The following is a 57,671-nucleotide window of genomic DNA, read 5'->3' on the forward strand; positions in this document are numbered from 1 at the left end:
GGCCGCGACCACCTCCGGCAGGCTCGGCGGCACAGGCGGCTTGCCGAACTCGCTGATATCCGCCCCCGCAATGAAGGCCCGGCCCTCCGCCGCCAGAACAACGGCCCGAACCGACCCGTCCGACCCCGCAGCCTCCAGCGCCCGTAACAAACCACCGCGTACACCAGCACTCAACGCATTCACCGGGGGGTTGGCCACCCAGATCACCGCTACCCCGCCCTCTGCTTCCGTTCTTACGGGGTCACGCTGCGACATGCGCATATCCTCCAAAGCTGGTTCTATTTTCGCAGTGCGGAAATAAGTTCTGCGGAAGGAATTTTGCTGAGCGCATGCTGCCCTCGTCAAGCCGTAACCCCTGGACCTGACCGCATCTCCTGAAGAAGGCGAAGGAGGTGAAACCAAGACACGACCCACAATCACAGGTTGATAAAACTGAACCGAATGCCAGAATCAAAATCGGTTTCAATACACAGTTCAACTTGGGAACGAACAGGTACAACGATCATCAATCTATAATAACGTTTATTGTTCTCTCCGAAGTTTGCTTCTGCTCATCTCTCGATGCTCGTGCCGGACAGGTCAGCGGAGCGGGGAGCATGGAATGAGCACCTTTTACGTTTCTGCCACGACGGCGAATGGGATCCCGGCCGGGAATGACCTCACCGGTAACGGCTCACGTGAGCGCCCCTGGGCGACGATTGACCGCGCCAACGCGGCGGCCGGCAACGGCGACACCGTGTACCTGAATGATGGAGTCTACTCTCCAGCGAAGACGCTAGAGATTTCAAACGGCGTGAGCTGGCAGGCCGCCAGGGATTACGGCGCCACCATTCGGGGTGCCGCGGGCCAGTCCCGTATCATCGGCATATCCGAGGACCAGGGCGGCACGGTCACTTTCGGCAGGATCGTGATCGATGGGGGCAACTCCAACACATCTCTGATCAGGGTTAACGACCAGAGCGCCCCCTACACCCTTCAACTGAACGGCACGCGGCTGCTGAACCCGACCAGCTACGGCATCCAGGGCGTCAGCACCGGGACGCATGCCTTCATTAATCTGCGCGATGTCCAGTTCAGCGCGTCCAACGCTCTTTCCATGCTCAACGTCCCCTCACTGACCGCGGGCAGCGTGTCCATTCAGGGTGGGTCTGTCAGCATCGAAAATATCTGGCGCTCAGGGTTCGGCGGAATCGCCACAGTCAACGCCAACACGGGCGGGCTGCCAGTGACCGTCTCCGGAGTCACAGCCGATCTCCATGCGACCGGCACCGATCCCACCTACGGCACGGGCATCTATTACGGCCTGCGCCTGACCGATGTGAAGCCGCTTGTCGAGCGGAACAACATAACGCAGACCGGCAGTTCGACCGACCAGGTCGGCTATACCATGCTGGTCACCTACGACCGGATCCAGCCTTTCGATATTTCCGGCGGCATCATCCGCTACAACACAGTGCGTAACGAGATCCATGGCGATGCCGGCAAGCTCATCCTTGTCGGCTCCGATTCCGACCCGGGCGCGAGCCTGCGTAACCATGCCAACAACTTCCAGATCTACGGCAATAACGGCTTTGGGGACGGAAGCGCGGAAGCCGCGAAGCTGCACGGCATCCTGGTCGGCTGGCAGAAGGGCGCCAAGGTCTATGACAACAGCATGGACTACACGAGCCTCGCCTATGTGCTGAAGGGGATGTCCGGCGAAACCCTGGCCTTCGACAACACGGACACGCATACGGCGACCAAGAGCCTGTACCAGAAGGGCGGCGCGGATGTGCAGTTCCTGTACAACACGAGCTATCAGGATGGCGGCTACAATCCAGATGCGATCATGGTCGGCGACGATGGCGTCGGCGAGTACAATGCCAGCGGCGCGATCATCACCGGCAACACGGTTGTTTACAGGACGGAGAAGGACACCTTCCTGACGGTCTCGGCGGGGTCCAGCGCCACGATTTCCGGCAACAACTATTACTCCGCCACAGGCAATGCCAGCTCGGCCTGGCTCTACAACGGCAGCGCCTACAAGACGGTCGACGCCTGGAAAGCCGCGGTGGAGAGCAATGCGACCTACGACGGCAATGTGACGCTCGGTCAGGGCGCCATCCTCGATGCGATCAGCCTGACCGGCCAGAAGCTGCAGCTGATCGGCATGGTCAACGGCGTCCAGACCTATGCCGTGAACTTCATCACTGGTGTATCCTCGGACACGAGCTTCGCGATTCGCAATTTCGGGGTCAGCGGCGCCGCGGGCATCTCGGGCACGGTCGATGCCGACATGACCGGCACCGGCAGCTCAAGCCTAAGTGGCTCGGGGCTCACGGACCGGACCTACGGCCCACTCCGCAGTGGGCAGCAGCTGGTGTTCAATATGTCCTATGACGGCCTGCATGCCGTGGGCGGGCAGGTGCTGCATATCACCGGAAACTATACAAACACCAAGCCGATCGACATCGTCTTCCGCAGCATGTCGGCACCCAGGCCGACGATCGCCGGCGGCTCGACTGTTACCGCCAACGATAAGCAGGTCGTTGCTCCTTTCGCCACAATGACAGTCGCCGACGCCGATACCTCCTCGGCCGACCACACCGTGACAGTCAAGGCAGTCGAGAAGAACACGGGCGCGTTCACCACCCTTGCCGGCTTCATTCCGAACGGCGATGGCAGCTACAGCTTTACCGGCACCGTCGCCCAGGTGAACACTGCCCTGCAGGCCCTCCGCTTTGCACCGGCGGCGGACCAAGTGGCGGTCCGCGGGACGGTCAGCACCCGCTTCACGGTGACCTACAGCAACGGCAGCAACACCGTCAGCAGCACGGCGCCTCGGGCGGTGATCACCTCGGTGAATGATCAGCCCGTTTTGTCGGGGCTGGTGACAAACCAGAGCATGAACGACCGTTCGACCCTGGCGATGTTCTCCAGCATAACCTACGCCGATCCGGACCCGGGCCAGACCGGGATAATCAAGATCGCTCTCGACAAGGCGACGCGTGGTACCTTCAGCAACCTCGGCGGTTTCACGGACAACGGGGATGGGTCCTACAGCTTCTCCGGTACGGCCATTGCGGCGCAGACGGCGTTGCACGGCCTGGTCTTCACCCCCAACCCAGGGCAGGCTACGCCCGGCGAGAGCATTACGGCCAAGCTGACCATCACCTATTCGGATAGCTTGGCGGCCACCCAGACCAGCATCGCCTATCTATCCATACAGGCCGAGAACACCGCTCCGGTGTTGGCTGGCGCCAAGTCGAGCAGCATCACGGATACGCAAACCATCAAGCCTTTTGCGACAATGACGGTGAGCGACCCCGACAAGAACGCGGTCGAAACCGTGACCGTAAAGCTGGATGATCCAGCGAAGGGAAGCTTCACCACGCTGGGCGGCTTCATCAGCCAAGGCAGCGGAGTCTACACCTATAATGGCAGGCCCTCCTCTGCGCAGAGTGCCCTGCGCAAGATGGCCTTCGATCCCACCGACGGCCGGCTCGCGAAGGGAGAAACCGAGTTGGCGCAGTTCACCGTCTCCGTGTCGGACAGCATGGCGGCGGCCTTCGACAACACCACCAAGGTCCTCGTCTCCGGAACGGCGCCAGCCAGCCAGCTTCAGTTCATCCCGGGTGCTGCTGCATGATGTGACTGCGCGTTCCTGTCCTGCGCCCGTGCCGGTGAGCAGCCTTTCGCCGGCACGAGGCGGCGCGCGGCTCGGCTTCGGGACGATCGGTCGTTTTCACCGGCTCCAGCGCGGGATGAGGAAGGCAGCCTTGCGTCCAGGTCGCTCTTCCATCTGGCACTGGCGGTAGGAGCTCTGCCAGGGGGCTTCGGCCTAGGGGCGTGTCCAGGCGCTTATCCCTCTCCAGCGGCCTGCCCGCCGGCCGGGAGCCGTACGGGCGCGTGACGCCGCCCATCATTTCGGCCGACCGAACCGGAGCGCCACCCTGCTCGGCGGCATCAGAACCGACCACCAACCGCAAAGGTGATGCGTTGTTCCCCGGAGGCACCCGGACAGGAGCCGCCGAAGCGCAGAGGCGCCAGTCCGAGTTGAGCGATCTCAAGCATCAGCTCGCAACTGGACGGCGCGGAGGTTTCGCCCTCGTCGACCGAGAGCGCACGCGTGGAAATAAGCTGGAAGTTAAAGCGCGTCTGCGCTCCACCGAGACCCCGTAGCGTCCCCGAGATTCCAGCTTCTCCACGGACCGCAGGGGCCGAGAACCCGCCCCGCGGGTTTGGAGCGGAGACGCCGAAGCGGTCCCCAACACCCGCCTTGGCATTGAGGCGCAGCCCGCCCGGCAGCTGCACCACCAGTTCCTCGAAGATCGCGGTGCCAATGGTCTGCTGGGCGCTGGCCTCCTGCTCCAACCAGGCAGCTTCGGCCCGGATCAGCGGCGCGGTGGTCAGCGAAATGCCGGGCTGCTGGAAGATGGGGTATCGCATGCCCAGGGATCCTGTTCCGCGAGCGGCGACGACCTCTCCTGATACGGTCCGCTCAGGCTGAGGGCTTTCGCCGGCAACCCAGAGCAGTTTCCCGGGAAGCGCCCAGTCGAGCCGGAGCGGTGCCGGAGCGATGATCTGCTTCGGTGCGGGGTCGGTGAGGATCGGAGCGATGTAGGCCGTCTCGCGTGCCTGCACGGTCCAGGGGGACAGTGCAAGGGAGAGAAGGACTGCGCCACGAAGCGCGATGGGTCGCCATGTGATCATGTCAGCAATCGGGCAAAAGTGGCGAGAACATGGCGAAGCTACGACCGGGACTGCGTGGGCCTCAACCCTTTAATCACGTCTGCGAGATCTCGTGGTCCCGCTGTTGCATTGCAACATCACCCCGGCAGGGCCGGACCGTCCGGTGATCGCACGCCGCATGCCCGGTCCTGGTCACCATGCTCGTTCCTGTGAGAGGTGGAACACCGCATGGGCACGTTCTTAGCAATCGTTTCAACAAGGTTGTTAACCGATCAAATTACCGCTAGGCCTTCGACCCCGACGGACCTGCGCACGGAGTTGTGGCCGACCTTCCGGCGAGAGCGCGGGGGGTCAGGTCGACCCGATAACTGGACCTTTCTGGGAGCCCGCCAATGTTCCGCCTTCTTCGGTTGGCCTTGCCTCCGCTGGTTCTGCTGGGAGCCCTGCCGGCCAGTGCCCAAACGGATCCGGAGGCGCTACGCATCATCCAGCGGCTTAATATCCGCCCGAATCAGGCCAGCCCGACCCGCGGCATCAGGATGCCGGGCGCGGAGGCTCCGCCAGCACCTGCGGCCTCCGCCCCGGTACTGACCCCGGCACCCAGGCCAGCAGCCCATGCAGCTCCGGCCGCGCCCGCCCGCCCCGCGCCGGCGGCTTCCGCAGGCACCACGGCGCCGGCCGATATTCCCTCTATCTCGATGACGGTCCAGTTCGCGACGGGATCCGCAAGCCTGTCGCCGGCGGCAGAGGCGGCCCTGGCACCGCTCGGGCGAGCCCTCCGCTCGGCAGAACTCTCTTCCTTCCGTTTCCGGATCGAGGGGCACACCGACACGGTCGGCGACCCTGCCATGAACATGGAACTTTCCCGTCGTCGCGCGGCGGCCGTTCGCGACTTCCTTGTACAGCAGTTCGGCATTCCAGAGGCTCGGCTGGAGGCAGTGGGGAAGGGTCAGACCGAGCTACTCGTGCCAACGGGGGACAATGTTCCGGAGCAGCGGAACCGCCGGGTCCAGGTGCTGAATATCGGAAGCTGAAGCGGCCGGGCTGTCTGATCGGGGTGCTCTCAGGCCGGGCACGGTCGGCGAGCTCCGACGACCGCCTGAAGGACGGGCTCCCACGATCCGCTGGTCGGGGTTCCCGAAAAACGGAATGCCGGCGCCGTGGTGGAGACCACGCGCCGGTCGGTGTGGCGCATCGCGCGCCGGGCCGGGCTTCGGGCGAGGATGGCCTGGCGTCCGGCGGGGTGTGGGGGGAGTTGGTTTGACGCGGTCCAGGCCTGCGGCGCTGTTCACTGCCCTGACCCTCGGGTCAGTGGCCTTATCGGCCCCAGCGCTCGCGCAGGCGCCGGCACGTACGGCTGTCGTGCCACCGCCCACTGAGTCCATCCAGCGCCTCGCGCCCAGCACGGCCCCCACCCCCGCCCCTCCCCTGCAGCCGCCCCTACCCCGGGCGGAGCGCGGGCCAGGCGAGACGCAACGGATACAGATCGGCCGGGTGGAGATCCGCGGCAACGTGGCTCTTTCCACCGAAAGGCTGCGGGAACGAGCGGCCGAGTTGGAGGGCCGGACGGTGGCGCTCTCGGAAATTGAGGAGAAGCGGCTGGAGGTGCTCCTCGAATACCGTCATGCGGGCTACCCATTCGTCGCGGTCTCCGCCGATCTGCAGCCCGGTCCGACTGGCGCGACGCTCTCCTTCACCGTGACGGAGGCGGTGATCACCGAGGTAAGGCTCGAGGGGGATCTCGGGCCGGCGGGCACCCAGATCCTGCGTTTTCTCAACCGCCTTGTCGGAATGCGTCCACTCAGCAATTCCGCTCTGGAGCGGGCGTTGCTCCTCTCTTCTGACGTGCCGGGCGTGCGGGTGAGCGGTATCCTGCGCCCGCTACCCGGTGAAGGAGGTGGCCTGCAACTCGTCGCGCAGGTCTCGCGCCGTTCCTTCAGCGGTTATGCCACGCTGGACAACCGCGCTTTCGCCCTGACCGGTCCCTACCAGGGCATCATTTCCGGCACGGCCAACAGCTTCACCGAATTTGGCGAGCAAACGGAACTGCTCTTCTACGACACGGAAGGCAACCGCCAGCCCTTCGTCCAGGCCGGATCGGAGGTCTTCGTTGGTGGCTCCGGGCTGCGCGTTCGGGTCTATGCAGGCATCGGCCGGGCCCGCCCCGGATCGCAACTCGCCGCGCTTGGCTATGAGGGGGATACACGCGTCGGGGGCGTCGGTGTGACCTATCCGCTCCTCCGCACGCGCCCTGTCAGCCTCTGGCTGACCGGAGGGCTCGACATTTTCGAGAGCGAGGTGCGGCAGGGAATCTCGGGGCCGAAGCAGCGCGCGAGCTTCGATGCCGTGCGCACGCTGCGTGTCGGTATCGACACCGCCTTCCTTGACGAGCTCATCCCTTTCCTGCCGCCGGCGACCAATCAGGGTCAGCTCCGCTTCAGCCATGGTTTGAGCACGCTCGGTGCGTCCAGCAACGACGATCAACTCGTGGCCAGGCTGGGCAGCGAATTCGATTTTCGCAAGGCGACAGCCGAATGGTCGCGCCGGCAGGCCATTGCCTTACTGTTTGATGAAGTCCAGCTCTCCGCGCAGGGGCTGGTTTCCGTACAATGGTCGGACAGCGTGCTGCCGCCATCGGAGAAATTTTACTTCGGCGGAAACCGGCTGGGGCGCGGCTTCTATGCCGGGCAGGTTACGGGGGACCGAGCCGCTGGCTACGCCCTGGAACTTCAGTTCGACCGGAGCTTCGAATTCGCGCTGCCAGAACTGGGCGACATCGCCCTGGCCAGCCAGTTCTACCTGTTCCGCGACTACGGCCGCGCCTTCGAGAACAACACCGATCCGAACCGCCGGATTTCCTCCTACGGCCTGGGTTTCCGGCTGGTCGCGAATGACCGGGTGGCGTGGGACGTGGAGGCGGCTCAGCGCACGACGCGGCGCGTGGACGCGGCCGGATCCCAGGCGCGGCCCCTTGATGCCGGTGACGTCTACACCCGCATCCTGATCCGTTTCTGAGCCAGTGCTTCCCCAGCCGCAGCCCCGACGAGGATAGGACCGCACTAATGCCCGGCATGATCTTCGATGGATCCGGACTGCGCCGCTGGCTCCTCGGCAGCACCGCCCTACTCTGCGTTACCGGGTCCTCGGCTCGTGGCCAGAGCATCGCGCCGAACGCCCGGCCCACCGGCGGCACGGTGGTCGCAGGACAGGCGACCATCACCCAGTCCGGCAGCACCACGCAGGTTGTGCAGGGCACCGACCGCGCCGCGGTGAACTGGCAGCAGTTCAATGTTGGCAGCCAGTCCAGCGTCAACTTCCAGCAGCCAAGCAGCAGTTCCTGGACGCTGAATCGCGTGACCGGCCCCGATCCCTCGGTCATCGCGGGCCGGATCACCGCCAATGGCGGCGTTGCCATCACCAACCCTTCCGGCATCGTGTTCGCGCAGGGGGCGCAGGTGAATGTCGGCAGCCTGATCGCCAGCGCGGCCGGGATCTCCAACGAGAACTTCATGGCCGGACGCATGCAGTTTGATCAGGCGCCCAAGCCCGGCGCGCGTGTGGAGAACCACGGCAGCATCACCGTGGCGGACCGCGGCATGGCGGCACTCGTCGCGCCCGGTGTGTCCAATTCCGGCACCATCCGCGCGCGGCTCGGCCGCGTGGCCCTGGCCGGCGCCGAAACCTATGCCCTGGACCTGGCGGGCGACGGCATGCTCGCCATCGATGTCACCCAGGCCGTGCGGCAGGCGCCCGATGGCTCTACCGCCTTGGTGACCAACTCCGGGGTCGTGGAGGCACCGGGCGGCAGCGTGGTGCTCTCCGCCCATGCGGCCTCCGGCCTTTTGGAGGATCTTGTCCGCAACACCGGACGGGTGAGTACCGACGCCGCGGCAGGACAGCGTGGAACCGTCGCCATGCGGGCGGAGGGCGGGAGCGTGGTGCAGGCCGGCACAGTCACCGCCAGGGGCGGCAGGCACGCCCAGGGCGGCACGGTGGAGTTGCGTGGCAGCACCGCCACCCGGCTCACCGCAGGATCCCGCACCGATGCCTCCGGTGGAACCGGCGGTGGAACCGTGCTGGTGGGCACGACCGGCGTGGGCCGGAACCAGCGCATGAGCGAGCGGACCAGCGTGGCACCCGGCGCAACGGTGCGCGCCGACGCGACCCGGCGCGGCAAGGGCGGCACGATCGCCGTGAACAGCCGCCGCGAGACGGTGGCGGAGGGCGATTTCTCTGCCCGAGGCGGTACGCAGGGCGGCGATGGCGGCTTTCTCGAACTCTCCGGCCAGGGTGACCTGCGCCTGAATGCCGGGGTGGATCTGTCGGCACCCCTCGGAGCAGCGGGCAGCTTCCTGCTGGACCCCACGAGCATCCGGATTATCGATGGCGGCGCCGGCACGGTGGATACGAATCCGCCGGCCAGCACCACCGAAGGCCGCGTTGTGGCGGCCGCCTCGGATGGCACGCTCGACATCGATGCACAGACGATTACCAGCTTCCTCGCCGGTGGAAGTGCCGCGAGCGTCACCCTCCAGGCAGCCGAGACGATCAGCCAGGTGTCCGGCAACGTCGTGGGTTCGGCCAGCCAGACCCTGAACCTCTATGCCGGCACGGGTATAACCCAGACCGGCGGCAGTATCACGATCGGCACGCTGCGCGTCCGTGACGCCGCTGGCCTCGGCGCGGTCCAAGGCGATGTCACGCTTACGGCATCAGCCAATGCTGTGGGCACGCTGGACGCACGCGCTACGGGCAATCTGAGCTTCAGCAACGGCGTCACGGCTCTGAATGTGAGCCAGGCGGAGGCTGGCGGGGCACTGACGCTGAGCGGCGCGGGTGCGATGACGCTTTCGGGCAGCGGCGGACCTATCAGCGGAACGAGCATCACCGTTTCGGGTGCGTCGATCGCGGTCAATGGCGGCGTCTCCGCCGGCACAGGGCAGGTTGCGCTGCTCACCGACGGCGCGATCACCGATGGCGCGGCCGGTGCGGTGACCGCGGGTACGCTCCGCATCCGAGGTGCGGACGACGCCTCCCGTGCAGGCTCCGTCGTGCTGGACTCCGGCGCGCACGCCGCCAGCACGCTGGACGCGACCTCCGCGGGCGCTCTGAGCTTCGCCAATGGCAACACGGCGCTGAGCATAGCCCAGGCTGATGCGTCGGGCTCCCTCGTGCTGAGTGGCGGCGGCTCCATCACGCTCTCCGGCAGCACGGGTGCGATCGCCGGCACCGATGTGACGGTCTCGGGCGCCTCGATCGCGGTGAATGGCGGCGTGTCCGCCGGCACGGGGCAGGTTGCGCTGCTCACTGACGGCGCCATCACCGACAGTGCGGCCGGTGCGATCACGGCCGGCACGCTGCATATCCGTGGCGCAGCCGACGGCGACACGGCGGCTGCCACCGGCACAGGCGCCTCCACGGTGCTGAACCAGGGCTCGCATCGCGTCACCACCCTCGATGCACGGTCGGGCGGCGACCTGTCATTTTCGAACGGCAGTTCGGCGGATCTCGTCCTGGCCCAGGCGGTCTCCACTGCCGGCAATGTCGGCGTCGCGCAGACAGATGCGGTGGGCAGCATCACCATAGGCGGCGCAGCCACCCCATCCGGCGGCCCGCTCGGAGCCGGCTCGGGCGGCAACGTGTCCCTCTCCACGCAGGCCGGGATCACCTTTGCCCGCGACGTCGCGCTCGGTGCGGATCAGGGGCTTGCCCTGAACGCGGGGGGCACGATCGCCCAGGGCATGACGTCCGGCAAGGTAGCCGCGGGCACGCTGCGTATTCGTGGCGCGACGGGTTCCGAAGCGAGCAGCGCGGGCGCCGTTGCGCTCGGCAGCCTCGCCAACACCGTCCACACGCTCGACGCCCGCGCTACGGGTGACCTGGTCTTCCACAATGGAGCCGATGCGCTCGCCGCGCGGGAGGCGGCCTCAGCCGGCGGCGCCGTCACGCTCAGCGGCGGCGCGCTGACGCTCGGAACCGCTGCGGCACCCTCGGGCGGAGCCGCCAGCGCCGCCATCGCGACGGCGGCCGGGCAGACTCTCACCGTCACCGGCGACAGCATCGCCATCGGCGGCCTCGTGGCGGCGGGCGGCGATGCGAGCCTGACCGCGACCACAGGTGGCATCAGCCAGACGGCGGCGCTGACCGTCGGCGGGACCCTCACTGTGCAGGCGGATCGGGCGGTCGCCCTGACCCATGGTGGCAACAGCATCGGCACCCTGGGTACCGGCAAGGCCGGAACAGGCGCGACCAGTGCCCCCGAAGCGAGCTTCACGCTGCGCACCGCCGGCAACCTTACCGTTTCGGGTCCGGTCACCGTCCAGCCCACGGACGCCACCATCACAACGCCAGTCATAGAGCTGGCGTCCGGTGGCGCCATGACGACCGCCGGCAGCCTCGCCACCGGGCCAACCAGCGCACCACCTGCTGGCAGCCGTGTCCGGCTATTGGCCGGCAGTGGAATCACGCAGACGGCCGGCACAATCGCGACGGGCGGTTTTTCGGCCCAGTCGGCCGGCGCCGGCGCCATCCAGCTGAACCAAGCAAATGGCATCGCCTCCATCGAGGCAATCGGAGCGGGTGTCGCCGGGGCGGCGCCGGCTGTCACCACTGCGGGCCTTGCCACGACGAGCGGGAATATTGCCCTGCGCTCCGCATCGGGGCTAACGGTCGGGGCGGACCTTCAAGCGGGCGGCGCCGCGGCCGGGGTGGATCTTGCGGCAACAAGCCTGACGCTGGGCTCAACGATCACGGCCGCGGGCCAGGTCCGGCTGCTGACCACCGGGGGCGCGATCACACAAACGGCCGGCACTATCACGGCTGGCAGCCTGGCGGCACGGGCCATGGCGCCAGCGGGCACCCAGGCCGACATCTCCCTGACCGGCGCAAATGCGATCGCTGCGGTCGGTGCGATCGGCACAGATGTCGCAGGCGCAGTGACTGGGGCGGACACGCTTGGCCTCTCCAGCACCAATGGTAACATCCTGCTCAACAGCGAGAGCGCGCTCACGCTCGGGGCGGCGGCCTCCGCGGCTGGCCTCGCGGGCGGTCCGGCCGATCCCGGGATCGAGATTGCTGCGCGTGGCCTGATTCTGAACGCTGATATCACTGCTGACCGTGTGCGCCTTCTCGCGAAAAACGGTGCAGCGGACGGCGCGGGCAGCATCATCCAGACCGGCGGCATTATCACGGCAGATGGTCTCGCCGCCCTCGCGCGCGGGCAGACCGGGACAGGGCTGGCAGCCATCTCGCTCACCGGTCCCAACCAGTTGGCCCGGATCGTCGGGCTGGACGGCACCATCGCCGGTCAGGCGATCACGGCCGAAGAGCGGCTGCGCGGCGCCGTGCCGATTGGACTGTCCGCACTTGGGATCTCAGGCGATCTCACCCTCGCCAACGCCCGCGCCCTGGCACTGGAGGCGGATCTGCGTGTCACCGCGCCAGGCTCGCTCGGCTCCATCTCTGACGCGCTTACGATCGAGGCCGCCACGCCGCAACTCGGGGATTCGGTCGCGACCGGCGGGCGAATGATCACGCTGGACACGGGCCACAACCCGCTGACCGCCTCCGGGGATGTCCGGATTGCGTCACCGGGCGGCACCGTGGTCCTGGCCGGGAACGGAACGGATCCCGTGATCGGGGCCGTGGACACGAGCGGCGGCCCGGCCGCTTGTGCAACTTGCGCGCCGGGCGGCAATCTGGTCCTGACCCGGACCGGCAACTACACCATCGCGCTGCCGGGCGCGGTGAATTCCCTTACCGTCACCGCGACCGGTGCCATCACGCAGAATACGGCGCTGCAGGTCGGCACACTCTCGGTGCAAGGCAGCAGTGTCGCACTGGACAACACCGCGAACAGCATTGCGCGGCTGCGTGACAGCGCGGCAACCGGCGACTTCTCCCTGACCTCCACAGGCAGGTTGCGGCTGACTGGAGCCGCTGCTGGCCGTGCGGTCAGCGGCAGCTCCGTCACCCTGACAGCGGACGACATGGACATCCGCGCGCCGATTCAGGCGCCGGGTGGCACGGTGCGGTTGCAGCCACTCACCGCCGGTCGCCGGGTCGAGATGGGCACTCAGGTGCAGGACGCGACCAGTCTCTCCCTGTCGCGCAACGAGATCCTCGGCGGCAGCCTGACCGACGGCGAGACGGCGGCGCGCATCCAGGCGTCGCGGCTGGTCATCGGCAGCGCCATGGCCGGCGCCGTCGTCCAGGGCGAGCAGGCGCTGGCCTTCGACAGCATGGCCGGCGCGCCCAGCACGCTTCGGGTGGAAGGCGCCTCGCTCGTCCAGTCCGGCGCCCTGAACGGCGCCCCGGATGCGCGGACCAACATCGCCCTCACGTCCCTGGACGGCTTGGCCTCTGGCGCGCTGGGCGTGGGCGGTGCCGAGGTACAGGCGGGCAGCCGGGATGCCGGATCTGCCGTTTGGCTCGGCGCGGACAACCGGATCGGGATGCTTGGCGGCGTTACTCTGTCTCGCGGTCTGGATGCGGGAATACAGGCAGCGAACCTGCCCACGGGCATCGAGGGTGACGCCGTGACGATCCGGCTGGCACCCGGCCGTGTCCTGACGGTCGGCGGCACGGGTGTGGCCGCCCCGACCTCCGGGCGGGTGACGCTGATCGCTGATGACCTGTCACTGAACGCACCGGTCTCCGCCCCGGGCGGCACCGTGGAGATCGCGCCACGCACGGCAGGGCGCGGCGTCGTGCTCGGAGCGGAGAACGGGGCCGTCCTGTCGCTGAATGGCACTGAACTCGCGCAGATCGCGACGGGCATCTTGCGGATCGGCCGCTCCGGCGACCTGGCCGTGACCGCCCGCGTGGGCGACGACAGCGCTGCCATCGGCCGCACGGAGGCAGGCGCGACGGCGGCGGAGCGGCTCGCTGGCGGCATCGAGCTCGGCGGCGATGTGGACCTGACCGGACATGCCACCCGCCTGGAGCTTTTTGCTGGCACGGGGGTCGAGGCGCCAACGGCCGGCGTGACACAGACGGCGGGCGCCTTATCCGTCGCGGAACTGGCGGGCAGTGCCCGAGGCGCCGTCTCTCTGGCCGGCAGAGAGAATGCGATCGGTACACTCGCCGCGCGGTCGGGCGATACCGTGTCCTTCCGCGCCGGCACCGGCGCGACCACAGCCGGAGATGCGGTCTTCGATCTCCGCAGCGCCGATCCGCTCACCATCGCCGGCCTCGTGTCAGCCGGGGTGCAGGAGACGGGCACCACCCAACTCGCGGGCGGCACGCTGCGCCTGCGGGCACCGGATATGGAAATCAATGCCGGGCTGGTGGCGCCCGGTGGCGCGGTGGTGTTGGCGCCTAGCGATGGGGCGGCCATCGCACTGGGCGGAACCCAGTCGGGGGCGCTGAACCTCTCCGAGGCCGAGCTGCAACGGGCGCAGTCAAGTGCGCTGGTCATCGGCCAGTTCGCGGATGGCTTAAGCCCCCTCCCCGGCGCCGCAATCGGCACCGGCGATGTGACCAGCGGTGCGATTTCGCTCCTCGGCCCCATCTCGCTGACGCAGGTGGGCGAGCTGCGCTTCGAGGGGACAAGCCTGGTGCAGGCGGCGGGGCCGCTTTCGGTGGGCGCGGTCAGCGGCCGTCTTTCAGCTTCGGTGGATCTTACCGGGGACAATGCCATCGGCGCCCTGCGCGATATGCGAGTGGATGGCAGCTTCGCCTTCCGTAACGCGGCCGGTCGGCTGCTGGCCGTGGAACGTGGGGAGAGCCTCGCCCGCGCTACGGGGCTTGGCGTGGGCGCCGGGCAGACGGCAACTTCCGGCCTGGCAGTGGGCACGGGGCAGAACGTCACGCTTGTGGCCGATGGCCTTACCATTGCCGATGCGGCTGGCGGAACCATGACGATCCAGGCACCGGCCGGGACGGTGCGCCTGTCTCCACGCTCGGCCGGGGCCAGCATCACGCTCGGCGCTGATGCGGCAGGCTTCTCGCTGACGACGGCGGAGCTCGCCTCCATCGGCGGCGCCGGCGCGGGTGGCACTGTCAATCCAGTGTCGCTGCTGCGTATCGGCGCGGCAGGCGACGGCACCCTCACTGCCGGCTCGGGTGGCATAACCATCCTGGGCGATCTGGCCCTGCGCGACCCGGCAGCGGATGCAGCAGGGGCGGTCGGCGGCGTGCGGGTCAACACCCTCGAACTCGCGACGGCAGGGGTGATCACGGAGGTGGGCGCGGGCCGCATTCTCGCCCCCAGCCTCGCGGCGCGCGGCAGCACGATATCTCTGGGCGGCGCGAACCAACTGGACACGGTGATGCAGGGCACCGCGGATGGCAGCCTGACCCTGCCCGGCGGCGCGGCGACCGAGGTGGTGGAAGGACAGAGCCGGGCGATCGGCCTTCGCGCCGAGGATCGACTGCTGCTCTCGAGCGAGCGCAGTTTGGTTCTGCAGGCGGATGCCGTAGCCGGAGGAAACGCTACGCTGCGGACCGGCAACGGGGCCGATCTCACCCTGCCGACCTCACGCCTTGTCCGGTCGGTCAGCGGAACCGCCATCCTCGATTCGGGCGCCAGGCTTTCCATCCAGTCGGGCGCCGCGCTGCATGGCGCAGCGGATGCGCTTGCCCTCGCCAACCGGGCCTCCGGATCTGGCGCTGGCCTTGCCAATGACGGCCTTATCCAGGCGGGCGGTCTAGCCGCTGCCCGGGCCTCCGGCGACCTGACCAACAACGGCGAAATCCTCGGCGGGTCCGCCGAGGGAACGGCTGGCGGCACGCTGGCCAATTCGGGCGTCATCCGTGGCAGCGTGGTGTCAGCTTCGGGCCAGGATGTCCGGAACGTCGGGACGATCGAAGCCAGCACGGGGGCCGTGACGGTCACGGCCATGAACCATGTCGCGACCTCCGGCCGTATCGCGGCTGCAGGGGATGTCACGGTCATCGCCAACGGGTCCGATACGCTGGGCGAGGCTGCCCTTGGCCAGATCGCCGGCACGATCCAGGCCGGCAACGCGATCCGGCTCTTTGCCCCGACGGGCAGCATCCTGCAGTCCGACGGCGCGGCGCTTTTGGGCGGCACGCTCTCAGCCTCGGCCGGCGCTGGCATCGATCTGCGTTCAAGGAGGGGCGGACTGCCTGCCAACCAGATCGGCGCACTGGCAGGGCTCGCGGCGGGCGGAGGCGATGCGCGGCTCGTGCTGGGCGGAAACCTCACCGCCTCAGGAACCGCCTCCGCGGCAGGGGTGCTGTCCATTGAGGCGGGCGGCGCGCTCTCCGCGAGCGGGCTCACCGCTTCTGGCATGGCAGGAGCCAGCCTGGTCGCCGGCACAGACCTGCTGCTCAGTGACAGCAGTTTGGGATCAGGGGCGGGAAGCGTTACGGCCAGTGCCGCCGCGGGCGCGCTGACCCTGATGAACTCGAACTTCGGAGCGGCTGGTGGCCTCGCCCTTGGGGCCGCGGCGAATATCTCTGCCTCGGGCGGCGCGCTTTCTGCCGGGCAAGGCCTGTCCGTGCATGCGGGCGGTACGGTGAGGCTGACCGATACCCCGGCAAGCACCAGCGCGGGCGAGCTGAGACTCTCCGCCTCTTCCGGAGCCCTGACGCTGACCCGGGCGCCTCTCCTGGCCTCTGGCGGGGCGATCAGCCTCGCCGCGGGCAGCGGCCTTTCCGCCACGGGCGCGGTCATGCAAGCGGGTGGCGGCGTGGCTCTCTCCGCAGGCGGCGATCTCGGCCTCTCCGATGTGACCGCCACCGCCGGCACCGCCGCGACCCTCTCGGCTCGTGGAACCCTGTCCATGGCCGGCACGACGGTTGGCTCCGGCACGGACGCCCTGCTTCAGGCGGGCGGCGATCTCACGATGACGGGGGGCAGCCTCACAGCTGGCAGGCGTCTCGGGGCGGTTGCGAGCGGTCGATTGGCACTGACGGGTACCACCGTCTCGGCCGGTGGCTCTGTCACCCTGGCAGCCATGGCAGGCGGCGTCAGCCTGACGCAAGCGCCTATCTCGGCCGGCGGTTCGCTCTCGCTCATCGCTGGCGGAGGCCTCCTGGCGAGCGGAGCCAGGATGGAAGCAGGCGAAGATGCTGCGCTGACTGCTGGCCAGGATCTGATCCTGGACGGGGAGACCCTGACGGTTGGCGGAGCATCGACACTGACCGCTGGTGCTTCGATCAGAGCCTCCGACATGCACATGGCCGCCGGGGCCGCCAGTTCCCTGCGCGCCGGAGGGGATCTGTACCTCTCAGGCAGTCACGCCGCCGGCGGACAGGGTCTCGTCCTTGCGTCTGGCGGAACATTGAGCCTGACGGACAGCCAGGCCGTGGCGCGCACGGGCGACCTGGCACTCTCGGCCTCCTCCGGAGGACTGACACTCACGCGGGCGCCCCTCCTGGCCACCGATGGGACGATCAGCGTCACCGCGGGCGGCGGCCTTTCCGCCACCGGAGCCGCCATGCAGGCGGGTGGCGCCGTGGCTCTCTCCGCAGGCGGTGATCTAGGCCTGTCCAATGAGACGATCATGGCAGGGAGCGATGTGACGCTCTCGAGCGGCGGCTTCGCCGCCTTGGGCGGCACGACCATCACTGCTGGGTTGGATGCGCGCCAGACAAGCGGACTCGGCTTTGCCCTGTCCGGGAGCGTCCTGGAAGGCGGGCGTGACCTGGATATCCGAACGAATGGGACGGGGCTCGTATCGGGCGGTCGCGTCGCGGCCGGCAACATATTGAACCTTGTCGCCGAAGCCGGGCTGGCGCTGCGGAGCACGACTATCTCGGCGGAAACGCTTCTGGCCCGCTCTGCCGGTGGGGTGATCGAACTCGACGGGTTGACCGCCCAGCTTGGCGGGCGCGCTCTGTTCAGCGCGCCGGCTGGAATCGCCGCCGGAGCACCCAGCCAGATCTCGCCGCGCGGCAGCGCCCGCCCGCTGCTCGTCTTTGATTCACGGGCCACGGATGTCTCGGAAGCCTTCCAGCAGCGCTTCCTGACCTTGCAGCCGGACCGGCCAGGCGCATCGCCGGATATACAGCCGACGCAGGTTTCCAGTGTCCGCGGTCCCGGCAACCTGCCCGGGCCGCGCGCGGTGCCCGGAGGCACCGTGCGCCTGAACCTACAGGCAGGCTCCTCCCCGGTCTTCCTGCTGCTGGATGGTGGCTCCGCCTCCGGCACCCTCGATGCAGGGCGTCTCGGGGTCTCGGGCACCGGCGGCGAAGTATCGCTCCAGGGCACGCTCGGTGCCCTGGACGGCTCGGAAGCCGCGAGGCTGGGCAATATTTCGCTCCAACTCGATACCGGCGGCATCCAGCAGCCGGAAGCTCGTACGCGCTATCGCTTCAATCAGTGCGTACTTGGCTCCATCAACTGCACGGTGCTGACCGTCGTGCAGCCGATCACCAATCCCCTCGCACAGCTCGTCACGATCCGTCTGACCGCGCCGGCCCGGGATCCGGACGCCCTGCTGCCGAATGTGACGGAGGAGGATTACTGATGATGGGACGCTCCGGCCTCTTCGGCATGCTGGCGCTGCTCGGGGCCTGCACGGCCCCTCCTCCAGAAGCCTATGTGGCCGGGGGCGAGGGACGCGTCGTCCGTGGCGAGCCCGCAGGGAATGACGCGCATGGCGAGGCCTGCCTGGTGCAGCCGGGCCGGGCTCCGGCCGCGGACTCCACTCCCCGGCGGGTGCAGGAGGTGTTCTGCGGCGGCTGGACCCAACCCGCCGCGCGGGTGATCGAGCTGGGGCCGGGCGCCGGATCGCTCGACGCGCTGGCGAGCGGGGGCCTTTGGCGAAGCTGGATCGATCAACGCTTCGCCTGCGAGGCGCCGCAGCGCACGACGGTTGCCGGCGGACGGGAGGCACGGCTGCTCGCCTGCACCCGACGCTCTGGCGGCTGGCCGCATGTGGCGCTTGTCGTGGCGGGCCCCGATGGCCCTGTGCTGGCGGACGGGCTGTCCAGCACCATGCCGGTGATCGAGCGGCTGGCGACAGGCCAGGAGGCGCAGGCGGCGACCGGGGCCCGTTCCGCCGCGCTTGAGCTTGCTGTCGCCCGGCTCTCGGCCAGCGCCTTCAGCGGTAGCGATATCGGACAGTACGAATCGCTGATGGCGCTGGGCAGCGACCTGAACCGGATCGACAACTTCGCCGGGGCGGAGGAGGCCTATCGCGCCGCGCTCGTCATCCAGGAACGTACACTGGGCACCAATCACCCTGGCATCGTTGCGCCCCTCGTCCATCTTGCCCTCAACCTGTCAGCCCAGGGCCGTCGGGCGGAAGCTGAGGCGCTGTTCCGCCGGGCCGAGCCGCTGACGGCGCGTTCCCCGGACCGCACGGCGCTTCCAAGGCTGCTGCATTACCGCGGCCTGCATACGCTGAACCGGGCCGACCTGCCCGGCGCACTCGACCTGCTCCGGCAGGCTGATGCGGCCTATTCCGCCCTGCTGCCTTCCGGGCTGGCGCGTGGTGGGTCCGAGGCGGATCTCGGACTGGGCGTCGTCGCGGACCCGGCCTCCCAGACCGCCGTGCTGGGCTTGGCCGAGGTGCGCCGCATGCAGGGCGTGGTCCTCGCCCGCATGAAGCGGGGCCAGGAGGCCGAGCTCATGGCCGAGGAAAGCCGCGCCGTATTGCGGCGGGCCGGCTTCGGCAGCGGCGCCATGACGGATGGCCGGGCCCTTCGCGCGGAAAGCCGCATCCGTGGCGGGCGGTCCACCGCCCTGCTGGAGCGCGCGAGCGCACGCTTTTCCCGCGCTGCCCCCGGCGAGCGCCCCGAAGCCGTGACCCTCTTTCTGCTGGGCCGCAGCCATTGGCGAGATGGGAACCGCGCCGAAGCGCTAGCCGCCTTCCGGCACGGCGCGGGGATCCTGCGTGCCCGCCAGCTAAGCCTGCCGGTTGCGACCGTAATGCCCTATCTGGACGCCCTCTCGGCCGAGGCCGCGGCCAACCCCGACGACGCTAGCAGGCTGGCCGGCGAGATGTTCGGCGCGGCGCAACTCGCCCAGCCCAGCAACACGGCGCGCTTCGTCCAACAGGCCACGGCCCGCCTGGGTGCGTCTGGCGGCGATGCACGCGTGGCCGAGCCGCTGCGCCGGTTGCAGGATGCGGAGCGGGAGCTTCGCACGCTGCTGGCGGCGCGGGACGCGGCCACCGGGGCCGAGGCCGCGGCGCAGGATGCGCGGATCGCCGAGGTGCAGAAGCAGCGCGATGATGCGGCTCAGGAGGCTGCGGCGGCCGCTCCGGGCTTCCGCCAGCTTGCGCTGGCGGCGGTGGATGCCCCGGAGGTGCAGCGGGTCCTGGGCCCGGGCGAGGCGATGGTGACCACCACTCTCGGATCGGACCACGGCTATGTCTTCCTGCTGCGGCGCGACCGGGTTCTGGCCCGCCGGATCGTGCTGGGCGAGGACGAGATCGCAGCACTGGTCACCCGCATCCGAGATGGCGCCGCGCCCCGTTCGGGCGCGGACGGTCCGGGGCGCTTCGACACGGAAGCAGCCGCCTCTCTCTACGCCGCCCTGTTCAACGGGCTGGAACAGGGCCTCGAGGGATCCTCGCAGCTGATCGTCGCCCCGGATGGCGTGCTGCTGACCCTTCCTTTCGGGATGCTGCTGACCGGCCCGGCCGACCCGGCCTCCCTCGGCACTGCCCCCTGGCTGATCCGCCGCACGGCGATCGTGCATGTGCCGGGGCCACAGACCGTGACCTCGCTTCGCGCCGCCGCCGCGGGATCTTCCGCCCCTCGGCCATATCTCGGCTTCGGCGACGTGCTGCCGCCCAGCCAGGCCCAGCTCGCCCGCGCCTTTCCTGCCGATCGCTGCGGGCAGGATGCGCTGCTCGTGGCGAGCCTCGCCCGGCTTCCCTACACCCAGATGGAGGTGACAGTCGCGGCGGAGCAGATGAAGGCTGGTCCGGGCTCCATCCTGCTTGGTGCGGCCTTCACGGCCCAGGCGATCCGGCGGCAGCCGCTGGATCAGGCCCGTGTCATTCACCTGGCCACCCATGCCCTGCTGCCAACCGAACTGACCTGCCTGGACGAGCCAGCGATCATGGCGTCCCTGCCCGCCAGTGCGCAGGACGCACAGGCTGCCTTTCTAAAGGCGAGCGACATCCTGACTCTCAAGCTGGACGCCGATCTCGTGATCCTGTCGGCCTGCAATACCGGCGGGGCAAGCGGCTCCGGCGCCGGGGCTGGTGAGGCCCTGTCCGGCCTGGCGCGGGCCTTCTTCTATGCTGGCGCGCGGGGGCTGGTCGTCACGCATTGGGCGGTCGCCGACGCGGCGGCCTCATTGCTGGTCACGGACATGCTGCGGCGGCAACAGGGCGGGCAGTCGAGCGCGGAGGCGATCCGCGGGGCGCAGCTTCTGATGCTGCAGGAGGCTGGGCGAAGCCTGCCGGCCGAATTCGCCCATCCCTACTACTGGGCCCCCTTCGCCCTTGTCGGCGACGGACGGCGCGCATCCGGCGGGACAGTGCAGGCCTCATTGCCGTGAGAGAAGGTGGCGGGTTCGGTTCCTGCCCGCCGGCCACCATCCTTATTGGGCTGCGGCGGTTCCCAAGGATTCCAGTGCCAGCAGCTCCTGCAAGGTCTCGTTCACCGTGCAGCCCGAGGTATCGACCGTGAAGTCCGCCCGGGCGTAGAGGGCTTCGCGGCTCCGCAGGATCGCCCGAAGATCATCCATGGCCCGCTTGTTGTCGCGCATTGGCCGCGTGTCTCCCTGCTCGATAACGCGGCGCATATGCTCCTCCGGGCTCGCACGTAGCCAGATGGTGGTGCAGGTATCAGGAGCAGGCTGAAGGTGGCGGGATCGGCCACGATGCCGCCGCCGGTCGCTATCACCGCTGGCTGGTCCTCGCGGATCAGCCATTCCAGCGCGGCGCGCTCCGGCCGCCGGAACCCCTCCTGCCCGTGAACGGCGAAAAGATCGGACAGCTCCATCCGGCCTTCCCATTCCTCCTTCCGGTCAAGTTCCACGAAGCGGATGTCCAGCTTTTCGGCCCGCAGGCACCCGAGGGTGGACTTGCCCGCGCCGCGTAGCCCGATTAACGCGATGCGCTGAAGGCGCGACCGTGCCTCCGGGCGGCCGAAATGACGCAGCAGAAGATGCCGCGCCTCGGCCAGTCGCGCCTCCGGCAGCTGCGCCACCAGCTGGTTCAGCAACTGACGCTCCACGCTGCCTGCGTTTTGTAACGTCTCCGGAATATCGGGGCTGTGGCGCCTGACTCAGGCCGACAGTGTCCGCTCGGCTCTGGCCGCGAAGTCCGCATCGGGTCGTAGCAACTCCCGGATCCGCTCGGGCACGCGGATAGGGCGCATCTCCGGGCCGCTGACATCCGCCGTCGCGCAGATCATCTTGCCCTCGAAGGCCAGCCTCTCGCCGACGCGGCCCCGAACCGCGAAGGTGAGCGAACCGCCGCCCAGTCGGGCGAGGCGCACCTCCGTCTCCAGCAGGTCGCGCGGCGTCAGCGGGCTGCGGAAGTCGATCTCGACATGTACGAAAGGGGTGCCGATCGCCTGGTCCACATTCAGTTCGTAGAAGCCGGCTCCCAGCCGGTCGAGCAGAAAGGCCTCGATCGCATCCATAGCGAAGTCCAGAAAGCGCGCCGTGTAAGCTATCCGGGCGGGATCGGACTCACCCCATCTGACGCGCCGCGCATGGACGAAGGGAAATTTCCTGCCCTCAGTAGGTTTCGACATGCCAGCGACCCTGCTCCCGCATCTCCGCGCGGAGCGTGGGCCAGTCGAAACCACCCTGCGTGGCGATCTCCGTCAGCACAGCGTCCAGGCCGTCCTCCAGCCCGCGCAGGCCGCAGACATAGACATGGGTGCGGGGCCGCCGCAACAGCTCGGCCATCTCGGCGGCCCTGACGCGTAGGCGATCCTGCACATACTCCTTCGGCATGCCCGGTACTCGGCTGAAGACCAGCTCCTGCCGCAGTAGGCCGGCGGGCACCTTTTGCAGCGGGCCGAAGTAAGGCAGGTCCTCCGGCGTACGGGCACAGAAAAAAGAGATGCAGCCGGCCGCGCCCCTCGATACCCAGGCGCCGCCGGCGCTCGGTGAAGCCGCGGAAGGGGGCGGAACCGGTTCCCGTGCAGAACATCACGATGTCCGCATCCGGATCGTCCGGCATCAGGAAGGTCGCGCCAAGCGGGCCGACCACCTGCACCGTGTCACCCACCTTGAGGCCGCACATGTAGTTGGAGGCAAGGCCGTAGAAGATGCCGCTATCATGACGTGGCTCCGCCACGCGCTTGATCGTCAAGGCCAGGTTGTTAGCGCCGGGCTTCTCACCATCCCGTGCGCTGCTGATCGAGTACAGCCGCATGGCATGCGGCCGACCATCTGCATCTATTCCCGGTGGCACAATGCCGATGCTCTGCCCCTCCAGCACCGGAAAAGGACGCGTTCCGAAATCGAGGATGATGTGATGCACGTCCGAGCTGGTGCCAGACCTGGTCACACGGATATTGCCGGTCATCCGGGCCGAGGCGGGTGAAGCACGGTTAAACAGGTTCACCTTCGGCCTGGCGGCGGAGGCCGAAGCACGGGCCTTGCCGCCTGCGCCTCAATGCGCATCCGCGAAGAGGGCCGCGACCTCCGGGTCCAAATCCTCCGCATCCCCATCGGAGGACGCTGACTCAGGCGGGCGCCGCGGCAGCTCCTGCCAAGAAAACTGCTCCTCCAGCGAGAAGGGCCGGGAGACATGAAACCAGTTGTCGATGGCTCCGGTCGGACAAGGCGCGACGCAATCCATGCAGTGATTGCAGATCCCGGCACCGACGACATAGTTGTTGTGTTGTGGATGATGGCTCCCGCCGAGCAGGTCGCCTTGCAGGTATTGCAGCGGATGCAGATCTCAGGGTCAATCAGGTGCTGGTTCAGGGCCGTGCCACCCATTCGCTGCTGCATCAACCTGGGCCATCGCCATCACCACGCCGGAATGCCGGTGCCCACCAGCACCTCCGCCCGGTCCCGGCTGACCAGGCGGCTAACGTTCTGCACGGCCGCATCCGGATTGCTCTCGTCGTCGAGCAGAACAATCTCGACAGCACGGCCAGCCATCCGGCCTCCACGTTCCTAGTGATACATCTCGAACGCAGCAGCGATATTCTGACCCAGGGGGCGTAAGTGCCGGAGAAGGGCAGCATGAGACCCACCTTTAGCGGGGCCCCTGCGCGATAGCCCGACGAGCCAAGCCGCTGCCGGTCCGGCCGGCGGCGGCCGGAAGGCCGGCGAGTCTACGACGCCTGATGGGCACGGCGCGATCGCGCAGTGAACGTCTCCCCGAACGAACCCGGTCTTTGCTCGCCGGCTTCTGGTTCCAGGGCGGAACATCCCGGGATCGGCGAGGGCATGCAGAATGCTGCATGTTCCCTCGTGAATAGGCAGGATTTTGCATGCGCTTCCGCCGCCGTGACAGCGGTCTGAGCGCTGGCAGCTCCCGTCGCCGGGCTGCACTGGCGGCGACGACAGGCGTGGGCGGTCTGCAGGCATCGCGGAGCGGGGCGGTTGAGCCGCTTATGAAGCCGGCCCGGACTGTCTGCCCCCAAGGCGAACTCAGGCGCGCCAACCAGAGCCGCCACGACTTTTGCACCTCCCGGAAAATGCTGGTGGACGCCGCCGGCGCCTTTTGGGGGGGAGCCGCAGCGTGGTACGGTCAGACTGGTTGATTGGAGACAACCGCGGAACCAGAAGTCCCGGATGCGGACGAGAAGGCCGTACCGCCTCCCGGGGAACGCGCCCGCCCGCACGCAGGCCCGGAAGCGCGACTGACAGGCCGGTAGGCGCTGGAGGGTGTCCTGACCTGATAGTCGTGCAGGCCGGCGCCGGGTGAGACATGAAGAACGGATTCGGTCGAGGAGATGCGGCTTATGGCAGATTTCGGCGAAGGTCCGGCCGTTCCGGCCGCGTTACGTCCGAAGCCGAGCGACTACGGCTATGACCTCGATCAGGCGCTATCCGCCATTGTAGCCCTGCGCGCCCGAATTCCGGACGACGCGTTCACGGCCGGAACCCTCGGGACGGAGCGGGTCGGGAATGCGGTCTTAATCCGCGCGGATGGCCTCTTCCTCACGATCGGCTACCTGATCACGGAGGCGGAGGAGGTTTGGCTGACGACGGCCGAGGGGCGTGTCCTGCCGGGCCATGTGGTCGGCTACGACCAGGTCACGGGCTTCGGGCTTGTCCAGGCCCTCGGGCGGGTCGGCGTGCCGCCTCTGGCACTCGGCGCCGCCAGCCATGCACCGGTCGGCGACCGGATCGTGTTCGCCGGGGCGGGAGGGCTGGCGGGTTCGCTGGCTGGGCGGATTGTCGCCCGCCAGGAATTTGCAGGCTATTGGGAATACCTGCTGGACGCGGCGATTTTTACGGCGCCCGCCCATCCGCGTTGGAGCGGCGGCGCCGTCATCAGTCAGGAGGGAACTCTCATCGGAATTGGGTCGCTGCAGATGGGGCATGATCCGGGCGATGGACGCACCAGAATGCTCAATATGAGCGTTCCGATCGATCTTCTGAAGCCAATCCTGCACGAGATATTGACGCTGGGGCGACCGGATCGCCCGCCGCGACCCTGGCTTGGGGTGACCGCCAGTTCGGATGAAGGCCATGTTCTGTTGTTGGGGGTAACCAAAAATGGGCCGGCAGCGAGGGGCGGGCTGCGGCGGGGAGACATTATCCTGGCGGTCGGACAGCAGCCCGTCGCCGATCTGGCCAGCTTCTTCCGCGGGCTCTGGTCGCTGGGCCCAGCGGGGGTGGACGTACCTCTGGTCGTCGATCGCGAAGGGGACCGGTTCGAGGTCAGCATCACCTCTGGTGACCGTCAGCGCTTCCTGAAATCCGCACCTCTGCATTAGCGCCAGGAAAACTGTCCGACTGCCCGCTGCCTAGGATGCCAGCGGCGTGTTGCCCAGGATGACCCAGGTGCCATCGCCCGCCGACCGGTCCTTGCGGTTGGTCGATCTTGCTCCGGCATCCCATCCTTGGGGCACGTCGTGCTGTCTGCGTGTCAATCCTGGCCTGACCCAATGCTGACGGACAGCCTCAAACCTTGGGCCGAAAACTTTTTTTCTGTCGCGCAGGCCAGTGTGACTTCGGATCGACCGCGACGCTTACTCCCGGCTTTGGGGACCGGCCCGACATAAGTCGGCCGGTCCCCACCGAAGTACGGCGCCTCGCGGCTTTTAGACGAACCAGATATGGTCCGCGTGGAACTCGGACTTAACCGTATCCACTATGGTCAGCTGGTCGGACCCGAGCGTGATGACGGTGTTCTGACCAACCGTCTTTGCATGGGCCATAACGTCCGAAAAGTCCTTGAACATAGTGCTGCTGAAAACAAGGACGTCGTGATTCGTCCCACTTCCCTCGGCGTAGAAGTCCTGGATCTTATCGCTGCCGAATCCTTGCTTGAAGATGAACTGGTCATTCCCAGCACCACCACTCAAGAGGTCGTTTCCGGCTCCTCCGGTGATCTTATCATGGCCCGCACCTCCGCTGATGGTGTCGTTGCCACCCTTGCCGTCGATGGTGTCGTTGCCGCCAAGGCCGGAGATCTTCTCGCCTTTGGAGGTGCCATTCAGGCTGTTGCTGTTATTATTGCCCAGAATATCGGGGCCAGCGGTGGTGGTCGGCGCAGGCGTAGGAGCGGGCGTCTGAGTTGGCGTCGGGGTGGGTGCCGGCGCGGGGGTTACGGCGGGACTCGTCACGGGATCCGCCGCGCCCGATCCCGACATCCACTGGTCGAGATTCGGGCTCGCGGGCGCGGAGGTGGCCGCAGCAAAGCTGTTCGTGCCGGTCGTGGCCGCTTCGAACTGGGAGTAGGTATGCGCGGCGTCACCCCAGTTGAAATGCCCGTCAGTGCCGTAGAACTTGTTGTTATTCCAGCTGCTGCCGCCGCTGACATAGGCAGCGTTGTTGATATTGCTCTCCCCGCCGTTTCCGCCGTTGCCCGACGCATTCACGATGATGTTGTCGTGAATCTTCTCATTCCGAATGAGGTATGCACCGCGGTCACCGGAGCCACGATCTTCCTCGATCAGGCTGATTCCGTTCCCGGCATTCGTCGAGTCGACATAGTTTCCGTATACTTCGACATTCGGCGAATTATGGACCTGGATCTGCCCGCCCCAAAGCCAGACGGGGTTGCCCTGAGTGCCACCACCAATGCTGTTGTAGCCGTTTCCAATGACGGTGTTGTTCTTGATGACCGCGTCGTAGCTGATCTCGTGACTGATGCCGGCGAGGGCGTTGCCAACCACCAGATTGCCGTCATAGGTCGTGTTGTAATTGTTGATATCGGTCCAGAGACCATTCCCAGCGTTATCGTGCGAGTAGTTCCCCTTCACCAGGAGGTTCGTCGTCTCGGTGAATTTGGTGCCACCGCCCTCCCAGCTCATGTCGATACCGGACCAGTAACCGTTGCGGGCCAGTTCGTTGCCCTGGACGACAATGTTGGCGCCGCCGCCGTCCAGCCCCATCTCACCATTGTCATGGACGTAGTTGCCGATGATCTTGCCATTGGTACCGACATTGGCACCGACGCCGTAGATCAGGCGGATCTCATTATTCTGGATCGTCCACCCCTCGCCGCTGCCGCCGTCGACGGCAGAATACTGAGCAGGGGTGCTGTACTTTTCGATGGTCAGCCCGCTGATCGTCACGTTGTCCGCGGAACCGTTGAAGGCCACTGCGCTCTGCCCCGTCTCGACCTTATGGCCGGTCGGGTCGCTGCCGAGATAGATCTTGTCGGCCTTGTAGTCGAAGTAGAACGAGCCTTCCGTCAGCTTCGACAGCGCATCGACAGGCTTCAGGGGCTTGTCGTCGAAGAAGACCGTTTCCGGATACCCCCCGCGCTGGGCGCCCGTGGCGGTATGGTCCGTCAGGTTACGGACACCCTCCTGCGTCTGGCCGCTGATCACCCAGGCGGAGCCGGACTTGGTGAAGGAGGTGATCAACTCCGATCCGTTCAGCACGGCTCCCGGAGCACCCAGGAACGCATCGCCGTCCTTTGGCTGGATTGACACCTCGCGGTGGATTCCTGGGGCAAACCAGAAGGTCGATCCGGCGGGGGCGTTGTTGACGATCTGCTGGTAGTTCGCGCCGATGTTGAGCTCTATCGCGCCAGCGGGCTTCTGCCCGGCTACAACTCCGTAAGTAGGCAATTAGTATAACCTCTTCTCGATATAGAAACACATATTTTCAGATAGTTGTCTGATGGACGCCCTCGGTTCATGTCATAGGTTAATCTGAAATTATTGCAAGCGAGAGTCGTAATTCCTATTCGATGTACTTAGGAAAGTTCAATATTTTAGACGATATAAAAATAAATGTGCAATTTCCGGATTCGTGTTACTTTTTCCGCCAGAAATTCCTCACTGCGTGCTCAGTCTCCTATCTGATTCGGTTGTCGCCCGGTCCGATCGAGCGGCGTGGTAGTGCGGGAAGGCGCGAAACGCTGGCGATGGTCTTTTCCTACCGCTCGCGCTGGCGTAGTCGCCCGGCATGGATGCGGCTGTACGGACCGAGGTCGGGAAGGCGATCAATGATGTGGAGGCATCTCTCCTTCAGGTGGCGCCGGCAGGCCCGGGTATCTCGGTCCGCCAGCATCCGCCCGCCCTGCCCGTTGGGCCTGCAGGATGTCGGCGGATCGCTCAGATGAGGCGAGGTCGGAGACGGCCTCCGTGCAATCCGGCTCTTACAGGATCAACAGCTCTGTTCTGTCACGGCGCTGATCCCATGCTCCGCGCCATCTGCTGCTGCAGCGCCATCGCCCCCGCGCAAAACGGATGAGCCGGCGCCCCGTGACCTTGTTCCCCAAAGCTGACCGTTGCGCGGCAAGCCTCGACTGTGCCCGGGTGAAATGTCCTTGACGAGCACGCAGCAAGGCGTCGGGATCAGCCATCCCGCGACGGGTCCCGCTGCCTCCGGAAGCACGGCCGGGGGCGCGCTGGCTGCGATGGGGGCCCGGATCCGGCGCGGGCTGCCCAGCCTGCCGATGGGCTGGGCACAGGTCTTCCGGACGCTCCTCGCCTTTTCCACGGCGCTCTACCTCGCCTATGCCCTGCAGCTCGAAAGCCCCTCCTCGGCGGGAATGACCGTCCTGATCGTGGCCGGAACCTCACGCGGCGCGGTGCTGTCCAAGAGTCTCTATCGCGCGCTTGGCACGGCAGTGGGCGCGGCCGTCTCCGTTGTCATGATTGCCTGGTTCGCCCAGGCACCCTGGCTCTTTCTTCTCAGCTTTGCCCTTTGGCTGGGCTTCTGCACCTATCTCGCTTCGCTCCTGCGCTATTTCCGCAGCTACGGCGCGGTGCTTTCAGGCTACACCATCGTGATGGTTGGCCTGGCGGCCGTGCAGGATCCCGCGAACGTCTTTCATGTGGCGACCAGCCGTATCGCGGTGGTCAGCCTGGGCGTCTTCGTCACCGCGCTTGTCTTCCTGCTGACCGATCCCGGGCCACGGGCCCGGCAGGTCTTCGCAGCCGTCACGCGCCTGATTGCGGCCGTGGGCGGGCTGACCCGGCACGCCCTCGCGCAGGACGATGTGGCCGAACTGCGCGCCACGCGCAGCAAGGTTGCCGGCGAGCTGACTGCGCTGGACCAGATGGTTGAATTCGTCTCCGTCGAGGATACCGGCTTCAACCGGCACGCCGACGGAATCCGCCTCGCCGTCGCGGAGCTCTTCGCCATGCTGACGGCCGGGCAGCGAACGGGCCGGCTGCTCGCTGACCCGGCACTGGCCCATGACCCGCGTGTTCCTGCGATGCGGGAGCGGCTGACGAATCTCGCTACCCGGATGTCAGCCCTCGTCCCCGATGCGCCCTTCGACGACCTGCACCGCGACGTCCGCGCCGCGCAGGCCGACGCAGCCCAGGCCACCACCGAATGCCACGACCTTCCCGTCCTCACTGCGCTGGAGAGAGCCGACGCCATGCTGCGCCAGATGGTGCGGATCCTGGACGTGCTGGCGGATCTGCGCGACGACCGGCCGCGCACCCCGGCGCTGCGCCTGCGGGTCTACGCCAATCCTGTCACCGCCCTGCGTAACGGGACGCGCGCCGCGCTCGCTGTCTTTCTCGGCGGTGCCTTCTGGCTGATCAGCGGCTGGTCCGCTGGGCCCGGCGTGCTCGCGTTGCTCGGCCCGATGTGCGCGCTGCTGGCCACCACGGAAAGCGCGGCCGCCGCGAGCATTGGCTTTTTCAAGGGGGTGTGCCTGGCGATCCCTACCGGTCTGGTCGTGGGCTATGCCGTGCTGCCGCTGATGAACAGCTTCCCGCTGCTGCTACTGAGCATCCTGCTCTTCCTGGTTTTCGGCATCCTCCTCAGTCAGCGCCCAGCAACGGCGGGGATCGGCACGTCGTTCCAGATCTTCTTTATGGCCACCGTCGCACCTGGCAATCCGATGACCTATAATCTGGCCGGCGCGTTGGATGGCGCCTTCGCCAATCTGATCGGAGGGGTCTGCGGCGTGTTGGCCTTCCGCGTCCTGCTGCCGCCAGATCCCGTGGCGGAGGCGCGGGTGCTGCAGCGCTCCCTGGTCCGCGCCGTGCAGCGTCTTGCGGACGGGCCACTAATGCCCTGGTTGGTCTGGGAGCATCTGCAGCATCAAAAACTTGTGCGACTGTCCCGACGTGTGACTGCCATTGCCCCGGCGCTGCGCGCTGAGGCCGTAAGCGATGGCGGCGCCGCGGTCCTGATCGGCCGGGCGGTGATCCGGGCGCGCCTCATCGCCGCAAGGCCGGATATGCCGCCCGCCGGGTCGGCTATCGTGTCGCGCTTTCTTGCTGCGCTCCGCCGCCTGCGCGAGGCGCCGGATACCGTCGCGGACGAGGCGCGGCGCGGCGCCACGGAGCTGGCAGCTTTGGAAGGCGCCAACGCCACCGTGTTCCACGCCGCGGCCATGCTGCATGAGATTGCCGCCATCCTTGCCGAGCGGACACGCTTCTTTGTGCGCGGCCATGACTGGCTGGTGCAGGGGTCGGTCCCTACGCTGGCCGCGGAGGCGCGGTGATGCTGTCCGAAGTCAGTATCGCCGGGGTCTACTTGGCACCCATCGTCGTTGAGGGACTGCTGGGTCTGCTGATCTTCCTGGCCTGCCGTTTTGTCCTGGGACGCCTCGGCCTGATCCACCGCCTCTGGCATCCGGCGCTTTTCGAGGTGGCGCTTTTCGTGTCGATCGTGTCCCTGCTCGTCCTGCTCCGGTAGAACCCTTATGCGCTTTATCAGACCCGCCCTTCGAGTCCTGGCCACCCTTGTGGCGGTGGGCGTCGCCGCTGCGCTGGCGGTGATGCTCTGGCAGTCCTACATGCTGGCGCCTTGGACCCGGGACGGTCGCGTCCAGGCGCAGGTGGTCAATGTAGCCCCTGAGGTGGCAGGCACAGTGATCGAGGTTGCCGTCCGGGATGGCCAATTCGTGCATCGCGATGACGTGCTCTTCCGGATTGATCCGGTCCGCTTCCAACTGGCGCTCGCCCAGGCGCAGGCGGCGGTCGACAGGGCCCATAACGAGTTCGCCTTCGCCCAATCGGAAGCCAGGCGGCAGCAGCAGCTGCGTGTCTATGCGTCCGAGGAGGCGCGGGAGCGAGCCGAGAACACTGCGAATGTCGCGGCCTCGACGCTTGAGCAGGCGCGGGCCGAGCTGGAGGTGGCGAAGCTCAACCTGGCGCGTTCCACCGTGCTGGCGCCAGCTAATGGCTACGTGACCCATCTGCGCCTGCGCGCCGGTACCTATGTCTCCGCCGGGCAGCCGCAGGTGGCGGTTGTGGACTCCGACTCCTTCTGGATTGAAGGCTATTTCGAGGAAACCAAGCTGCATGCGCTGAAGCCCGGCGAGCCCGCCCGGATCAGGCTGATGGGCTATAACACCCCCTTCGCCGGACGAGTGGAAAGCGTCACGCGCGGCATCAGCGACCCGAACGACGTCGCCAGCAACCGGGGGCTGCCCTCGGTAAACCCAGTTTTCACCTGGGTGCGCCTGGCGCAGCGCATTCCCGTGCGCATCGCCATCAATGAGCTTCCCCCCGACGTGACGCTTGTGGTTGGGATGACGGCCTCAATCGCAATCGGACCGGAAGCGGAGCGCGGCGCGGGGCTCGGCGGATATGTTCGGGACTGGTTGCGCGACCGGTTGTAGGCGCCCGCTGATCGCTGGCGGCTCAGGGCTGAAGCCCTACCCCCTGGGATTCGTCAGGCCGCCAGTGCCGGGCGGAACCGAAGGCCCGGGCCGGGGCGTAAAGCTTCTTCAGTCCTCCGCCCGGCCGGGGTTCCGAGGTCAGGCCACCTTCGGGGAGGGCGCGGCGTTCGCGACGAGTTTCAGCATGTTTTCGCAGAAGGCCGGCAAATCCTTCGGATTGCGCGAAGTCACAAAATTGCCGTCCACCACGCAGCTTTCGTCTACCCAGGTGGCGCCGGCGTTGCGCAGATCGGTCTTCAGAGAGGGATAGGAGGTCATCTTCCGGCCCTTCACCGCGCCCGCCTCCACCAGCGACCAGGGGCCATGGCAGATGGCGGCGATCGGTTTTCCGGCCTCGACGAAGCCCCTCACAAAGGCCACGGCCTTCTCGTCCTGCCGTAGCTTGTCCGGATTGGTGGTTCCACCCGGCAGGACGAGCGCATCGAACTGCTCGGGCCGCGCTGCAGCAACCTCCAGATCCACCCTGATCTTCTCAGAGGGATTTACGTCCCCGTCCATGGCCTGGATCTCGCCCCCTTTCAGCGACACGACCCTGACCTCCGCTCCGGCCTGTTGCAAAGCCCTCATCGGTTCGGTCAGCTCAACCCGCTCGACCCCGTCCGTTGCCAGGATCGCAACCTTGCGGCCCTTCACATCAGCCATGTGAACCTCATCTCCGTCGGAATTCGGAAGCCCGGCCCTGTCCCGGCTCCTCCGGCAAGGCTAAACGGCCAGCGCAGCGCAGGGTTCATCAGGCCTGGCGCATGAGTGCCGAGCGGCAGGCGCGCAGCATTTGCCCGGATTGGGATCAGAGGCCGAACGGGTAGGTATCCTCGGCGCCGTTCTGCTGTTCCGTGCGCAGTGGCGTGACAGCCGTGGTCTCGTCGAACCAGACATAGGCATCGAACTGGCCGGGAAGGCTGCACTCGGTGTAATGGCTCCAGCGCTCCGTATCCGGCCGGTAGATCACCCCGATGAAGCGCTCCAGCCGGTCTCGCATCAACTCCTGGCGCAGTTGGTCATGCACACCTTCGCGCAGGTCGAGCAGGAAGCGAGCAACTCCGCTATCATGAGCCAGCCGCTCATAGCTGTCGGGGCGGGAGGGGTTCACGCGCTTGACCTCCATCGGCTCATCCCAGTCATCGGCGCAGGCGACGGTACCCGTGTGGGTGCCGAAGCCGATCAGCGCCGCCTGGACGCCGAAACGCTCACGGCAGAGCTGACCGATGTTAAGCTCATCGCGCTCCCGGCCCATATCGGTATGGGTCGCGTCGCCGATATGGGAGTTATGTGCCCAGACCACCGCCTTCGCCTGAGGCCCCTTGGCCTGCAGCAGAGAGCAGAGCGTCTCGAACATATGTGTGTCGCGCAGGTTCCAGCTCTTGGCGCCGCTGTAGAACATTGCGCGGTAATAAGCCTCGGCGTTCTTCACGAGCCGAGCGCTTGCCTCAGCATCGAGGAAACCCTCGCCGTCGCCGCTGACATACTCGACCCTTCGGTCCAGCAGTTCGCGCAGCGTCTTAACCGCCCCTTCCTCGCAAGGGGCGTAGCCTCGGGACAGCGCCATACGGCCATAGGTCTGCGGCTCATCCATCCATGGCATCAGGCAGCCATAGCGCTCCCGCGCGACTGCAGCCGCCTCAGGGTCCACGCGGTCGAGATAGCCGAGCACCGCCTCGATGGAGGCCGAAAGGTTGTACAGGTCAAGGCCGTAGAAGCCCGCCCGGTTCTCTGGCGCCCGATCCGCGTTCCAGCGTCGAAGCCAGCCGATCAAGGAAGCTACGTCCGTGTTGCGCCACATCCATGCGGGGAAACGCGCGAAGGGCGGCTCCGCGTCGGGTGATGCCGGGCGGCCGCGTATATGGCGGTCCACCACTGCGGCGTCCGGCCAGTCGGCCTCCACGGCGACGATGTTGAAGCCGTGCCGCTCGATCAGCCGCCGGGTGATTGCGGCGCGGGCGCGGTAGAACTCTGACGTGCCGTGGCTGCATTCGCCCAGCAACACCACGCGCCGATCTGCGAAGCGGTCGAACGCCGTGCCAAACGCCGGGTCGTCAAAATCGGGCAGTGGCTCGGCGGCGGCCCGGATCAGCTCGGGTAGGGTTGAGTTCTGGCTCGTGTCGGACATTGGGCGCTTTCCGCTTCTCTTTCTAAATCGGTCATGATGGATCCGTGGGCGCGATCAGGTCGCGCCCATGGCGCGTTCCAGATGCGTGCCCCGCCCTACGCGAGCAGAGAGGCCACACGGCCGCGCCCCCCTTGCAATTCACCTCCGGCCGGGCACTAGGCCGGCCGGCGTGCTGCTGCCGTGCCAGCGGCCGTGATGGACGAACGGCTGCCACCGAAATGCCCGACCACACAGTTCACCAGCGCCGCGAGTTCGGGACCGGCATAGGCTGCACCGAAGGCGGGCATGAAGACATCTCCTTTGTTCGTCCTCAGATCGCTCGCATCACTGAGCACCTGGAGGAGGATCGTGGCCAGAGAGGCCGTAGCTACATCGGGGTAGGTCGAGATCTAACCACGCATTCTGGATGTCCCCGCCGGCTGGGCTCCGTTCGACGGCCTCCCGTGGTCACCTGGCGCGCGCCGACTGATGTCACCAGAAGAATGCGGAAACGCGCAGGTTTCCTATCCAGTTGCACCTTGCGTGCGCCGCATTGGGCAACACCGCGGCCGAGCTTGTTGCCGGGCAGGACGATGGCATCCCACAATACCCAAAGAAGGGACATGTCGGACGGAACCTCAACTTCGTGAGCTGTCCCATTCACCATGGAGAAGACCACGATGACCCCGCGGCCGACCCGTTTTATGCCGCGGTCTGTCGCCATCTGCCGCTCTGGCTCAGACGCCGCGCCACGTGTGATGAGGATTCCCAGAGCAGGTAGGTGAATAACGATCTTTATGAAATGACCTTTGGTAGCGAGGGCACGGCCAGGTGCCGCGCCCTTCCCAAGGAGGATGCGGCCCGATACCACGGCATCATCGGAAACTTGGCGGAGCGTGCGGCATGAGGCCTGGGGTTGCGTTCATCGGAACGGGTGGCACGATTGCGTCCCAGGGCGCGGGTCCCCTGGATACGACAAATTACGGCTCGTCCGGCAAGCCGATCCTGAACGCGTCCGAGATCGTTGCGCGGTTTCCGGAAGTGGCCGAGGTGGCGGAGGTTTTGCCCGTTCCTTTTAGCGCTGTGCCCAGCCCGGAGATCCATTTCCCGACCTGGAAGGCGCTCGTCCGCCTTTGCGATCATTTGGTGGCGGAGCAGCCGGATCTCGCCGGCATCGTCATTGGGCACGGGACCGCGACACTGGAGGAAACGGCCTACGTGCTTCACCTCGCGGTGAAGGTACCCATTCCCGTCGTGCTTGTTGGGGCCCAGCGCCCCTCCTCCTCGCTCTCCACCGATGCCGGGCTGAACCTGGTGAATGCCATCCGCGTGGCCGCCGATCCTGCGTCTCGAGGACTTGGCGTGCTGGTGGTGCTGAATGACGAGATCCAGGCCGCGCGTGAGGTGACGAAGACCTCCACCGGCCGGATGCAGACCTTTCGCACCCCTGATTTTGGCGTGCTGGGACAGGCAGACGGCGACAGCGTTAACTATTACCGCCGCCCGCTGCGCCGGGCCGCGCCGGAGACAGAATTCGACTTGCGAGAGTTAGACGCTCTTCCGCGAGTAGACATCGCCTATGCTTATGCGGGTTCGGATGGAACGGCCGTGCGGGCCTTTCTCGCTGCCGGGGCCAGGGGGATCATTTCCGCCGGCTTCGCACCCGGCTTCTGTGGGCCAGGCGATCTGGGTCCGCTGCGCGAGGCAGTGGCCCAGGGAACTGTGGTGATGCAGGCCACGAGGGCGGGTTCCGGCCGCGTGTTCCCAACCGGCAAGCTGAAGGAATACGGCTTTCTGACAGCCGATAATCTCACGCCCCAAAAGGCCCGCATCCTCCTCTCGCTGGCGCTTACAGTGACGCAAGACCCTGCGGAGATCGAGCGTATCTTCGCCACCTACTGAGGTGTCTGCTGGGTGGCCCGGAACGCCGCCGCCCGGCAGCCGCTGGTTCGTTCACGTCCTTCGGATCGCAGGCATCGGCGATTGACGAGATCGCGCCAATGGTCCTACGACTCTGCGCATTGGATCGATCCAATACGAAGCGTCACGGAACGACGGGCTTGAAGGCCCGCTGGGCGGGGAATGTCATGGGTAAGTTGCGCAGCCAGGCGTGGTTTGACGACTCGCATGACCCGGACATGACGGCGCTTTACCTGGAACGCTATCTCAATTTCGGCCTGACCCGAGCCGAGTTGCAGTCTGGCCGCCCGATCATCGGCATCGCTCAAACCGGCAGCGACCTTGCTCCCTGCAACCGCCACCATCTGGTTCTGGCTGAACGGGTGAAAGCCGGGATCCGGGATGCCGGCGGTATCCCAATGGAGTTCCCGGTTCATCCGATCCAGGAGACGGGCAAGCGCCCGACGGCCGCGCTGGATCGCAACCTGGCCTATCTCGGCTTGGTCGAGGTGCTGTTCGGCTATCCGCTCGACGGGGTCGTGCTGACGACGGGTTGCGACAAGACCACGCCGGCCTGCCTGATGGCGGCCGCGACCGTGAACATCCCGGCTATCGTGCTCTCAGGCGGTCCGATGCTGGACGGGCATCACAAGGGCCGCCTCGCCGGGTCAGGCACCATCATCTGGGAGGCGCGACAGCGCCTTGCCACCGGGGAGATCGGCTACGAGGAGTTCATGGACATGGCCGCGGCCTCGGCGCCCAGCGTTGGCCATTGCAACACCATGGGCACTGCTCTTTCCATGAATTCGCTGGCGGAAGCGCTGGGCATGAGCCTTCCTACCTGCGCCTCCATCCCCGCGCCTTATCGCGAGCGGGGCCAGATGGCCTTCCGCACCGGCCTGCGTATCGTGGACATGGTGCGCGAGGATCTGACGCCACGCGCGGTGATGACGAAGGAGGCTTTTGAGAACGCGATCGTGGTGGCTTCGGCCCTTGGCGCCTCCACAAACTGCCCGCCGCATCTGATTGCCATCGCCCGGCATGCGGGGGTGGAGCTGTCGCTGGACGACTGGCAGCGCGTGGGCCATGCGGTGCCGATGCTGGTGAATTGCCAGCCGGCCGGTGCTTATCTTGGCGAAGCCTTCCACCGCGCGGGCGGCGTGCCCGCCGTGATGAAGGAACTTTTGGATGCCGGGCTACTGCATGGCGGGGCGCGCAGCGTCACGGGCCGTACTGTGGCGGAAGAGCTGGAAGGCGCCGTGGCACAGGACCGCGACGTCATTCGCCCCTTCGCCGCGCCACTGATGCCCGAGGCTGGCATGCTGGTGCTGCGGGGCAATCTTTTCGACTCAGGGGTGATGAAGACCAGCGTCATCTCGCCGGAGTTCCGTACCCGCTATCTCTCCAACCCCCGGGACCCGGACGCCTTCGAGGGACGCGCAATCGTCTTCGAGGGGCCGGAGGATTACCACGCCCGGATCAACGACCCGGCTCTGGCAATCGACGAGTACTGCATCCTGTTCATCCGCAATTGCGGCCCCGTCGGCTATCCTGGCTCGGCAGAGGTGGTGAACATGCAGCCGCCGGACGCGCTGATCCGCCGCGGCATCACCTCCCTCCCCTGCATCGGCGACGGACGGCAGAGCGGCACCTCGGCAAGCCCCTCTATCCTCAATGCCTCGCCGGAGGCCGCCATAGGTGGCAATCTTGCGATCCTCCGCACCGGAGACCGCGTGCGGGTGGACCTGCGCGCGCGCCGCGTGGACCTGTTGGCGAGCGAGGAAGAAATCGCCGCCCGCCGTGCAGCGTTGTCGCCCGTCACGCTGCGGAACCAGACACCCTGGCAGGCGCTCTACCGGCAGACGGTAGGCCAGCTTTCCGATGGCGCTTGCATCGAGAGCGCCCTTCCCTACCAGGACCTCGCCCATACCGCTGGCCTGCCGCGCCATTCGCACTAGGATGGACGGCACCCCCTCCCCGAGCGGCCGGCTGACCCTGCGCGAGGTTGCGGCGCGAGCGGGCGTTTCGCGCGCCACTGTCTCTCTCGTCCTGCGCGAAAGCCCACTTGTCGCAGCCGAGACGCGGGAACGGGTGCGCGTTGCCGTCCACGAACTGGGTTACACCTATCATCGCGGGGCAGCGATGATGCGGGCCAGCCGCAGCCACACCATCGGTCTGATCGTCACCGACATCACCAATCCCTTTTTCGGCGAGATGGCGGTGGGGGTGGACGCCGCGATGGATGAGGCCGGCTATGTCTCCTTCCTTGTCAGCACGGATGAGGATCTGGGCCGGCAGGAGCGCTTCCTGCGCCGCATGCGCGAGCAGGGTGTGGATGGCGTGGTGCTCTGCCCCGCCGTGGGCACGCCGCCCGAACTGATACGCCGCCTGCACGAATGGCGCGTGCCCTGCGTGCAGGCCCTGCGCCGGGTGGGGAATGAAGCGCCGGGCGACCACGCCGCGGCCGACAACCGCCTTGGCCTGGAGCAGGTGGTCGAACACCTTTTGCATCTCGGCCATCAGCGTATCGTTTATCTGGGCGACAATCTCGGAAGTTCCGTCTCACGGGATCGGCGCGAGGGCTTCAACGCCGCAATGCGCCGCCGCGGGCTGGACACCGGCCCCATGATCAAGGTGCCCGTGTCGCGCCAAGCCGGGGCCGAAGCCATGGGAGCCCTGCTGGACGGCGCAACGCCGCCGACGGCCGTCGTGTGCTTCAATGATGTGGTCGCCTTCGGTGCGATGCTGGGGCTTGAGCGGCGCGGCCTGCGGGCCGGGCGCGACATGGCCGTAACCGGCGTGGATGACCTGCCGGAGTCCGCGCAGTGCGAGCCGGGCCTGACCACTGTCTCCACCCTGCCACGCCAGGTCGGCGTGGAGGCCGGGCGGCTTCTGCTGCGCCGCATTGCCGAGCCGGAGCGCACACCAGAGCAGGTGACCCTTCCAACACGCCTGATGGTGCGCGGCTCTTGCGGTGCGTCACGAGGCGCCGGTGTCGCCGGATTGACCGTGGGGCACGCGGTGCCATGAGGCGGGACTCTAACCACGTCGCCTGCCTGGGCGAGTGCATGATCGAGTTGCGCGAGCGGCCGGACGGGCTTCTGGCACGCGGTTTTGGCGGGGATACGCTGAACACCGCTGTCTATCTGGCGCGGCTCGGGGTTGCGGTGGAGTATGTCACCGCGCTGGGCGACGACCCACATAGCGACGAGATGCTAGCTTCCTGGAAGACGGAGGGGGTGGGTACTCGCCATGTGGCGCGGGTGCCCGACGCAGTGCCCGGTCTCTACCTTATCCAGACTGATGCGCGTGGTGAGCGCCGTTTCTCCTACTGGAGAGACAGCGCGCCGGTGCGCCGCCTATTCGAGCTGCCGGAGACGCCGCTGATCAAGGCGGCGCTGGCGAGGGCCGGGATCCTCTATCTTTCCGGCATCACGCTTTCCTTGTTCCGCCCGCCAGAGGCGCGGGAACAGCTTTTCGGTGCACTGGAAGCGGCCCGCGCCGCCGGCGCCCGCATCGTTTTCGACAGCAACTTCCGCCCGCGCGGCTGGCCGGATCCGGAGGAGGCACGCAGGGCCTTCCATCGGGCCATGGCGCTTAGCCACACCGTGCTGGCGGGCGTGGAGGACTTCGCCCTGCTGGAAGGCGAGACCACGCCCGAGGCGTTGGTCGTGCGGCTGCGCGAGGCCGGGTTGCAGGAAGCAGTGGTGAAGCGGGCCGAGCCCGGCTGCATCGTACTCTGCGGTGATCGGCAAACCGATGTCCCACCGCCTGAAGCGGTGAAGCCGGTGGATACCACCGCGGCCGGAGACAGCTTCGCCGCTGCCTATCTCGCCGCTCGCTTGGCGGGAAAGCCACCCGAGGCGGCGGCACTTGCCGGGCACCGGCTGGCCGGCGTCGTGATCCGCTATCCCGGCGCGATCATCCCACGCGATGCGATGGCGCCCGGCATCATCGACAGCCCATCGGAGGTTTCATGACCACTACCCCCTCCCCGGCCGAGATGCTGCGCGCGGCGCGGATCGTGCCGGTACTGACGATCCGCGACGCTGCGATAGCGGTGCCGCTCGCACGCGCGCTGGTGGCCGGGGGCCTTCCGCTGTTGGAGATCACCTTGCGCACCGATGCCGGGGTGCGGGCAGCTGAGGCGATCATGGCCGAGGTGCCGGAGGCCGTGGTCGGGCTGGGCACGGTGGTAACGCGGCGCGACCTGGACCTCGCCCTCCGTATCGGCGCTACCTTCGCCTTCTCTCCCGGAGCGACGCCGGAGCTGTTGGATGCGGCGGCGGAGGCAGGTTTTCCTTTCGTGCCCGGTATTGCCACGGCGTCGGAACTGATGGCTGCGATGGCGCGCGGCTTCTCCGCCGTCAAACTCTTCCCGGCAGCGCAGATCGGGGGGATTGGCGCTCTTAAGGCACTTGGCGCGCCTTTCCCGGAGGCGCAGTTCTGCCCCACAGGTGGCATCGCGGAGAAGGAGGCGCCCGATTATCTGGCTCTGCCCAATGTGGTGGCAGTGGGTGGCTCCTGGCTCGCCCCAGCCGATGAGGTGGCAGCGGGGGACTGGAAGGCCATAGAGGCCCGCGCACGACGTTCCCTGGCCGCAGTCTCCGGGAGGAACGCCTGATGCTGGAAACCTGGCGCTGGTTCGGCCCGGACGATCCTGTGACGCTCGCCCATGTGCGGCAGACCGGCGCCGCCGGTGTAGTCACGGCACTCCACCACCTTAACCAGGGTCGCGCCTGGCCGGAGGAGGAGGTGGCGAAGCGTAAGGCGATGATCGAGGCAGCCGGGCTGACCTGGTCGGTGGTCGAAAGCATCGCCGTGTCCGAGGACATCAAGACACGCACGGGCAACTTCCGCGCGCGGATCGACGACTACAAACGGTCCGTCCGCGCCGTGGCCCGGGCAGGCGTGAGGACCATCTGCTACAACTTCATGGCGGTGACGGACTGGACGCGGACGGACCTGAACTGGCCGCTGCCGCATGGTGGCACGGCGCTCCGCTTTGACTGGACGGATTTCGCTGCCTACGACCTCTTCGTGCTGCGCCGCCCGGGCGCGGAGGCCGACCATCCGCCCGTGCGGCGCGCCGCGGCCGAGGCGCGCTTCCGGGGCATGTCAGAAAGCGAGATCAGCAGGCTGGAGCGCGTGCTGATCGACTGGCTGCCGGCGCGGGAGTTTGTCTATGACCGTGCGGGCCTCCAGCGCATGCTCGACCTCTACCGGGCTGTTGGCACTGATGGCGTGCGCGCCAACCTCATCGAGTTTGTGCGTGAGATAGCGCCCGTTGCTGTTGAGGAAGGAGCGCGGCTCTGCATCCACCCGGATGATCCGGCCTTCCCGATTTTCGGCTTGCCCCGCGTGATGTCCACGGCTGCCGATGCGCGTGCGCTGCTTGAAGCCGTGCCGGATCCGGCCAACGGCCTTACCCTTTGCACCGGCGCCTTCGGCAGCAACCCGGATAACGATCTACCAGCCATGGCGGCCGAATTCGGACCACGCATTCACTTCGCGCATCTGCGGAACGTGACGATCGAGGATGACGGCTCTTTTCATGAGGCGGACCATCTGGACGGGAACACTGACATGGTTGCGGTCGTCGCCGCGCTGATGCGGGAGGAGGACCGGCGCCGGTCCGAAGGACGCGAGGATGCAGTCATTCCCATGCGGCCCGACCACGGCCATTTGCTGATTGATGACATCGGGAAGGCCGTAAACCCCGGCTATTCCTGCATCGGTCGCCTGAAAGGCCTGGCTGAGTTGCGCGGGGTGATGCGCGCCGTGCGTGCCTTCCGCGATGGAGCGTTGAACTAAACTGGCCGGGTGCTGGCTTGAAGACGAGACGTCCGTTCCGGGGCCGATCATGCCGCGAAGTCCAAGAGGGCCCGGCACCGGCTGGAGCGTCGTAGCAGCGACAACAGTTCTGGGAGATCCAAGAGATGACATTCGAAAGGAACGGAGGCCTGCTGGTCTCCCGGCGCGGGGCAATGGCGGGGGCACTCGGCGTCACGCTTGCCAGCCCCTTCGTCGCCCGCGCCCAGCAGGCTTGGCCAAACCGACCGGTCACCTTGGTGGTGGGCTTCCCGCCGGGCGGCCAAACCGATTTCGCGGCACGCATTCTCCAGCAAGGGCTCTCCTCCGCTCTGGGGCAGCCAGTGGTGATCGATAACCGCGGCGGCGCTGGTGGAAATCTCGGCACGGATTACGTGCTGCGCGCCCGGCCGGACGGCTACACCCTGCTGGTCGGGAATGCCAACCCGCTGACCATCAACCCGCACACCTTCCAGGGCATGACCATCGACCCGCTGCGGCTGACAGCCATCGGGATGATGTTGCAGTCCTCGCTGATTCTCTGCGTCCACCCCTCCGTGCCCGCGAAGTCACCGATGGAGTTCGCGGCCTGGGCGCGGGAGGCTAATAGCGGCAGGGGCATCAACTATGGCTCCGGCAGCGCGGGCAGCCTCACCCATGTCGCGATGGAGCTGTTCAAGAACAGCATCGGAAATCCGCCGATGGAGCATGTTCCCTATCGCGGTAGCGGTCCCGCCCTGCAGGATTTCATCGTCAACCGCTTCAGCGCAATGTTCGACGGCGCCTCGGTCATGGCGCCCTTTATCCGGGCCAACCAAATCCGCCCCATGCTTACGACGGGCCAGGAGCGGATTCCCGCCTTCCCCGACATCCCGACCGCAACGGAGCTGGGGCTGAAGGATTTCGTCTTCAACGCCTGGATCGGCCTGTTCGGCCCGCCCGGCCTGCCCGCCGAGGTCGTCCAGCGTGCGAACGCCGCCATCAACCAAGCGGTGCAGGATCCGACGGTGCGCGAGCGGATCACCAGCCAAGGCGACGAGCCGGGAGGCGGCACGGCAGAGCAGCTGCACGCCATCCTGCATCGTGACCACGCCCGCTGGGGCCAGGTGGTAAGGGCGAACAACATCCGCGCTGACGCCTGAGAAGCGGACGGAGCCGGGGGCATTGCCGCGCCCTCGGCTATGTCACCGCCGATCGGCGTAGGAAGCTCCATCGTTCCGGCCTTGTTTGCGCCTGGCCATCTCTCCCTTAGGATACGGCCGATTAACGAATACCAAGCTCGGGAGAGAAAACATCCATGCGAAGGAGGATGATCCTCGGGGCACTGGCCGCGCCGGCAGTCCTGCATCCGGCAGCGATCCGCGCCCAGGGGCAGCGGAGTTATGCGACCCGCCCAGTGCGGATCATCGTCGGCGTTGCGCCCGGCATCGGCACGATTGACCTGACGGCCCGGGCAGCAGCCGATCCGATGGCCGAGGCACTTGGCCAGCCGGTGGTGGTGGAGAACCGCCCGGGGGCGGGCGGAATTATAGCGGCCGAGGCCGCGGCGCGCTCCCCGGCGGATGGGCACACCCTCTTTCTTGGAGGGGCGGATGCGGTGGTCCATGCTTTCTTACTCGCGGACCGACAACCGCTCGACCCCTTCAAGGATTTCACGCCGGTATCCCGCGCCACCCGTGACCACTGGATGGTGGTGGCCACTCCGTCGCTCGGCGTGAACACCCTGGCGGAGCTTGCGCAGGTTGGAAAGCAGCGGGCGGGCGAACTCAACTATGCCTCCTTCGGCGTGGGGACCGTGTTCCACCTGATCGGCGCGCGCCTGGCTCAGCGCATGGGCTTTGAAGCCGTGCATGTTCCCTACCGCGGCGACTACACCTCGGACCTGCTGGCGGGCCGCATTGCCTATCTCGTGCAGCCCACGGCGCTGCTATTGCCGCATGTCCAGGCCGGTAAGCTGAAGGCGCTGGCCGTGATGTCGCCGGAACGCCTGCCGCAGGTGCCTGACGTGCCCACCATCGCGGAGGCTGGCTTTCCTGACCTCACCTTCAACATGGGCATTATCCTCTGGGCCCCCGGCGGCACCCCGCCTGGAATCATCTCGCAGGTCAATGCGGCCTATGACCGCGCGGCGTACACCCCTTCCGTGCGAAACCGCCTGGCGGACATGTCGCTGGAGACAGTGGGTGGAAGCACGCAGGAAGCCGCCGAGTACACCCGCTGGTTTGTGTCATTTGTTGATGACCTGCGCGCGAAAGTGTTGGGCTCCGCGCGCTGAGGCCTGCCGCCTAGATCGGAATCAGGTGCCGGCCGCCATCGCGACCGGCCCGGGCGCCCTGCCCAGTCCCGTCTCGCCGTAGAGCCAGTTCACCGCGTCGTACCATTGCTCCTGCGACTTCGCAGACATGATGCTGTTCCGCAGCGCGGCATGAGCGCCGGCAGGATGGTAGATGTGGTCGCCCACAGCGCGCGATTGAATCTGCACCCGCGCAGTGCGCAGTAGCCGGCGCCGGCAATAGGCTTCCAGGGCTGCCTCGGCGTCGGATCGGGCCGCCATCTCCTGGGCAAGGCAAACTCCGTCCTCCATCGCCATGCAGGCACCCTGGGCCAGATATTGCAGCGTGGGATGCGCCGCATCGCCCAGCAGCGCCACTCGGCCATCCACCCAGCGCTCCACAGGGTCACGGTCGCACAGCACCCAGAGCTTCCAGTCGCGCCCGTGGCGGATGATGCTCTGCGCCCGCGGATGGACGTGGCGGAAGCCGGCCATCACCTCCTCCTCCTCCACCGGCTGGCCGGCGACGGGCTCTGGCGCGTCATTGTGGTAGGTGACGACCAGGTTGAACTGCTTCCAGCCTGAAAGCGGGTAGTGGACGATGTGGCATTTCGGGCCGGCCCATAGGGTCGCCGCGTTCCACCGTAGATCCTCCGGCATTTGCTCAGTCGGAATGACGGAGCGGTAGGTGGTATGGCCGGTCACGCGCGGTGGACCATCGCCGACCACCCGCTGCCGGATGCGCGACCAGAGTCCGTCCGCCCCAATCAATATGGAGCCCTTGATGGACTCGCCAGAGCGCAGCTGTGCCGTCACGGTCGCGCCATCCTGCTCATAGCCCACGACCATGCAGCCCGTGCGAAGCGTGATGCGCGGCTGCGACTGGCATGCGCGTACAAAGACGCCGTGCAGGTCGCCCCGGTGCACCACGGCATAGGGATTGCCGAAGCGGCGACGAAAAGGTTCGGTCAGGTCGATGCTCGCGATATCTTCGGCGGTCAGGGCGTCCATCAGGCGCAGCCGGTCCACATAGACCGCCATGGCGCGCGCCGTGTCGCCGATCCCCAGATGATCGAAGGCCTCGAAGGCGTTGGGGCCGAGTTGGATTCCGGCTCCGATTTCCGCCAACACAGGTGCGCGCTCCAGCACCACCACCTCGAAGCCGGCACGAGCCAGGCCCAGAGCGGCTGCCAGCCCGCCGATGCCGCCCCCGGCGACGAGAATGGGCCTTTCCTGACGCATGGTTATCCTCCCCGGCCCCTTTCCCTGGCGCAGGCATGGACCCTGCGATAGCGTCCGGGCCCTACGGGCGCCGGGAAATGGGAGACCTGTTTCGTTCACGCCGAGCCATGGCGCCCACAGCCGGTATGCGTGAATTGACGATATACAGGTACTCCGTATACGGTCAATTTAAGAGCAGGAGGAAGCAATGGCATCCGACATCCAGGACCAGACGGACCGGGAAGCGGCACGCAAGGCTTTCTACGAGCGGATTGGCCACCAGAACATGACTCCGCTCTGGCTCTCGCTGGCGGAGCTGGTTACGCCGGAGCCGCGGAGCCCCTGCCGGCCGGCGAGCTGGCGCTTCGACAAGATCCGCGCGGCCATGATGGAAGCCGGCGGCCTGATCACGGCAAAGGAAGCCGAGCGCCGCGTGCTTGTGCTCGAGAATCCCGGGTTGCGCGGGCAGTCCCGCATCACAACGGATCTCTATGCCGGCGTGCAACTCGTGCTGCCTGGCGAGGTCGCCCCGGCGCACCGCCACACCCAAACGGCCTTGCGCTTCGTACTCGAGGGAAGCGGCGCCTACACCGCCGTAGACGGCGAACGCACGATCATGGAAGAGGGCGACTTCATCATCACGCCCCCCATGACCTGGCATGACCATGGCAATGAGAGTGATCGGCCCATCTTCTGGCTCGACGGGCTCGACATTCCCTTGGTGCAATTTCTTGACGCCTCCTTCGCCGAGCACCTGGGCGAAGATGAGCAACCGATCTCTCGTCCTGTCGGGGATAGCGATGCGCGCTTCGGCGCCAACCTTCTGCCGGTGGATCACAGAGCAACGGGTGCCAGCTCTCCTGTCTTCAATTACCCTTACAGCCGAACGCGGGAGGCGCTGGAGCGCATGCGCCGCGCTGAAGCCTGGGATCCCTGCCACGGGTTGAAGATGCGCTATACCAACCCTGTCACCGGCGGCCATGCCATGGCGACCATGGGCAGTTTCATTCAGCTTCTGCCCAAAGGCTTCTCCTCTTCCGCTTACCGCTCGACGGATGCGACCGTCTTCGTGCCAATCGAGGGGCGCGGCCGCAGCTTCATTGGCGACGACTTCGCCGTGGATTGGGGCAAGCGCGATATTTTCGTCGTGCCTTCCTGGAAGAAGGTCCGGCATGAGGCGGCAGAGGACAGCGTGTTGTTCTCCTTCTCCGACCGGCCGATCCAGGAAGCGCTACACTTGTTCCGCGAGGATCGCGGCAACGCCTGAACAAGGGCGGCAAACGGCTGGAGATACAAGCGCGAACCCGCCGCGCCGCGGCCCAGGATGCAAGGCTGACGGACCCGGCTGAGCTTGATTGACGTCGCATATTCGAACGGGCGGGCAGCGGTCCCGGTACCAAGGGGAAGGTGAGCTGATGACAAGTGCGCGCGTGCTGACCGAGCCGAGCCGGGAAACCGAGGTGTTCGGAGAGTACGACGTGGTCGTGCTTGGCGGGGGTATGGCCGGTATCGCGGCAGCCACGGCAGCGGCCCGGGCGGGGGCCTCGACCCTCGTGATCGAACGCTATGGCTTCTTCGGCGGCATGGGAACGGCGGCCGGGGTGACCAATTTCTGCGGCCTGCATGCGAATGTGCATGGGGAGATTCAGCAGGTTGTGCATGGCGTCACCGACGACCTGCTGGGCCGTATCGACCGTCTGGGCGGGCTACGGGCGCCGCATGACGTGTTCGGCAAGACCTGGGCACAGGCCTATGATACCGCTTCCTTCAAGATCGCTGCCGACGATCTCGTCGCGGCTTCAGGCGCCCACATCCTGTTTCATGCCGTGGCCGCTGGCGTGGTGATGAGCGATGAGCGGAAGGTTTCGGCGCTGCTGGTCGAGACGCGGTCGGGACGGCGTGCCGTGCTGGGGCGCGTCTTTATCGACGCGTCCGGTGATGCCGACCTGGCTGTCTGGGCTGGAGCGCCCTGGGAGCTGGGGGATGGCCAGGGTGGAATGCTCTACCCCTCGACCATGTTTCGGCTCAATGCTGTGGCACCGGGTGCGGCCGAGGCGCGGGCCTGGGAAGGCATCCCTGCCCTCATGGCTGCGGCCGAGCGGGAAGAGGGCATGCGCTTTCCGCGCAAAACGCCGATCATCCGCCCGCAGAAGAACTCCATCGAGTGGCGTGCGAACGTTACCCAGGTCACCAACCCCGATGGCAGCGCGGTGGATGGCACGGATGCGGCCCAGCTGAGCTATGGTGAGATCGAGGGCCGCCGTCAGATCCGCGACAGCTTCGCCTTCCTCCGCGCGCGCGTTCCGGCCTTCCGTGACTCCTACATCGTCGACATTCCGCCGCAGCTCGGGCTACGCGAGACCCGCCGGGTTCTCTGCGACGCCATGATGACCGAGGAAGACGTGCTGGATTGCGCCAGCTTCGATGATTCAATCGGCGTGAATGGCTGGCCCATTGAAGCGCATGTGGCGGGGGATGTGCTGTTCAAATGGCAGGACATCCCGGCGTCCCGGGGCTTTAACCACCTGCCCTATCGCATGCTGCTGCCCCAGGGGCTGGACAATGTGCTTGTCGCGGGCCGCTGCGCCGGTATGACGCATATGGGACAGTCTGCTGCGCGCGTTTCCGGCGCCTGCCTGGTGATGGGCGAGGCCGCCGGCACCGCGGCGGCTATGGCCGCCCGGGGCAGCGGAAATAGCCGGGATGTGGCTATCCTCTCCCTGCAGCGGAGCCTGGCCGAGAGGGGCGTCTTTCTCGGCTGAGGCTTTGCCGGAACTTAAATGGGACCGGGCGAGATCCCGGGGAGGGAGGAGAACAGGATGGACCGTCACGACCCGCTGGCTCTGGGCCGGCGTTCCCTGCTGGCCGGCGTCGCTGCCGCGGCGGTTGCGCCGGCTGTGCAGGCCGCGGAGGAGAGCTGGCCGACGCGCCCCGTGCGCATGGTCGTGCCCTTTCCGCCGGGAAGCACGCCCGATACCGCCGCGCGTGCACTGGTGCCACGCTTTTCCGAGGTCTTCGGTCAACCCTTCGTCGTTGACAACCGTGCCGGGGCCGGGGGCAATGTCGGCACCGATGCCGTCGCCAAGGCGCGAGACGGGCATACGATCGGGGTGAGCATCAACGGCCCGCTTGTCACGGCGCCGGCGCTCTATCGCCACCTCCCCTACGACCCCGCCACCGATCTCGCCTATCTCTCGCAGCTTGTGCAGGGCGCGCAGTTGCTGGTGGTGCACCCCTCCGTGCCTGCACAGGACCTCGCGGGGCTGGTCACGCATGCGAAGGCCAATCCGGCCGCATTGACCTTCGGGTCGGTTGGGCCCGGCTCGGCCGGGCATCTGGCGATGGAGGAGATCAAGGCGCGGCTCGGCATCGACCTGTTGCACGTGCCCTATCGGGGCTTCCCGGAGGCGACGCTCGATCTTGTGGCGGGGCGCATTCAGGCCATGATCATCATCGCCGCCGGCATCTTGCCCCAGGTGAACGAGGGCAAGGTCCGCGCCCTGGCCGTGACCGCGAACGCCCGTCTGCCACGCCTGCCTTCCGTGCCGACCCTCGCTGAGGCGGGGCTGCCGGACGCGTCGAGCTATGCCTGGATCGGGTTGGTGGCACCGGCCGCGACACCGCCGACGGTCGCCCAGCGATTGGCTGAGGAGGCGCGCGCCGCGCTCGCCGAGCCGCGCGTGCGGGGCGTGCTGGAAAATGCTGGTTTCGAGGTTGTCGCCTCCGAACCTCGGGCCTTCGCCAGCTTCGTCGCCAGCGAACGAGCCCGCTGGAACGGTCTGATTCGCCGGCTTGGCATCACCGCGGAGGGATGAGGCCGCTACAGGTTCTGCGCCGTGACGGTCAGGCCCATGGATACACCGCCCTCCCGTGCCGCGGGCCAAACCGTTCCGGCCACGGCAAGCCGTCGTTGAATGTCAAAGCCGCTTGGCCTCAGTGTCGCTAGACCTGCCACCACCACTTGCGTGCCTCGCGCCAGACCTCGCCCCGGTCTGCTCCGATGTCGCGCAGCATGCGCGCATCCATCTCAATAAGGTAGCGGCGTTGGCGGCGCCGTTGCAGCAGACGGCGCAGGCGGAGGCAGCACGCAGCGGCGGCTTGACGTAGACGCCGGAGGATAAACGCCGTGACGACGGGCACGGCGAACCCGGTAGAGCGTTCCGACATGCCGGGACAATGCGCACTACCCTGGCAGCCCGGCAGAGCACAGTGAGCCCCGTACAGGCAAAACTGCATCGCCTGGTCGCCAGCACAGTCGTGGGAGCCGGGACTGAGGCGAGCGGAGTCTGGGCTCACCAGCAGGCGCGTACTGTGCCGTCATGCCGCCGATACAGTTGTGCGGTACGCCGCCACGCCTCGCCTTGCTCCACCCGGGCCACGGCCCGATGCTTCTTCCGGCACGTATCGCAGGGAGGCGTCGCCGATGGTTCAGAGCCCCGTTCCAGCCACCTCGGCCACGCCCGTCCTGCGCCTTATTCTCGGCGGAAATGCACGCCTGAGCATTGAGATCGACCGCCAGGCGCCACTTCCACTGGCCGACCAGATTGCTGAACGACTCGCTGTGTTGATCCGGTCAGGCAGCCTCACCCAGGGCACGAAGCTTCCCTCCATCCGCACGCTGGCCCGGCGCACCGGTATCAGCGTGCACAGCGTGCTCGAAGCCTATGCGCGCCTCGCTGCCATGGGGCTGGCCGTCTCCCGCGCCGGTTCCGGCGTCTATGTGATCCGCCCCGCCACCCTGCCCCCGCCGGCGCGCCTCCCACAACCCGACCCCACCGTGCCGGAGGGCGTCGCCATGGCCATGCTGGAATCGCGGGAGGATGTCCTCTGTCCCGGCAGCGGCGTGCTACCCGAGGCCTGGACCGAAGGATCCTGGCAAGGCGGCGTTCTCTCCCGCTTCCATCGTCACTTGCCCGCCCATCTGCCGCGTGTGGCACCGCCACAGGGCGGGGCCGCGATCCGCCAGCATGTGTGCCAGCGCCTTGCCATGCGCGGCATCACCCTGCCGCCGGAATGCGTGCTGATGACGGCAGGTGGGTCCCAGGCCCTGCAGCTGGTGGTGCAGACCTTCCTCTCCCCTGGCGACACGGTGCTGGTGGAGGACCCGGGCTATTTCATGCTGTTTCCGATGCTGGCCCAGCGGGGTGTGCGCATGGTTCCGGTGCCGCGCCTGCCCGAAGGCCCCTGTCTGGATGCTGTGGAGGCCGCCTGCCGCACCGGAGCGCCGAAAGCCTTCTTTCTTCAGCCCGTGCTGCACAACCCCACGGGTTGGACTGCGTCTCCGGCCAGCCTTCATCGCCTGCTCCGGATCGCCGAGCGCTACCACCTGCTGCTCGTCGAGGACGATGTCTATGGCGACCTGCACGCGGGCGAGCCGGTCCGCCTCATGCAGCTCGACGGCGGCGCCTCCGTGGTCCACGTCGCGAGCTTTACCAAGTTGATCGGCCAGGGAACGCGGATCGGCTTTCTCGCCGCTTCGCCTGAGCGCACGCAGGCGCTGCTGCGGACCAAGATCACCACCGCTCTCACCGGATCCGGGATGGAAGAGCTGCTCATGCTGGAAATGCTCTCGTCCGGTCAGTACCGCCGCCATGTGGAGACGCTGCGCGCACGTCTTTCCGCGGCGCGCAGTCTGGTGATGGAGCGCTTGCGGCAACTCGGATTCACGATCTCCGGTGGGGAAGATGGGCTCTTTATCTGGGCCGAGGCACCTCCTGGTGCCCCTGGGGGCTTGGTGATTGCCGCTCGCGACCGCGGCATGGTGCTGGCCGACGGCACACTTTTTCGACCCGGACGGCAGCCAAGCCGGCATTTCCGCTTCAACGCCGGCCGCAGCACGGACCCGCGTATCGCCGAGCTTCTGCGCGAGTTGTTGCAGGAAGCACGGCCATGATGTCGGGCCCGCACCGGAACGCCCTGCTCTCGGTGGTCGCAGGCGGTGCCATCGTGAGCGCGGCCATGGGAGCACGACAGAGCTTCGGCCTTTACCTGGGCCCTCTGGCAACGGAATACGGCCATTCCCTGGGGCTGATCGCCTTCGCTATCGCGATGCACAACCTGGTCTGGGGCGTCGCCCAGCCCTTCGCGGGCGCGGCGGCGGACCGTTACGGGCCTGCCCCTGTCGTTGCGATCGGCGCTGCCTTTTTTGCATGCGGCCTGTGCGTCACCGCCCTCGCCTCCACGGGCACGGCGCTGGTGTTCGGCATGGGCCTGCTCGTCGGGATCGGTGTCAGCTGCACCACTTTCGGCGTCGTGATGGCTGCGCTCGGTCGCGCTGTGCCGCCTGAGCGGCGCAGCATGGCCATGGGCCTGGCCAGCGCGGGCGGCTCGCTCGGGCAGGCGCTGCTCGTCCCCTTTGCCCAAGGTATCGCCCAGCTTTCCGGCACCGCAGCTTCCCTCTTTGCCCTCGCGGCATGCCTGCTCGCTGTGGCACCTGTCGGCTTACTACTCGGCGGCTCGGCCCGGGCCGCTGCTGAGGAGGAGCCGTCCGTGCCGGTCCGTGAGGCCGTGGCGCAGGCACTGCGTAACCGCGGATACTGCCTCCTCACCCTTGGGTTCTCCACCTGCGGGTTTCAGCTTGCCTTCATCGCGACGCATCTGCCGGCTTACCTGACGCTCTGCGCCATGCCGCCCGGCGCGGGTGCCATGGCGCTGGCCCTGATCGGCCTTTTCAACATGATCGGCAGTTGGGCCTGCGGTTGGCTCGGCGGGCGATTCCCGCAGCAGCAGGTGCTCGGCTGGCTTTACCTCCTTCGCGGCGTGGTGATCCTCGCCTTCCTTCTCGCACCGAAAAACGAGTTATGGCTCTTCGCCTTCGCGGCGCTGATGGGGTTGATGTGGCTCGGCACGGTCCCGCTTACAGGCGGGCTGGTGGCCAAGGTGTTTGGTACGCGGCATCTGGGCACGCTTTTCGGGCTATGCTTCCTCAGCCACCAGATCGGCTCGTTTCTCGGCTCCTGGTCCGGCGGCATCGTCTTCGATCTCACGGGGTCCTACGGCCTGGTCTGGACGGCGACCGCGATCGCCGGCTTCGTCGCCGCTGCGCTGCATTTCCCGATCGACTCCACCCCGGCCGCCACCGCCCCACGTATCGGGGCCGCGCTGCGCGCGTAATGGGCACCCTGCCTTTCGGCGGGCCTGGATCGCCGTGCCGCCGAAGCCGGCGCCGCCTGGACAGGTGCAGAAACGTTGATGGGTCACCCTAATACGTGGCGAACGGGTCTATGCCGGCGCGTAGGCTCTTCCCCGGGGATTGCTCCCCGGTGGCCGCGGGGAGGCATCCTGGCCGCCCACCTGGATCGTCCGGCGCTGAGGGGGTAGAATGGGCCTATCTTGAACAGCTTTCGCTTCCTGCACGCCGCCGACCTGCATCTGGACAGCCCTCTGCGTGGCCTGGGCGCGGATGCCCCGGCCGCGCGCATTCGGCAGGCCACGCGCGACGCGCTGGGCAACCTGATCGACCTTGCCATCGCTCAAAAGGTCGACTTCGTTGTCGTTGCAGGCGACCTCTATGACGGGGACTGGCCCGATTTCCGTACGGGCCAGGCGCTGGTTGCCGCGCTGGCGCGTCTCACCCGCGCGGGCATCCGGGTCGTGGCGATCCGCGGCAACCACGACGCCGAAAGCGTGCTGACCCGCTCCCTCCGCCTTCCTGATGGCGCGACGCTGTTGCGCGCTGACCGACCGGATACGGTGGACTGGCCAGAGCTTGGCGTCATCCTGCACGGCCAGAGTTTCGAGACACGCGACGTCCAGCAGAACCTTGCCCAGGCCTATCCCAGGCCGGCGCCGAACCGCTTCAACATCGGCCTGCTGCACACGGCCGCTACCGGGCGGCCGGGCCATGCTTCCTATGCCCCCTGCACGGTCGAGCAACTGGCCTCTCATGGCTATGACTACTGGGCGCTCGGCCATATCCACGCGCGCGAGGAGGTGCTGCGGGACCCCTGGATCGTGTTTCCCGGCAACCTTCAGGGCCGCCATGTCAACGAGGGTGGGGCGAAGGGCGCCAGCCTTGTCACCGTGCGGCATGGCCGGGTGGCGAGCGTCGAGCACCGTCCGCTGGACGTGGTGCGCTGGAACCGCGTGATCGTGGACTGCGATGGCGCTGCCGACGAGGAAGCGGTGCTGGAGCGTTGCCGTCGCGCCATCGGAGCCGCAATGGATGCCGCGGACGGGCGGCTCCTGGCCATGCGCCTTCGGCTGGAAGGTCCCTGCCCCGCTCATCTTGCCCTGGCACGCGATCCTGCCGCGCTGCGCCAGAAACTCCTCGCCGCCGGGCTGGAGGTCGCGGAGGCCGACGCCTTCTGGCTGGAGGACGTACGCCTCGCTACCCGCCCGATGCTGGACCTTGATTCGCTTCGGGCGCGGGACGATGCGGTGGGGCGGCTGGTGCGCATGATCGAGACACTGACAGAGCAGCCGGAAGCTGCGGCGGGTCCGGCCGCCGCGGCGAAGAGCTACGCCGCCGCCTTGCTGGACCGCGGCGCGGGCGGGCTGCGGCAAGCGCTCGGCCCCGATCACGCGGCAGTGAGGGCAGCCGAGGGTCATCTTTCTCCGGAGCTGCTGCAGCGGGCCCGTGACCTGTTGCTGGCCCGCCTGGCCCAGAGCTGAGGCGCCGCGCCTTGCGCCTGACCGGCCTGACCCTGAAGCGCTACGGCCCCTTCGCGGACACCAGCCTCTCCTTCAATCCGGAGTCGGGGCGCATCAATCTCATCCTCGCCCCCAATGGCGCCGGCAAATCCGTGCTGCGCCATGCCTTCGGTGAGTTGCTTTTCGGCATCGGCGGGCAGACGCCCATGGGCTTCCGCCATGGCTATGCCGGCATGCAGCTTTCAGCCACGGGCCTGGCGCCAGACGGCACGCCGATCAGCTTCACGCGGCGCAAGGGCATCAAGAACACGCTGTCGGGCGAGGACGATGCGCCGCTGGAGCAGGCCTGGCTGGACCGGCTGCTCGGCCGGGCGGATGGCAGGCTGCTCTCCCAGCTTTTTGCGCTGGACACGGAGCGACTGCGCCAGGGCGGGCGGGAATTGCTGCAATCTGGCGGCGTCCTGGCCGATGCGTTGCTGGCGGCTGCGGGCGGGCTGCGCGAGGCATCCGCGCTGCGGCGCAGCCTGGAGGAAGAGCGCGACAAGCTGGCGCCGCTCCGCAAGACCGCCACTCGGCCATTCTACCTTGCCCTGGAGCGCTGGTCGGACAGCCGGCGGAAGAAGAACCAAAGCCTCGTCCGGCCGCAGGAATGGAGCGCACGGGAGGCGACGTTGCGCGAGGCCGAGGCGGCGCGCGATGCCAGCAATCGCGCAGCGGTGGAGGCGGGGGAGCAGCTTCGCCGGCTTGAGCGCATCCGCCGGGTGCGGCCGTTGCTGGCCCGCCACGCGGCCGCGACATCCTGGCTTGAGGGCCATCCCGAGGCGCCGAGGCTTCCCGCATACTTGGCTGACCGTCTGCCGGAAGCTCGCGCCACACTGGCCCGCGCGGCACATAGCCTGGACACCTCACGTGCCGTTCTGGCCCGGCTGGACTCCGAAATCGCGGCCATTGCCACGGATGACGCCCTTCTGGACCGCATCGAGGAGGTCGAAGTCCTGACGGGCATGGCGGCCCTTGCCGCCCAGGCCTCAGCCGGCCTACCGGAAACGGAGGCCGCAATAGCTGCTGCGCGGGAGCGCATCGCGGCGCAACTCACGGCCCTCGGCCGCCCGGATGCGGCCAATCCCGTTGATCTGGTGCCGCCCCCTGCCCTGCTTGCACAGCTGCGCCGGCTGATCGCCGAGAGAGCCGCGCAGGACGCCACGTTTCTTAGCCTACCGCGCCGACTGGCCGAGCAGCGGGCCCGGCTGGGTGAAGAAGAGGCGGCGCTCGCTGCCCTCGCCCCGCCCGGCGATGCGCAACGGCTTGAGGAGCTGCTCGCGGAGATCCGGCGTGGGGGCGATCCTGCTCGCAACCTGGCCGCCGCCCGGCGGGGCGTTCTGGAAGCCGAGGCGCGCCTTTCTACGGCTCTGGCCCGGCTGCCTGCAGCGCTTCGTGATCCCGCGGTGTTGGCGGCATCTGCGCCCGCAGACCTGGCTGCTCTGGAGCGCCTGGTGGGCGCTCGCGACGCCGCGCGCCTTGCCCTGGAACGGCAGACGGAGGAGAGCCAGCGCGCGGAAGCGGCGCTTGCCGCGGCCCGGCGCGAACAAGCGGCCCTGGAGGCCAGTGGCACCCCGCCATCGCGCGAGGCGCTGGCAGAAGCGCGGGCCCGGCGCGAGGCGGGCTGGAACCTCATTTTCCTCCGCCTGACCGGCGCCACACCGGAACCGAACGCGGAGCGGGCCTATGGCGGCGAACGGCCCCTGCCTCTGGCCTATGCCGATGCCGTCACTGCTGCCGACAGGCTGGCCGATGCCCGGTGGATGGATGCGGAAAGGACCACGCAGGCAGAGCGGCTGGTCCGGGTGCTGGTCGAGCGGGGCGCAGAACTCGCAGCGGCACGGGCGGCGCGGGACGCGGCGCGCCGGATGCTGGCGGAGGCGGGAATGGCCTGGGCCAATGCCATCCGGCCAATCGGGTTGGAGGAGGAGGCAGGGCTGGCCGAGGTGCAGCGGGCCCTTTCGGCACGGGAGGCTGGGCTGGCCGCGCAGCAAGCACTGGCCGTGGCCAAAGCGACGCTCGAAGAGTTACAGGCTTGGCAGGACAGCGCGGCGGCGCGGCTGGCCCAGGCCCTGGCTGAGCCCGCTTCAGCCGATCTACCGCTTTTGCTCGACCGGGCTGAGGAGCGTCTGCGGCGACAGCGTGCGGTGGAGAGCGACAGGCGCGCCAGCGAGGCCGCCTTGGAAGCCGCGCGCGAGGCCCTTCGGGGCATCGAGCAGGAGCAGGCCGAGGCCGCCGGGCGACAGGCGCGCTGGGCCGCCGATTGGGCAGCGGCGCTCGAACGGCTCGACGAGCCCGCCGATACGCCCCCGGCCGTGCTGGAGGACAGGCTGGACGCCTATGAGCGCCTAGCTGAGGCCCTGCGGGAGGCAACCGGGCTCGAGGCACAGGCTGCGGGCTGGCGAAACACTCTGGACCGGTTCCGGTCCGGCTACGCCTCGCTCTGCGAGGCGCTGGGCGTGCCCGCGGGCCCAGATGCCTTGGCGGGCCTGCGGGAGTTGAGCCGCCGGCAGCGTGCCGAGGCTGCCCTGGCCGAGCGCCGCTCCACCCTGCTCGGCCAGCGGGAGAAGGAGCTGGTTTCGCTTCGGCAGCACGAGACCACGCTGGCGGAGGCGCAGGCCGGTTTGCAGGCCGCGGTGGCTGCCACCGGCGCCGCCACGGTGGAGCAGGCAGAGGAACGCATTGCCCTCGGGGCCGAGCGGGCCCGGCAGGAGGCGTTGCGCGCCACGACGGAGGCTGAGCTTCTGGACACGGGGGATGGCCTGTCGCTGGATGCCCTGCGGGCGGAAGCAGAAGCCCATCCGGAGGACCTGGAAGCCGCGGTGGAAGAGGCACGCGCTGCGCAGCAGCGGCACGCCGTGCAGGCCCAGGCAAAAGTGGCCGAGGTGACGGCGCTTCAGCTCGAGCTGCGTCGGATCGCGGATGACGACATGGCCGTGCAGGCCGCCTCCGGCGAGGCGGCGGCGGCCAGCCTGATCGGCCAGACGCTGGACGACGCATTGCTGATGCAGGTGGCGGCGGGGCTGCTCGAGGCGGCGCTGGGCGCTGTGCAGGAGGGTACGGACGACGCGCTGCTGCGCCGGATCAGCACGGCCTTCGCGATGCTGACGAATGAGGCCTATACGGGCGTGTCCTCACAGGAGGATGAGCGCGGCACGGCGCGTCTGACACTCCGCTCCCGCGATTTTCCGGAGGAGGAGACGGGTGTCGACCAGCTTTCCGAGGGTACGCGGGACCAGCTTTTCCTGGCATTGCGGCTCGTCGCCATCGAGGACCATGCGGCGAACGGCACGGTGCTTCCCTTTATCGGCGATGATATCCTTCAAAGCTTCGACGACGCGCGCGCTGCGGCAGCCTTCCGGGCGCTCCTGCATCTCAGCGGGACGGCGCAGGTGATCCTGCTGACCCACCACGAGCATCTGCTCAGGGTACTACAGGATGCCGTGCCTAAGGGGCAGGCGCATGTGCAGCGCCTTGCGTGACAGCTTCGAACTTAAAAGTCTGTTCGCGACTGGCGGCGCGCGACACTTCTGGCGCGCGCCGCGGTTCAGGCCTCAGCCCCGCCGAGATCAAAGCCGATCCGCCGGCGTTGCGTTGGCCCCTGCTGGCGCAGTTGATTGCGCAGCTCCTCGTATTCACGCTCCATCTCCGGCGTGACCGAGGCGCGCCCGTCGGCGAGGGCCTTCTCGAACATCTCCCGGCCAATCACCTCGGTCCCGAGATTTTCGCGTAGCGCCAGCAAGCCCGCGCGGCGCACAATGTCACCGAGATCAGCGCCGGTGTGGCCTGGGGTGCGCCGGGCGACTTCGGCCAGATCCACATCATCGGCCAGCGGCATCCCCTTCGTCTGGATGCGGAGGATGTGAAACCGGCCGGCTTCATCGGGGACTGGCACATAGACCAGTTCATCGAACCGGCCGGGGCGCAGAAGCGCCGGATCCAGCAGGTTCGGCCG

General features: G+C 67.4%; 36 protein-coding genes and 1 pseudogene (1 of these 37 running past the window's edge). 24 read left to right on the forward strand and 13 right to left on the reverse strand.

The annotated features are described in order from the left end of the window. The coding region (locus ACO1BU_RS13880) for an enoyl-CoA hydratase/isomerase family protein (protein WP_424136551.1) at window positions 1–255 on the reverse strand (255 nt) is incomplete at its 3' end. Window positions 256–601: 346 nt separating this feature from the next. Here ACO1BU_RS13880 and ACO1BU_RS13885 point away from each other — a divergent pair. Further along, window positions 602–3,628, forward strand: a complete 3,027-nt coding sequence (locus tag ACO1BU_RS13885) for a hypothetical protein (protein WP_424136552.1) — start codon at window positions 602–604, stop codon at window positions 3,626–3,628. A gap of 317 nt (window positions 3,629–3,945) precedes the next feature. On the opposite strand, the gene ACO1BU_RS13890 is transcribed toward ACO1BU_RS13885, so the two are convergent. Then, the gene (locus ACO1BU_RS13890) at window positions 3,946–4,692 is read right to left on the reverse strand and encodes a hypothetical protein (protein WP_424136553.1); all 747 of its coding nucleotides are present in this window, start codon (window positions 4,690–4,692) and stop codon (window positions 3,946–3,948) included. A 371-nt stretch (window positions 4,693–5,063) separates the two neighbouring features. Between ACO1BU_RS13890 and ACO1BU_RS13895 the strand changes: the two genes are divergently transcribed. The 4 genes from ACO1BU_RS13895 to ACO1BU_RS13910 all read left to right on the forward strand — a co-directional run bounded on the left by ACO1BU_RS13895 (window position 5,064) and on the right by ACO1BU_RS13910 (window position 21,100). Then, the gene (locus ACO1BU_RS13895) at window positions 5,064–5,705 is read left to right on the forward strand and encodes an OmpA family protein (RefSeq protein WP_424136554.1); all 642 of its coding nucleotides are present in this window, start codon (window positions 5,064–5,066) and stop codon (window positions 5,703–5,705) included. 328 nt (window positions 5,706–6,033) lie between these two features. After that, window positions 6,034–7,686: a ShlB/FhaC/HecB family hemolysin secretion/activation protein gene (locus ACO1BU_RS13900; RefSeq protein ID WP_424136555.1), complete on the forward strand. Its 1,653-nt coding sequence runs from the start codon at window positions 6,034–6,036 to the stop codon at window positions 7,684–7,686. A gap of 47 nt (window positions 7,687–7,733) precedes the next feature. Beyond that, window positions 7,734–18,110 carry a two-partner secretion domain-containing protein gene (locus ACO1BU_RS13905; RefSeq protein ID WP_424136556.1) on the forward strand — a complete coding sequence of 3,459 codons (10,377 nt, stop codon included), beginning with the start codon at window positions 7,734–7,736 and terminating at the stop codon, window positions 18,108–18,110. Further along, window positions 18,110–21,100 (forward strand): CHAT domain-containing protein, encoded by a 2,991-nt coding sequence (locus ACO1BU_RS13910; RefSeq protein ID WP_424136557.1) that lies wholly within the window; start codon window positions 18,110–18,112, stop codon window positions 21,098–21,100. Before ACO1BU_RS13905 ends, ACO1BU_RS13910 begins: the two co-directional genes overlap by 1 nt. Window positions 21,101–21,142: 42 nt before the next feature. On the opposite strand, the pseudogene ACO1BU_RS13915 reads toward ACO1BU_RS13910, so the two are convergent. The 4 genes and pseudogenes from ACO1BU_RS13915 to ACO1BU_RS13930 form a co-directional block, all read right to left on the reverse strand. Continuing rightward, window positions 21,143–21,780, reverse strand: a pseudogene (locus ACO1BU_RS13915) (shikimate kinase). Window positions 21,781–21,831: 51 nt separating this feature from the next. Continuing rightward, on the reverse strand, window positions 21,832–22,305 hold the full coding sequence (locus tag ACO1BU_RS13920; protein ID WP_424136558.1) for an acyl-CoA thioesterase: 474 nt from the start codon (window positions 22,303–22,305) through the stop codon (window positions 21,832–21,834). Continuing rightward, window positions 22,289–22,561: a ferredoxin reductase domain-containing protein gene (locus tag ACO1BU_RS13925; protein WP_424136559.1), complete on the reverse strand. Its 273-nt coding sequence runs from the start codon at window positions 22,559–22,561 to the stop codon at window positions 22,289–22,291. Before ACO1BU_RS13925 ends, ACO1BU_RS13920 begins: the two co-directional genes overlap by 17 nt. 975 nt (window positions 22,562–23,536) lie before the next feature. After that, entirely contained in the window at window positions 23,537–23,671 is a 135-nt protein-coding gene (locus ACO1BU_RS13930; protein WP_424136560.1) for a hypothetical protein, read from the reverse strand. 809 nt (window positions 23,672–24,480) lie between these two features. On the opposite strand from ACO1BU_RS13930, the gene ACO1BU_RS13935 reads away from it, so the two are divergent. Further along, window positions 24,481–25,461 (forward strand): S1C family serine protease, encoded by a 981-nt coding sequence (locus ACO1BU_RS13935; protein ID WP_424136561.1) that lies wholly within the window; start codon window positions 24,481–24,483, stop codon window positions 25,459–25,461. Window positions 25,462–25,788: 327 nt separating this feature from the next. Here the strand turns inward: ACO1BU_RS13935 and ACO1BU_RS13940 are convergent, their stop codons facing one another. After that, window positions 25,789–27,768: a right-handed parallel beta-helix repeat-containing protein gene (locus ACO1BU_RS13940; RefSeq protein ID WP_424136562.1), complete on the reverse strand. Its 1,980-nt coding sequence runs from the start codon at window positions 27,766–27,768 to the stop codon at window positions 25,789–25,791. A gap of 704 nt (window positions 27,769–28,472) precedes the next feature. On the opposite strand from ACO1BU_RS13940, the gene ACO1BU_RS13945 reads away from it, so the two are divergent. From ACO1BU_RS13945 to ACO1BU_RS13955, 3 genes are read left to right on the forward strand one after another with little or no spacing between them, the layout of a single operon-like run. Then, on the forward strand, window positions 28,473–30,614 hold the full coding sequence (locus ACO1BU_RS13945; protein ID WP_424136563.1) for an FUSC family protein: 2,142 nt from the start codon (window positions 28,473–28,475) through the stop codon (window positions 30,612–30,614). Further along, window positions 30,614–30,808 (forward strand): DUF1656 domain-containing protein, encoded by a 195-nt coding sequence (locus ACO1BU_RS13950; protein WP_424136564.1) that lies wholly within the window; start codon window positions 30,614–30,616, stop codon window positions 30,806–30,808. The genes ACO1BU_RS13945 and ACO1BU_RS13950 overlap by 1 nt, the downstream gene beginning before the upstream one ends. A gap of 7 nt (window positions 30,809–30,815) precedes the next feature. Continuing rightward, window positions 30,816–31,736, forward strand: a complete 921-nt coding sequence (locus ACO1BU_RS13955) for an efflux RND transporter periplasmic adaptor subunit (protein ID WP_424136565.1) — start codon at window positions 30,816–30,818, stop codon at window positions 31,734–31,736. Window positions 31,737–31,874: 138 nt separating this feature from the next. Here ACO1BU_RS13955 and ACO1BU_RS13960 read toward each other — a convergent pair whose 3' ends face one another. From ACO1BU_RS13960 to ACO1BU_RS13970, 3 genes are all read right to left on the reverse strand, one after another. Continuing rightward, window positions 31,875–32,438, reverse strand: coding sequence for a type 1 glutamine amidotransferase domain-containing protein (locus ACO1BU_RS13960; RefSeq protein ID WP_424136566.1), 564 nt, complete (start codon window positions 32,436–32,438; stop codon window positions 31,875–31,877). Between the two features lie 145 nt (window positions 32,439–32,583). Further along, entirely contained in the window at window positions 32,584–33,903 is a 1,320-nt protein-coding gene (locus ACO1BU_RS13965; protein ID WP_424136567.1) for an erythromycin esterase family protein, read from the reverse strand. Window positions 33,904–34,058: 155 nt separating this feature from the next. Next, entirely contained in the window at window positions 34,059–34,190 is a 132-nt protein-coding gene (locus tag ACO1BU_RS13970; protein ID WP_424136568.1) for a hypothetical protein, read from the reverse strand. 595 nt (window positions 34,191–34,785) lie between these two features. Here ACO1BU_RS13970 and ACO1BU_RS13975 point away from each other — a divergent pair. From ACO1BU_RS13975 to ACO1BU_RS14010, 8 genes are all read left to right on the forward strand, one after another. Next, entirely contained in the window at window positions 34,786–35,784 is a 999-nt protein-coding gene (locus tag ACO1BU_RS13975; RefSeq protein ID WP_424136569.1) for an asparaginase, read from the forward strand. A gap of 185 nt (window positions 35,785–35,969) precedes the next feature. Continuing rightward, on the forward strand, window positions 35,970–37,739 hold the full coding sequence (locus ACO1BU_RS13980) for an IlvD/Edd family dehydratase (protein WP_424136662.1): 1,770 nt from the start codon (window positions 35,970–35,972) through the stop codon (window positions 37,737–37,739). 1 nt (window position 37,740) lies between these two features. Then, the gene (locus ACO1BU_RS13985) at window positions 37,741–38,811 is read left to right on the forward strand and encodes a LacI family DNA-binding transcriptional regulator (RefSeq protein ID WP_424136570.1); all 1,071 of its coding nucleotides are present in this window, start codon (window positions 37,741–37,743) and stop codon (window positions 38,809–38,811) included. Continuing rightward, entirely contained in the window at window positions 38,808–39,761 is a 954-nt protein-coding gene (locus tag ACO1BU_RS13990) for a sugar kinase (protein WP_424136571.1), read from the forward strand. Before ACO1BU_RS13985 ends, ACO1BU_RS13990 begins: the two co-directional genes overlap by 4 nt. Next, the gene (gene eda, locus ACO1BU_RS13995; RefSeq protein ID WP_424136572.1) at window positions 39,758–40,405 is read left to right on the forward strand and encodes a bifunctional 4-hydroxy-2-oxoglutarate aldolase/2-dehydro-3-deoxy-phosphogluconate aldolase; all 648 of its coding nucleotides are present in this window, start codon (window positions 39,758–39,760) and stop codon (window positions 40,403–40,405) included. Before ACO1BU_RS13990 ends, eda begins: the two co-directional genes overlap by 4 nt. Beyond that, complete coding sequence (gene uxuA / locus ACO1BU_RS14000; RefSeq protein WP_424136573.1) at window positions 40,405–41,595, forward strand: mannonate dehydratase; 1,191 nt, start codon at window positions 40,405–40,407, stop codon at window positions 41,593–41,595. The genes eda and uxuA overlap by 1 nt, the downstream gene beginning before the upstream one ends. Window positions 41,596–41,720: 125 nt before the next feature. Next, on the forward strand, window positions 41,721–42,734 hold the full coding sequence (locus tag ACO1BU_RS14005) for a Bug family tripartite tricarboxylate transporter substrate binding protein (protein WP_424136574.1): 1,014 nt from the start codon (window positions 41,721–41,723) through the stop codon (window positions 42,732–42,734). A gap of 155 nt (window positions 42,735–42,889) precedes the next feature. After that, window positions 42,890–43,867, forward strand: coding sequence for a Bug family tripartite tricarboxylate transporter substrate binding protein (locus ACO1BU_RS14010; protein ID WP_424136575.1), 978 nt, complete (start codon window positions 42,890–42,892; stop codon window positions 43,865–43,867). Between the two features lie 21 nt (window positions 43,868–43,888). On the opposite strand, the gene ACO1BU_RS14015 is transcribed toward ACO1BU_RS14010, so the two are convergent. Further along, window positions 43,889–45,106 carry a 3-hydroxybenzoate 6-monooxygenase gene (locus tag ACO1BU_RS14015; protein ID WP_424136576.1) on the reverse strand — a complete coding sequence of 406 codons (1,218 nt, stop codon included), beginning with the start codon at window positions 45,104–45,106 and terminating at the stop codon, window positions 43,889–43,891. A 187-nt stretch (window positions 45,107–45,293) separates the two neighbouring features. On the opposite strand from ACO1BU_RS14015, the gene gtdA reads away from it, so the two are divergent. The 3 genes from gtdA to ACO1BU_RS14030 all read left to right on the forward strand — a co-directional run bounded on the left by gtdA (window position 45,294) and on the right by ACO1BU_RS14030 (window position 48,900). After that, on the forward strand, window positions 45,294–46,352 hold the full coding sequence (gene gtdA / locus ACO1BU_RS14020; RefSeq protein WP_424136577.1) for a gentisate 1,2-dioxygenase: 1,059 nt from the start codon (window positions 45,294–45,296) through the stop codon (window positions 46,350–46,352). A gap of 148 nt (window positions 46,353–46,500) precedes the next feature. Further along, complete coding sequence (locus ACO1BU_RS14025; RefSeq protein WP_424136578.1) at window positions 46,501–47,847, forward strand: FAD-dependent oxidoreductase; 1,347 nt, start codon at window positions 46,501–46,503, stop codon at window positions 47,845–47,847. Between the two features lie 57 nt (window positions 47,848–47,904). Beyond that, a complete protein-coding gene (locus tag ACO1BU_RS14030) occupies window positions 47,905–48,900 on the forward strand; it encodes a Bug family tripartite tricarboxylate transporter substrate binding protein (protein WP_424136579.1) in 996 nt (331 codons plus the stop codon). A 127-nt stretch (window positions 48,901–49,027) separates the two neighbouring features. Here ACO1BU_RS14030 and ACO1BU_RS14035 read toward each other — a convergent pair whose 3' ends face one another. After that, the gene (locus ACO1BU_RS14035; RefSeq protein ID WP_424136580.1) at window positions 49,028–49,252 is read right to left on the reverse strand and encodes a YjiS-like domain-containing protein; all 225 of its coding nucleotides are present in this window, start codon (window positions 49,250–49,252) and stop codon (window positions 49,028–49,030) included. A gap of 256 nt (window positions 49,253–49,508) precedes the next feature. Here ACO1BU_RS14035 and ACO1BU_RS14040 point away from each other — a divergent pair, with 256 nt between their 5' ends. From ACO1BU_RS14040 to ACO1BU_RS14055, 4 genes are all read left to right on the forward strand, one after another. Next, the gene (locus tag ACO1BU_RS14040) at window positions 49,509–50,978 is read left to right on the forward strand and encodes an aminotransferase-like domain-containing protein (RefSeq protein ID WP_424136581.1); all 1,470 of its coding nucleotides are present in this window, start codon (window positions 49,509–49,511) and stop codon (window positions 50,976–50,978) included. Continuing rightward, window positions 50,975–52,198, forward strand: coding sequence for an MFS transporter (locus tag ACO1BU_RS14045; RefSeq protein WP_424136582.1), 1,224 nt, complete (start codon window positions 50,975–50,977; stop codon window positions 52,196–52,198). Before ACO1BU_RS14040 ends, ACO1BU_RS14045 begins: the two co-directional genes overlap by 4 nt. A 219-nt stretch (window positions 52,199–52,417) precedes the next feature. Further along, window positions 52,418–53,698 (forward strand): metallophosphoesterase family protein, encoded by a 1,281-nt coding sequence (locus ACO1BU_RS14050; RefSeq protein ID WP_424136583.1) that lies wholly within the window; start codon window positions 52,418–52,420, stop codon window positions 53,696–53,698. An 11-nt stretch (window positions 53,699–53,709) separates the two neighbouring features. Further along, complete coding sequence (locus tag ACO1BU_RS14055; protein ID WP_424136584.1) at window positions 53,710–57,198, forward strand: AAA family ATPase; 3,489 nt, start codon at window positions 53,710–53,712, stop codon at window positions 57,196–57,198. A gap of 65 nt (window positions 57,199–57,263) precedes the next feature. Here the strand turns inward: ACO1BU_RS14055 and ACO1BU_RS14060 are convergent, their stop codons facing one another. Next, window positions 57,264–57,671 carry the 3' portion of a CDC48 family AAA ATPase gene (locus ACO1BU_RS14060; protein WP_424136585.1) on the reverse strand. It continues 1,875 nt past the right edge of the window, so only the last 408 of its 2,283 coding nucleotides appear in the window; its start codon lies beyond the right edge, outside the window; the stop codon is at window positions 57,264–57,266.

It is taken from the genome of Roseomonas chloroacetimidivorans (assembly GCF_049629625.1).
Classification (GTDB): domain Bacteria; phylum Pseudomonadota; class Alphaproteobacteria; order Acetobacterales; family Acetobacteraceae; genus Roseomonas; species Roseomonas chloroacetimidivorans.

What these genes read in the sequence shown, in the direction of transcription:
- ACO1BU_RS13885 (WP_424136552.1), top strand. Translation starts at nt 602, where the DNA reads ATGAGCACCTTTTACGTTTCTGCCACGACGGCGAATGGGATCCCGGCC.
- ACO1BU_RS13890 (WP_424136553.1), bottom strand. Translation starts at nt 4,692, where the DNA reads ATGATCACATGGCGACCCATCGCGCTTCGTGGCGCAGTCCTTCTCTCC.
- ACO1BU_RS13895 (WP_424136554.1), top strand. Translation starts at nt 5,064, where the DNA reads ATGTTCCGCCTTCTTCGGTTGGCCTTGCCTCCGCTGGTTCTGCTGGGA.
- ACO1BU_RS13905 (WP_424136556.1), top strand. Translation starts at nt 7,734, where the DNA reads ATGCCCGGCATGATCTTCGATGGATCCGGACTGCGCCGCTGGCTCCTC.
- ACO1BU_RS13910 (WP_424136557.1), top strand. Translation starts at nt 18,110, where the DNA reads ATGATGGGACGCTCCGGCCTCTTCGGCATGCTGGCGCTGCTCGGGGCC.
- ACO1BU_RS13920 (WP_424136558.1), bottom strand. Translation starts at nt 22,305, where the DNA reads ATGTCGAAACCTACTGAGGGCAGGAAATTTCCCTTCGTCCATGCGCGG.
- ACO1BU_RS13930 (WP_424136560.1), bottom strand. Translation starts at nt 23,671, where the DNA reads ATGGCTGGCCGTGCTGTCGAGATTGTTCTGCTCGACGACGAGAGCAAT.
- ACO1BU_RS13935 (WP_424136561.1), top strand. Translation starts at nt 24,481, where the DNA reads ATGGCAGATTTCGGCGAAGGTCCGGCCGTTCCGGCCGCGTTACGTCCG.
- ACO1BU_RS13950 (WP_424136564.1), top strand. Translation starts at nt 30,614, where the DNA reads ATGCTGTCCGAAGTCAGTATCGCCGGGGTCTACTTGGCACCCATCGTC.
- ACO1BU_RS13955 (WP_424136565.1), top strand. Translation starts at nt 30,816, where the DNA reads ATGCGCTTTATCAGACCCGCCCTTCGAGTCCTGGCCACCCTTGTGGCG.
- ACO1BU_RS13960 (WP_424136566.1), bottom strand. Translation starts at nt 32,438, where the DNA reads ATGGCTGATGTGAAGGGCCGCAAGGTTGCGATCCTGGCAACGGACGGG.
- ACO1BU_RS13965 (WP_424136567.1), bottom strand. Translation starts at nt 33,903, where the DNA reads ATGTCCGACACGAGCCAGAACTCAACCCTACCCGAGCTGATCCGGGCC.
- ACO1BU_RS13970 (WP_424136568.1), bottom strand. Translation starts at nt 34,190, where the DNA reads ATGCCCGCCTTCGGTGCAGCCTATGCCGGTCCCGAACTCGCGGCGCTG.
- ACO1BU_RS13975 (WP_424136569.1), top strand. Translation starts at nt 34,786, where the DNA reads ATGAGGCCTGGGGTTGCGTTCATCGGAACGGGTGGCACGATTGCGTCC.
- ACO1BU_RS13980 (WP_424136662.1), top strand. Translation starts at nt 35,970, where the DNA reads ATGGGTAAGTTGCGCAGCCAGGCGTGGTTTGACGACTCGCATGACCCG.
- ACO1BU_RS13985 (WP_424136570.1), top strand. Translation starts at nt 37,741, where the DNA reads ATGGACGGCACCCCCTCCCCGAGCGGCCGGCTGACCCTGCGCGAGGTT.
- ACO1BU_RS13990 (WP_424136571.1), top strand. Translation starts at nt 38,808, where the DNA reads ATGAGGCGGGACTCTAACCACGTCGCCTGCCTGGGCGAGTGCATGATC.
- eda (WP_424136572.1), top strand. Translation starts at nt 39,758, where the DNA reads ATGACCACTACCCCCTCCCCGGCCGAGATGCTGCGCGCGGCGCGGATC.
- uxuA (WP_424136573.1), top strand. Translation starts at nt 40,405, where the DNA reads ATGCTGGAAACCTGGCGCTGGTTCGGCCCGGACGATCCTGTGACGCTC.
- ACO1BU_RS14005 (WP_424136574.1), top strand. Translation starts at nt 41,721, where the DNA reads ATGACATTCGAAAGGAACGGAGGCCTGCTGGTCTCCCGGCGCGGGGCA.
- ACO1BU_RS14010 (WP_424136575.1), top strand. Translation starts at nt 42,890, where the DNA reads ATGCGAAGGAGGATGATCCTCGGGGCACTGGCCGCGCCGGCAGTCCTG.
- ACO1BU_RS14015 (WP_424136576.1), bottom strand. Translation starts at nt 45,106, where the DNA reads ATGCGTCAGGAAAGGCCCATTCTCGTCGCCGGGGGCGGCATCGGCGGG.
- gtdA (WP_424136577.1), top strand. Translation starts at nt 45,294, where the DNA reads ATGGCATCCGACATCCAGGACCAGACGGACCGGGAAGCGGCACGCAAG.
- ACO1BU_RS14025 (WP_424136578.1), top strand. Translation starts at nt 46,501, where the DNA reads ATGACAAGTGCGCGCGTGCTGACCGAGCCGAGCCGGGAAACCGAGGTG.
- ACO1BU_RS14030 (WP_424136579.1), top strand. Translation starts at nt 47,905, where the DNA reads ATGGACCGTCACGACCCGCTGGCTCTGGGCCGGCGTTCCCTGCTGGCC.
- ACO1BU_RS14035 (WP_424136580.1), bottom strand. Translation starts at nt 49,252, where the DNA reads ATGTCGGAACGCTCTACCGGGTTCGCCGTGCCCGTCGTCACGGCGTTT.
- ACO1BU_RS14040 (WP_424136581.1), top strand. Translation starts at nt 49,509, where the DNA reads ATGGTTCAGAGCCCCGTTCCAGCCACCTCGGCCACGCCCGTCCTGCGC.
- ACO1BU_RS14045 (WP_424136582.1), top strand. Translation starts at nt 50,975, where the DNA reads ATGATGTCGGGCCCGCACCGGAACGCCCTGCTCTCGGTGGTCGCAGGC.